Genomic DNA, 57671 nt, shown 5'->3' with positions numbered 1-57671 from the left:
CCTCTACTTTAAAATTATTTACAAGATTTTTTAAAGATGGTACAGCAAATTCTGGTGTACCCATAAATACTATTTTCATTTAATATCACCCTTTATTTGTTTATCTATATATAATATTCCATCTAGATGATCAATTTCATGACATAAAGCTCTTGATAAAAGACCTTCACCTTCTATTATGATTTCCTCTCCTTTTTCATTTAATGCTTTAACTTTAACTTTTTCTGGCCTTAAAACTTTACCTTGTTGCCCAGGTATACTTAAACACCCTTCTTCATCCAAATATTCACCTTGAGAGTCTATAATTTCTGGATTAATTAATATAATAGGGCCATCACCAACATCTATAACTACAATTCTTTTTAAAATTCCAACTTGTGGAGCAGCAAGTCCTACTCCATTAGCTTTATACATTGTTTCAAGCATATCATCAATCAAAATTTTAATTCTAGTATTTATTTCATCAACCTTTTTACTTTTTTTCCTTAATATTTCATCTCCAAGAACTCTTATATTTCTAATTGCCATAATTTATACCTCCAATTTATTTTTACAAAATGCTGTTAGGATTTATATCCAAACTAATTCTAATATCATTATAAGAATTTTTTGTTAAATCGTATATAATATTTTTTACATTATGCATTAAATCATTATATATTTCTCCTTTTAAAATTATATGCCACCTATAATATTCATTTATTTTTGATATTGAACAAGGACATGGCCCTAGCATCTCTATTTTATCATTTTTATTAATAATATTTTTTAATATTACACCAATATTTTGTATATTTTTTATTAATAATTCTTCATTTTTACTACTTAAATTTATAGAAAATATTTTTGAAAAAGGCGGATAATTCATATCTTTTCTTATAGATATCTCTTCGTTATAAAAATTTTCATAATCATTAGAAATAGCATTTGTAATACTATAATTATCGGGATTATAAGTTTGTACTATAACTTTTCCAGGTTTATCTCCTCTTCCAGCTCTTCCTCCAACCTGTGTTATAAGTTGAAATGTTCTTTCTCCAGAACGATAATCTGGAATATTAAGCGATAAATCTGCTGCTATAATTCCAACTAAAGTAACATTTTTAAAATCTAATCCTTTAGCGATCATTTGAGTACCAATAAGAATATCTGCTTTATTTTCTTTAAATGTATTATAAATATTTTCGTATGAATTTTTTCCCCTTGTTGTATCAAAATCCATCCTTAATATTCTTGCTTTTGGAAAATATTTTTTTGTTTCTGTTTCAATTTTTTCAGTTCCTATTCCAAAATATTTAACATAATTACTTTTACATTTAGGACATATATTGGTTACCTTCTTTGTGTTTCCACAATAGTGGCAAGTTAAAATATTGCTTTCATTATGATAAGTTAATGATATGTCACAATTTTCACATTTAAACACATATCCGCATTTTCTGCAAGAAATAAATGTAGAATATCCTCTTCGGTTTAAAAATAATATTATTTGTTCACCTTTTTGTAAACATTTTTTCATTTCATTGTATAATTTTTTACTAAATATTGATTTGTTATTCTCTATAAGTTCCTCTCTCATATCTACTAATTCGATTTTAGGAAGCATTGCATTATCAGCTCTATTTTTTAAACTTATAAGTTCTATTTCTTCATTTTTTGCTTTGTAATAAGTATCTATAGAAGGTGTAGCAGAACCTAAGATAAGTTTACTGTTTTCTAAATTGCATCTAAACTTAGCTATTTCAAAAGTATTATATTTAGGATCACTTTCAGATTTATATGTATATTCATGTTCTTCATCTATTATTATTAATCCTAAATTATTAAAAGGCAAAAATACTGCAGATCTAGCACCTATAGCAACTTTAACTTTACCATTTTTTACTCTAAGCCATTCATCAAATTTTTCACCTTCTGAAAGCTTACTATGAAAAACAGCAATATCCTTCCCAAATCTACCTTTAAATCTTTCTACCATCTGAGGGGTTAGAGAAATTTCAGGGACTAAAACAATTGAATCGCGATTTTTTTCTATCATCTCACTAACTAATTGCATATATATTTCTGTTTTTCCACTACCCGTTATACCATGAATTAGAAAAACATTATTATTTGATTTATTAATTTTATTTATAGCAATTTGCTGTTCTTCATTTAAAATCTTTTTAGGATAATTATTAAAACTTCTATTATCATATCTATTTAATATGACTTCTTTAGTTGTTAAAAAACCATGTTTAATCAAAGTATTAATAGAAGAAATTGAGATTTTATAAATTCTTTTTAATTCATTTTTATTATATAAACCATTATTATTTAAAACTATATTATATATTTTAATATATGGATCTTTTTTATACTTACCTTCAAGTGAATTAGAAGCAAAAACTACATCTCTTTTTTTTTCCTTTCTGCCTTTAATTACACTATTAGGTATTATAGCTTTTATTCCTTCCAAATAAGTACATAAATAATTTTCCCTCATAAACTTAATAAGTTCAATATCTTTTGCATTTAAAAAAGAATAATTATCACAAATTTCTACAATTTCTTTTATATTAATTTTACTTTCATAATTTTCATATAATTCTATAATAAATCCATCAATTTTTTTGTTAGAATTTCCAAAAGGAACCTTTACTCTAATTCCAAGTTCAATTCTTTCTCTCAAATTTTCAGGTATAGAATATATAAAAACTTTATCAACTTGAGCGGATATATTATCTACTATAATTCCAGCATATTTATACACTTAATCACCCTTTATAAAGAATAAATTAAAAGGGTACACTCTTGATTTAAATAATCAAGTTTGCCCCTAAGAATATAATAATTTATGTATTTATTATATTAAAAAGTTCTCTAGCCACCATTTTTTTAGACATTTTATTTAAGTGAAAACATTCACCTTTATTATTTATGATTGTAACTTTGTTATAGTCAGAAGTAAATCCTATATCTTTTCCCGTAATATCATTTGCTACAATATAATCTAAGTTTTTAGTTTTAAGCTTAGACTTAGCATTAGTAATTATATCGTTACTTTCTGCAGCAAATCCAACCAATATTTGATTTTTCTTAATTTTACCTAAATTATATAGAATATCAGTGTCTTTTATTAAATCTAAAGATAAAATATCATCTTTTTTCTTTATTTTATTAGTGGAATATTCTTTGGGTTTATAATCAGCTACAGCAGCAGATTTAATTACAATATCTGAAGAATCAAAATACTTCAATACTTCTTTATACATTTCTTCATTTGTATTTACTTTTATTGTTTTAATTCCAAAAGGAATATCTAAATTAGTAGGTCCTGATATTAAAACTACATCAGCTCCTCTATCTCTTGCTTCTTCAGCAATTGCATATCCCATTTTGCCACTAGACCTATTGCTTATAAATCTAACCGGATCTATAGGAGAAATTGTAGGTCCGGCAGTTACAAGTACTTTTTTACCTTTCATATCTTTAATATCATATATCATACTGCATATAACATCACTTATAAGTTTTGTGTTTGCCAATTTGCCTTCACCAATATCACCACAAGCTAATCTTCCATTAGATGGAGAAATAAATTTATATCCATAACTTTTAAGTTTTTCTATATTATTTTGAACTATAGGATTATTATACATATTTGTATTCATAGCTGGAGCAAACACTACTGGAGCTTTAGTAGCCATTATAGTAGTTGAAAGCATATCATCAGCTATACCATTGGCTATTTTACCTATAATATTAGCTGTAGCTGGAGCTATAAGCATTAAATCTGCTTGTTTAGCAAGAGATATATGCTGTATTTCCCAAGCTTTTGGCTCTTCAAACATATCTAGTGTAACCATATTTTGACTAAGAGATTGAAAACTAAGTGGTGTTACAAATTTTGAAGCATTTTGAGTCATTATAACTTTAACATCTATATTATTTTTTTTTAAGTTACTTACTATATCTAAAGCTTTATAAGCAGCAATCCCGCCACAAACACCTATTACCACGCACTTTGAAGAAGTCATTTATTTTATTCCTTCTTTCAATGTTTCATAAGTGATAACACCAGCATTTACTTCATTTATAGCAACAGTAAGAGGCTTATTTTTATCTACATCAATTAAAGGCTTATCTCCTGCTATAATTTGTCTTGCTCTTTTAGACGTTATTATCACTAAAGAATATCTATTATCAACTTTTTTTAATAAATCTACAATAGATGGATTAATCATAGAGTTGTTCATGAATAAATTCCTCCTTTGAGTTTAAAATAGTATCTTTTAATCTATCCACTCTGCATCTTTCAGCAATTACAATGCTTTCAATTTTTTTAACAGCTTCATCTATTTCGTCATTTACAACAGCATAACTATATTTTGATACATAATTAATTTCTTTATATGCAGATTTAAATCTAGTCATAAGAGACTCAGGAGTTTCGCTTCCTCTTTTAATAATTCTTTTTTTTAATTCTTCCATAGAAGGTGGAAGTATAAAAATAAAAACTCCTTCTGGAAAAGCTTCTTTTACTTTTAATGCACCTTGAATGTCAATCTCTAATATAACATCCTTCCCTTTTTCAAGCATTTCTATAACTTTAGATTTAGGAGTTCCATAAAGGTTCCCATAAACTTCTGCATACTCTAAAAAATCATTATTTTTAATTCTTTCTTCAAATTCTTCTCTACTTATAAAATAATAATTCTTTCCATGGATTTCTCCTTGCCTTGCTTGTCTGGTTGTAGCAGATACAGAAATCCAAAAATCATTTTTATCTAAAAGTGCCTTACATATAGTCCCTTTACCAGCACCAGAGGGTCCTGATATAACAAGCAAAAGTCCCTTTTCTTTCATCATTCTTCAACCTCATCTATCTCAATATCTTCTTTATTTGTTGATAATCTATGTGCTACAGTTTCTGGTTGCACAGCAGATAATATAACGTGATCGCTGTCTGTTATTATAACCGCTCTTGTTCTCCTTCCATAAGTAGCATCTATAAGCATTCCTCTATCTCTTGCTTCTTGTATAATTCTTTTTATAGGCGCTGATTCAGGACTAACTATAGCTACTAATCTATTTGCTGATACAATATTGCCAAACCCAATATTTATTAATTTGATGCTCATAACTTTCCTCCTAATTTATTCAACATTTTGTACTTGCTCTCTGATTTTTTCAACTTCATTTTTTATATTTAAAACCATATTTAATAAGTCTAAATCATTAACTTTAGATGCTATAGTATTTGCTTCTCTATTCATTTCCTGAACTATGAAATCTAATTTTCTTCCTATAGGTTCATCTAAATCTAATGTTTCTTTTATTTGTAATATATGACTATTTAATCTTACTATTTCTTCATCTATATTTGATTTATCTGCATAAATTGCAACTTCTAATGCAATTCTATTATCATCTATAATCGTATTATTAGTTAAATCTTTTATTCTTTTTTCTAATTTTTCTTTATATTCTTTAACTACATATGGCGATCTTTCAGAGATTTTATCTACTAACTCTTTTATATAGTCACATCTTTTTTGTATATCCTGTTTTAACTTACTTCCTTCTTTCTCCCTCATGCTTAAAAGAAGATTAACAGCATCATTTAAAGGCACATACAATATATTCCAAACTTCATCTAAATTTTCTTCCTCTTGATCTAATGTAATAACATCAGGAAACCTTGATATAAGTGATACTGAAATATCATCTTTTATTTCATATCTTTCTTTAATTTCTTTAAGACATTTTATATAACTATCTCCTAAAACATAATTAAAATTTGCCTTAGTATTACTATATGTAAGTGATTTTTCTGTAATAAAAATATCAACTTTTCCTCTGTTTATTTTTTGGGAAACTACTTTTCTAATTCTTTCTTCAAGAGGCAAAAGATTTCTAGGCATTTTTATATTAATCTCTAAATATCTATGATTAACAGATTTAATTTCTACACTAAAATTTTTAGAATTTTCTTCAATACTCCCCCTACCAAATCCGGTCATACTTTTCAACATTGTTAAGTTCATCCTTCCATACCAGTATTCAGTTCTTACCTAATTATACATAACTCTTCCCTTATATTGCAAGATAAATTTAAGTCATAATTGTATATTACATTTTATAAAATTTACTTATAGATATTTAAATATAGCTTAAAAAACCTTTGTTAAACATCTATAAGTAAATATCTTAATATAAAATAACTTATATAATAATAGTTTTATAATTTTTTAAAATATTTCTAACTTATTAAGCGTATTAACTATTTTTCCTGTATCCTGCGTTAAAGATATCCTGAAATATTCTTTACTAAATTCACTAAATGTAATTCCTGGAGTTACTATTATTCCGTATTTAATTAAAAGCTCTTCACAAAATTGTTCTGTAGTAAATTTATTAGGAGTTTTACACCAAATATAAAAAGTCCCTTCACCATCAAAAAAATGAATATTATGATTTTCTAAAATTTCTTTAACAGCAGTTCTCCTTTCGTCATATATTTTTCTTATTTTATTTACATAAGTTCTATTTAATTTTAATGCTTCTATAGCAGCGTATTGTATTGGTATAAATTGTCCAGAATCTACATTACTTTTTATTTTTAATAAAGATCTAATAATATTACTATTTCCTACAGCATATCCAATTCTAAAACCTGTCATATTATATATTTTAGAAAATGTACCAAATTCTATACATTGTTTTTTTTCATCAAATTGCAAAATGCTTAGTGTTTTTTCTCCTTCTTTTATTATTTCATTATAAGCTCCATCATTACATAATACAATATTATTTTTTGCACAATACTTTATTACATCTTTATAAAAATCACTATTAGCTATGGCCCCTGTCGGATTATTAGGATAATTTAATATTAACATTTTACTTTTATTTGAAATTTCTTTTGGTATTTTGTTAAACTGTGGTAAATATGAATTTTTTTCAAAAAGAGGTAAATCATAAGTATTAACACCCCAAAGGTGACAACAAGTTTTATATACAGGATATGAAGGTATAGGAGTTATTACATAATCACCTATATCACATATAGCTGGTATAATATTATTTATACCTTCTTTAGAACCAATAAGAATTAAAACTTCATTTAATTGAAGTTCTACTGAAAATACTTCTTTATAATATTTAATTATAGCCTTTTTTAATTCTTCGATACCTTCATAAGGGGGATATTTGTTAAAATTTTTTAATTTTAAACTCTCTATAAGGGCCTGTATAATTTCATTTTCTACAGGTAAATCTGGATCCCCTATACTTAAATCTATAATTTTTTTACCTGATTTTAATGCCTCTTTTTTTATCATTTCTAACTTTTGAAAATGATATTCAGATATATTATTTAGCCTATTATTAAAAATCATTAATTTTCCTCCAACTTATTAATTTTTTATTATTTTATTCAAAAAATTAATAAGTGTTACAAATTATTTTTACATAATAAAAGCTATATTGAAATAATAAATTATATACTTATTTTTATTTAATATGTTTTAAAGGCTCATCACTAATATTATTTAAATTATTTAAATATCTGCTTAATGCAAAAAAATAATCAGAAAGCCTATTTATATATTTATAACTTACAGGGTAGTTCCTATTTTGAAATAATCTGGCAAATATTATTTCACTTTTTCTTATTTCTGATCTTATTATATGAGAAAAAGTAGATTCTTTACTTCCAGAATAATAAATAAAAGTATCCATTGGTTTTGTATTATATATTAAAAAATCTATATTTTTTTCTAAAAAATTTATATCATCTTCTAATATATGCTCTTTAGTAAATTCCATTGAAATTTCAATTCCTACTAAATATAACTGATATTGTATTTTTTTTAATATATTATCTAAATCGTATGAATTTGATTTGTCTGTTGTTGTTTCTATATCATTTACTAAACTTCGTAAAAAACCTATTTCAGAATTTACTTTATCTATCTGACCTTGTAATTCTATTTCAATATCTCCTTTAAAACATTTTTTACCTAAAAAATTTGTGGTATAACCATAATCACCACTTTTAGTATAAATTTTATCCATATATTTCTTCCTTTCGTATATGTAATATTTTTTATATGTATATGTTAATTTAAGTTGCACAATCTATGACTATGGAGGTGATTATATGTATAATAAACCTTTAGAAAATATACAAGATGAGAAGTCACAATTTAAAAATGAAGATTCGTTTTTAAATTATAAAAATTCTTACGGATATAATGATAATCTTACATCTAAACTTGGTGGCAATTATATAAAAATAATTGAATTTTACGATGGAAAATTATAATGTGTCTCTAAAAAGTAAATGAAGACTGTAATCATTTAAAGATTACAGTCTCTCTCATGGTCTGGGTAACAGGATTTGAACCTGCGACCTCTAGAACCCCATTCTAGCGCGCTACCATCTGCGCCATACCCAGATAACAAATTTAATTATAACATAAGATATAAAAAAATCAATAAAAATAGGCTTATACAAGCCTATTTTTATTGATTTAGGTAAAATAAATTATTTAAAAATTATAAAATTATACAAATTAATCCGCCCGTACCTTCGTTGATAATCTTTTGAAGAGTTTTTTGAAGTTTTATTTGAACATCTTCAGGCATCTTATAAAGTTTATTTTGAAGTTCTTCTTTAACCAATATTTCTAAAGGTTTTCCAAACATATTACTTTGCCAAATTTTTGATTTATCATTTTCAAATTGATCTAATAATGATTTCATAAGTTCTTCACTTTGTTTTTCAGTGCCCATTATTGGAGATATTTCACTTTCAATATCAGCTTTTATAAAATGGAGTGAAGGAGCACTTGCTTTAAGTTTAACTACACATCTATTACCTTGTTTTACAACTTCAGGTTCTTCTAATTTCATTTCAGATAATTGTGGAGAAACTAATCCATATCCTGTTTCTCTAACATCTTTTAAAGCTTGTGCTACTTTATCATATTCAACCTTTGCTTCATTTAAAGTTTTAATTATAGATAATAACTCATTTTCTCCTTTAATATCGCTACCACATACTTCACTAAGTACTTTATAAAATAAATTCTTTTTAGGATTAAGTATGACTCGAGCAGTACCATTTCCCATATTTATTTCGCTTAAATCTGCTAAATCTAAAAACTCAACTTCTTTAAAATCTTCTATAGAGCGTTTAACATCTCTAACCTTAAAAATTTTTTTACACATATCTTTAACAAGATTTAAAAAGTCGATCTTTAACCAATGCTTTGGTTCTAACTTTTCAATCCATTCTGGAATGTCTATGTTAATTTCAGAAACTGGGAATTCTTTAAGTACAATTTGAAAAACAGTAGCTATGTCATTTTCATTCATATTTAATACATCTAAAGTTTGTACAGGTACATCGTATTTTTCTTCAAGTTCTTTCCTTAATTCTTCAGTTTTAGGATCATTAACATTTGCTGAATTTAAAATTATTATAAAAGGCTTATTTATAGCTTTTAATTCTTTTACTACTCTTTCTTCTGCTTCTAAATAATCTTCTCTTGGAATATCAGTTATTGATCCATCAGTAGTTACTACTAACCCTATAGTAGAGTGCTCATTTATAACTTTTTTAGTTCCAATTTCTGCAGCTTCTTCAAAAGGTATTTCATGATCATACCATGGAGTTGTAACCATTTTAGGACCATTTACCTCTGAGTATCCTAATGCACCTTTTACTATATAACCAACGCAATCAACCATTCTAACTTTAAATTTTACCCCATCACCAATATGAATTTCAACAGCTTCATTTGGTACAAATTTAGGCTCTGTAGTATGAATAGATTTTCCAGATGCACTTTGTGGTAATTCATCTTTAGCTCTTTGTTTTTTATAGGAGTTTTCAATATTAGGAATAACCATTAGATCCATAAATCTTTTAATAAAAGACGATTTTCCTGTTCTTACTGGTCCAACTACTCCTACATATATATCTCCTTGTGTTCTTTCTGCTATATCCTTATATATATCGAACTTTTCCAACGCATTCCCTCCAATAAATACTTACTAACAATATATATATATTTGAGGGAAATAAAATTTATTACTTATTTTTTATAGATTAATTTTACATCATATAAATTTCATCTTTTTTATCTCTAGACATTAATTTATAAACTCCATATTCAGGATCTAATCCTTCAAATATAACTTTATAAAGCACATCAGTAATAGGCATTGAAATATTTAATTTTTCTTTTAGTTTATAAAATATACTGCAAGATTTTATTCCTTCAACGACCATTCCTATTTTTTCAATAGCTTCATTTGGAGTAAAACCTTGCCCTATCAATATACCAGCTTTTCTATTTCTACTATGCATACTAGTACATGTAACTATAAGATCTCCCATTCCTGTAAGCCCGAAAAATGTTTCTTTTTTCCCACCTAATTTTGTTCCAATTCTCGTAATTTCAGTCATTCCTCTTGTCATAAGAGCAGCTTTTGCATTATCTCCATAACCTATCCCATCTGATATACCAGCAGCCAGTGCTATTATATTTTTAACAGCTCCTCCTATTTCAATACCAATTATATCATTATTAGTATATACTCTAAATTTATCCGTCATAAATAAATTTTGAACTTTCATTGCAGCTTCCATATATTTTGATGTTACTACCACAGCAGTAGGTATATCATTTGCTACTTCTTCAGCATGACTTGGCCCGGATAATATAACAATTGGGTTATTTGGGATTTCTTCTTCTATAACTTGTGATAGTCTTAAATATGTATTTTCTTCTATACCCTTAGCAATATTTATTATAATTTGATTTTCCTTTATAATATGTTTAATCTGTCTGCTCAAATCTCTTATAGCATGAGAAGGTACAGCCAAAACGATAAAATCACTATCTTTGATAGTATCTTTAATGCTGTCAAAAGCTTTTACATTGTATGGAATATTTATACCAGGAAGATATTTTTTATTTTCTCTTTTTATATTAATATTTTCTATAATATTTTTATTTCTATCCCATATATTCACTTCTAAACCTTTTTTAGCTAGCATTATACTTAAGGCACTTCCAAAGCTTCCAGCACCTAAAAAAGAAACTTTATCGCTCATTTTATTCTTTCCTTTCTCGAAAAATAAATTTTATAGCTGTTCCTTTAAAATCAAAACTTTCTCTTAATTGATTCAATAAATATCTTTCATAAGAAAAATGTAGTGCATCAGGATCATTTACAAAAAATACAAAAGTTGGAGGTTTTGTTTCTACTTGAGTAACATAATAAATTTTTAATCTTTTAAAACCTACTATAGGTGGTTCTTTCATTAATACAGCTCTGTTTATTACATCATTTAATATTCCTGTAGCAATTCTCTTTGAAAAATTTTCAAAGCATTGTTTTGCAATTTCAAGAACTTTTTGTACTCTTTGACCTGTTTTTGCAGAAATAAATACATATGGAGCATAATCTATGAAAGATAATTTATATTTCAATTCTTTTGTATAATTATTTAAAGTTTTATTATCTTTTTCTATTAAGTCCCATTTATTAACTACAATCATTATAGCTTTCCCTTGCTCGTGAGCATATCCTATTATTTTTTCATCTTGTTCTGATACCCCCTCTGTAGCATCAATCACAAGTATACATACATCAGCTCTTTCTATTGCAGCTAAAGTTCTAATAGCGCTATATCTTTCAATTTCTTCTTTTATTTTACTTTTTTTCCTAAGACCTGCTGTATCAATAAGAATAAATTTCCCATTTTCTGTTTCTAGAACACTATCAATAGCATCTCTTGTTGTACCTGGTACATCACTTACTATAACTCTTTCTTCTCCTAAAAGTTTATTTATAAGAGAAGATTTCCCAACATTAGGCCTTCCAACAATAGCAATTTTAATATATTCATTGTTTTTTTCATCATCTAAATCTTTAGGAAAATAGGAAACTACCTTATCTAACATATCTCCAAGTCCTAATCCTTGTGATGCTGAAATTGTTATAGGCTCTCCTATTCCTAAATTATAAAATTCATATGCATTATCTTCTTCTTTTAAACTATCTATTTTATTTACAACAAGTACAATCGGTTTTTTACTTTTTCTAAGCATTTGTGCTACTTCATAATCAGCAGCCACAAGTCCTTCTTTGCCATCAACTATAAAAATTATAACATTTGCTGTATCTATAGCAATTTGTGCCTGTCTTCTCATCTGAGAAAGAATTATATCTTCATTTTCAGGTTCAATACCACCTGTATCAATAATAGTAAAATTATAATTAAGCCAATCAGCTTCAGCATATACTCTATCTCTTGTTACTCCTGGGGTATCTTCTACAATTGAAATTCTTTTACCTGCAATTTTATTAAAAAGAGTTGATTTTCCTACATTTGGTCTTCCAACAATAGCTACAATTGGTTTTCCCATTTATTATTCCTCCTTGCTAAAATTATTTAATATATCAATTAAATCCTCACCAGTATATTCTGCAATGAGTATTTTTTTACCAAAAATTTTTTCTATATCTTCTACTTTTATATCATCCAAAAATATTTTTTCATCACTCTTAAGCATATTTTTAGATATAATTATATATTGCCCTAAATTACATTCTTTAAGCTTTTCTATAATATCCTGACCAGTTAAAAGCCCTGCTACAGTTATAGTTTCTCCAAAAAATTTATTTGTAATTTTTATCACATTTAATTTTATTTTATTATTTAGTTTCATTATTTGATCTGCTGCTTCTTTTATTGTATCAAAAGCTGAAACTCCTGTTACAATAGTAAAATCTCCTTTAACATTTTTTTTAAGTTTTTTTAAACTTCTTTTTATATTACTTTTAAAAATTCGTATCATACCTATACCATCTTCAAGCTGTTCATATTCACCATAAAATTCTTCATTAGGTACTTCCATGCCTGCCATCACATAAAATTCATCAGATAATCTTATAAAAGGATATCCTATCTTTTCTATATATTTCTTTTGAAGTTTAGACATATTTATAATTTCTTCTTTACTGCTTTCTTTATTATATAAAGTTATATCAAATAAACCTTTTCTAAATTTTGTAATTCCTACTGGTACTGCTGCTACATTTTTAATAGAAGGATATAACTTAAATAAATCTTCTATTGTATTTTTTAGTTCATTCCCATTATTTAATCCTGGACATAAAACAATTTGACAATTAATTTCAATACCTCCTTTGGCTAGTTTTTCAAGTTTTTTGTATATATCTCCTGCAAATCTATTATTAAGCATTTTTACTCTCAATTCAGGATTTGTTGTATGAACAGAAACATTAATAGGACTAATTTTATATTTTATAATTCTATTTATATCTTCGTCATTCATATTAGTTAAAGTAATAAAATTTCCTTGAAGAAATGATAATCTAGAATCATCATCTTTAAAATAAAGTGTTTTTCTCATACCTTTAGGCAGTTGATCTATAAAACAAAATATACAATTATTAGAACATCTTGTTGCCTCATCTAATATAGAATTTTCAAATTCTATACCTAATTTCTCATCATATTCTTTTTCAATTTCTAAATCCCATATATCTCCATTTTCTTTTTCTATTCTAACAACTATAAATTCATCAGTAGTTAAAAATTTATAATCAATAACATCTTTTATTTCTATATCATTAATACTAATAAGTTTATCTCCGACTTCAATTCCTAGTTCTTCTGCTATACTCCCTTTTTCAACTTTTACTATTTTGTTTTTCATATTATCACCCCTAATTTGGTAATGTACTCATTTAGTTATAATACATTAACTATAAATTTTAGTCAATGAATAATAAAAACCCCTTTAAGGGGTTTTTATTATTCATTCAAATCTTTTTGCTCACCAGTAACTAAATAAATTGTCCATTCACATATATTAGTAGTATGATCTGCAAATCTTTCTAAAAACTTGCAAATAAATAAAAATTGAGTAGCTTGTTTAATTGTACTTGAATCACTCATCATTAATATTAAAAGCTCACTAAAAATTTGTTTATAAATTCCATCTATTTCATCATCCATCTTGCATATTTCATAAGCTTTTTTTACATTTCCTTCAATATATGCATTGACTGAAAGTCTTACCATTTCTTTTGCTTTTTCACCCATTCTAGGGATATCAATAAGTTGTTTTATATATTTTTCATCTTTTAATCTTTTTGCTATTTTAGCTATATCAACTGCATAATCAGCCATTCTTTCTAAATCTGTTACAATTTTTGAAGTAGTAAATATTATTCTTAAATCATGAGCTAACGGCTGTTGAGTAGCTATAAGTTTTATACATTTATCTTCTATTTCTTTTTGCATATTATCTACTAAATCATCATTTTCAATTATTTTATTTGCAAGTTTTTCATCTTGCTTTAACAATGATTCTATGCATAAACTTATTTGATCTTCAACCATATTTCCCATATTTTTTATATCATTATATAATTCTTGTAAATTATTATCAAAAGAGCTTCTTGCTGCTGCCATAAAAATCACCTCTATTTTTTATTATCCAAATCTACCAGTTATATAATCTTCAGTTCTTTTATCTCTAGGTTTATAAAATATATCTTCAGTTTTACCACTTTCAATGACTTCACCATTTAAAAAGAAAGCCGTATTATCAGAAATTCTTCCAGCCTGTTGCATATTATGGGTTACAATTACTACTGTATATTTTTTTTTAAGTTCATCCATTAATTCTTCTACTTTTCCTGTTGATATTGGATCAAGAGCAGAAGTTGGCTCATCCATTAAAATTACTTCCGGTTCAACTGCTAATACCCTTGCTATACATAGTCGTTGTTGTTGACCTCCTGATAATCCTTGTGCACTTTTTTTTAACCTATCTTTAACTTCATCCCATAGTGCAGCCCCTTTAAGACTTTTTTCAACAATTTCATCTAAAACATTTTTATTTTTTATTCCATGAATCTTAGGACCATAAGTAATATTATCATATATAGACATAGGAAATGGATTAGGTTTTTGAAAAACCATTCCAACTTTTTTTCTAAGTTCTATTACATCATAATCATTATATATATTTTTGCCTTCATATATTACTTGTCCTTCTATTTTAACATTATCTATTAAATCATTCATTCTGTTTAATGTTCTTAAAAATGTAGATTTACCACAACCTGAAGGTCCAATAAGTGCAGTAACTTTGTTTTTTGCTATATCTAAATTTATATTTTTTAAAGCATGAACATTTCCATAATAAAGATTTAAATTTTTAGTTTGTATAACATTCATAAAACTTCCCCCTTATTTTGTTCCTGTGTAAGAAGCATATATTTTTTTCCCTATTGTTCTTGCTAATATATTAAAGATTAGCACCATAATTATTAATACAGCTGAGGCTCCTGCAGCTATTTGAGCTGAATCTGGAGTAGAGGCTTCTGAATTAAGCTTCCAAATATAAACAGCTAATGTTTCTGCTGGCCTAAATAAACTAAAAGCAGAAACTTTATTTACTAAACTAATGTTGTTAAATTTAAGAGGTGGGGCACTCATTCCTGCTGTATATAATAATGCTGCAGCTTCTCCAAATATTCTTCCTGCTGCTAAAATAATGCCTGTTAATATTTGAGGTAGCGAAGTTGGAAGAATAACTTTTTTTATTGTCTGCCATTTAGTTGCTCCCAATCCTAAACTTGCTTCTTTAATACCAATAGAAGTAGTTTTTATAGCTGTTTCACATACTCTTGTTATAGAAGGAAGATTTATTACCGTTATAGCTAATGCTCCTGATAATAAATTATATCCTCCCGTTAATTTAACAAATATAATTAATCCAAAAAGTCCTACAACAATAGATGGAAGAGAAGCCATAGTTTCTATGCTTAATCGAATAATATTAAGCAAAAAACCTTCTTTAGCATATTCAGCTAAATATATTCCTGCTCCTATACCTATAGGAATTGTAATTAATAGAGAAACTATTAAAAGATAAAATGAATTAAATAGCATTGGACCTATGCCGCCACCAGTTTCTCCAAATTTGGGATTTCCAGTTAAAAATTTTAAATTTAAAGAATGTCTACCATTATAAATAATAAATCCTATAAGGCTTATTAAAATAATTAAAACCATAGCAGATATAACATATAATATTATTGTTGCTATCTTATCTTTTAATTTAGCGCTCATTATATTTCATCCTTCCTGCCTAATTTCCTTATAATAATAATAAAAATAAATGAAACTATAAGTAATAAAAGCGACATAGACCATAAAGCATTATTCCATTCAGATCCAAATATAGTGTTAGCCATATCCATAGTTAAAATGCTTGTAAGAGTAGAAGTTGTATCTAATAAAGAACTAGGAAGGTTAATTGAGTTACCAATAACCATTTGTACTGCTAATGCTTCGCCAAAGGCTCTAGCAATTCCTAAAACTATTCCAGTTAAAATGCCATTTTTAGCCGCTGGTACTATAACTTTACTTATAGTCTGCCATCTAGTAGCACCTAATCCATAAGAGGCTTCAATATAATCTTTAGGAATGTTTTTAATAGCGTCTGAAGAAATACTTGTTATTGTCGGAAGTATCATAATACTTAATACAAGAATACCTGCTAATAAGCTAAATCCCAGCCCTCCAAAAACATTTTTTATAAAAGGTACTAAAACCGTAAGTCCTACAAATCCATATACAACTGAAGGAATTCCTACAAATAGCTCCATTGCAGGTTGAAGTAGTTTTTCTCCTATTTTAGGAGAAATTGTATTCATAAAAATTGCTAATCCTATTCCAAGTGGAGCACTTATCAATACAGCTCCAACTGAAACTAATATAGATGATATTATAAAAATTAACGTTCCAAATTGAGGACCTCCATTTTCAAGCGACGCATCTGGATTCCAATTTGTAGAAAATAAAAATTTGGTTATTGGATATTTATCTTTTGTAAAAGTGCTTAGACCTTTTAATGTTACAAAAATAATTATTGATACCGTTAAAGCTACTATTAAAAGTCCGCATATTGTAACAAAAGTTTTCCCTATATATTCATTTTTTAACTTTTTTGAAAAATTTTCCTTATTCATATATAATCATCCTTATCTCAAATTTATTTTCTAGTTACTTTCATATCTTTTATAGGTATATATCCTAAATTTTCTACTAATACACTTACTTCAGGAGTGATCATGTAATCTAAAAACATCTTTGTGACTCCTTTAGGATCTCCTTTAGTATACATGTGCTCATATGACCAAATTTTGTATTTGCCATTAGCAATATTTTCTTTGTTCATATCTACACCATCTACTTTTAGAATCTTTATATTGCTTTCTTTAGAAATTGTTTTTAAAAATGAAGAAGCTAAATACCCTATGGCTCCATCATTTGATTCTATCGTTTTTTGTACTGCTCCACTTGAATCTTGAGTTAAAACTTTCCCTTGAATTTCGTCTTCTCCATTAAGAGCATATTTTTTAAATGCAGCTCGTGTTCCTGAAGATTTGGGTCTATTTATTACAACTATAGGGAGATCATTTCCTCCAACTTCTTTCCAATTTGTTACTTTACCTGTAAAAATTTTTATTAAATCACTACTGCTTATATTATCTATTTGTACTTTATTATTCACTACTATTCCAAATCCCACAACACAAATTTTATGATCCACAAGTTGATTTGCAAATTCTGGTTTTAGTTTATCTTCAGCATCTATATCTGAATTTCCTATATCAACTGCTCCTTGAATCACTTGAGTTAATCCTGTTCCACTTCCACCACCTTGAACATTTATTATAACATCAGTATATTTTTCGCTGAATTTTTTGCCTGCAGATTCAACTAAAGGTTGTAGAGCTGTAGAACCTGCAATAGTTATCAATCCTGACACATCTGATTTAGATTCATAATTATTATTTTTTTTACACCCACTAGAAAAAATAATTATATTGATTAATATTAGTACGATTATTTTCATTTTTAGGGCACTTTTTTTCATTATAAAAATACCTCCCAAAAGTATATAAAATTATATGTATATATGTTGATTATAAATTTTCAAAGTTAAATTAATGTTATGTATATGTTAAAATAAATTAACATATATATTTTTATATAAAATATTATTATCCTAAAAAAATTTTCAATGCATATTCAAAAAATTAAATTATATATACCATTAAAAATATAAATTAAATCTATCTTTTTAATGGTATATATATTGTAAATTTTGTTCCTACTCCTAATTGACTTTCTACTTCTATATTTCCATTAAAGCTTAAAACAATATGTTTAACTATAGCAAGACCTAATCCAGTCCCCCCTTGGCTTCTAGACCTTGCTTTATCAATTCTATAAAATCTTTCAAATATTCTGTTTAAATGCTCTTTAGACATGCCTACTCCAGTATCTTCCACCCAAATAATATAATTGTTATTTTTTAGTTCTGTACCTATAAAAACTTTATCATTTTTTTCTGAATATTTTATACCATTGTCAACTAAATTTATAATCATTTGTTTAAATCTGTCTCTATCTCCTACAATAGTAGGAAGATTTTCTCCAACAATTTTAATATTTACCCCTTTAGATTCTGCAATATTTTTCATAAGATTGTATACTTCTTCTATTACTTCATTTATATTAAATTCCTCTAATTTACCTTCTCTATGTTGCTCAATATGCGATAATATAAGTATATCATTTATCAATCTAGTTAATCTTTCAGCCTCATCATTAATAATATCTAGAAATTTATCTCTTGTATCTGAATCTTCTACATATTTAAGAGTTTCAGCAAAACCTTTAATTGATGTAAGCGGAGTTTTTAATTCATGAGATACATTTGCAACAAATTGTGATCTCATATTTTCTAATTTTTTAATATCAGTTATATCTTGAACTACTGCAACAGTACCTATAAGTTTATGTTCACTTATTATATCCGCTGTTTTTATTCTTAATTCTCTTTCTTTAGGCCATGTTATTTTTATTTCTTTATATTCTTCTAAATTGTATTTAAATATGTTCTCAAAATTATACTCATCTATAACGTCTAATAAATTTTCACCTATTACATCTTTATTTATGCCAAATATTTCTTTAGCATAAGGATTTATCATTATAATTTTATAATTTACATCAATGGCTATAACTCCGCTATCCATGCTTTTCAATATAGCTTCTAATCTGTTTTGTTTATCAGTAACATCTTTAAGCAGAATCTGAAGTTTATCAGCCATATCATTAAATGCTTTGCTTAATTCCCCTATTTCGTCATTAGATGTTATTTTTGATCTTTTATAAAGTTCACCATGTGCCAATCTTGATGCTATATATTGTAAGTTTTTTATTGGACTTACAATAATTTGAGATAATCTTATTGACATTATTGTTGCTATAAAAAGAACAAATATTAAAGTAATAATATAATCTTTAATATATTTACTTTTAAAATTATTTATTAAAGAAGCTTCCATAGAACTTCTTACTATATATCCATCATCAAAAACAGAAGCTACATATATCATATTTTTATTTAAAGTAGAACTATATCTAATACTATATCCAATGCCATTTTTTCGAGCTTCTTTTATTTCAGCCCTGTTATTATGATTTTTCATAGTTTCACTATCAACTATTGAATCAAATATTACATTTCCTGATTTATCTATATATGTAATTCTTATATTTAAATATTTTAGATTATTTTTTATAAATTCATCTTTATTTTTTATATTATCGCTTTTTAATATACTAATTATAAAGTCATTATTGTTTTTTAACTGTTTTTTTAAATTTTCATTAAAACTATAATTACTTATTCTAATAAAAAAAATAGTTAATACTATAACGCTCAAACTTAAAACAGTTAATATATAATATACAAGTCGTTTTTTCACATTAATCACCTATGTTAAACCTATATCCTACACCTCTAATAGTTTCAATATATTTAGGGGATTTATCATCATATTCTATCTTTTGCCTTAAATGCCTTATATGAACATCCACAGTTCTTGTCTCTCCAATAAAATCATATCCCCAGACTTTATCAAGCAAAAATTCCCTAGTTATTACTCTGCCTTTATTTTTTATTAGTATTTCCAGTACTTCAAATTCTTTTAATGTAAGCTCTATTTTTTTCCCGTCTTTTGTAACTTCATGATTTTCAAAATCTATAACTATACTATCAAACTTGAAAATTTTATCTATTGGATTATTTGATGTCCTTCTAAGCACAGCCTTAACTCTTGCAAGAAGTTCTCTTATAGAAAATGGTTTAGTTATATAATCATCTGCACCAAGTTCTAACCCTAAAATTTTATCTAATTCTTCGCTTTTAGCAGTTATCATAATTATTGGAATATTAGAAACACTAATGTCTTTTCTAACTTCTTTACATACATCATATCCATCTTTTTCTGGAAGCATCACATCCAGTAGCACTAAATCTGGCTTTTCATTTTTTATTAATTTTAAAGCATCTATTCCATTGCCAGCACAAATAACTTTATATCCGACATTTTCAAGATTAAATTTTATAAGTTCTTGGATATGCTCTTCATCATCTACAATAAGTATTTTATATTGTGACATTATACCCCTCCATTATTATTTCATATATATGTATGAAAACATTCGTCCACAATTTTTCCCAAATTTTCTATAAGAATAAAGTTCATATTCTTTATTACAAAATGTACAAATATCTACTGAATTTATATTTTGTAAATAAACTCCCTGACTTTTAAGTTGTGTACTTATACATAGTTTGAGATTTAATTTGTTATTTTTTATAATATCTATATCTTTATATGTTTTACAACTTTTAAATTTTTCAGCTACATCTTCACCTATTTCATAACAGCATTCCATATTATGAGGTCCTATATATGCAACTATATCAGATGGATTTGAATTAAATTCTTTTTTCATTTTTTCTATTGCTTTAATAACTATACAAGAAAGTGTCCCTCTCCATCCACTATGTATCGCAGCTATTACTTCTTTATTTGTATCATATATAATAACAGGTACACAATCAGCAGTAAACACACCTATTCCTATATTTTTTTTATTTGTTATAATTCCATCTCCTTTATAATTATATAAACTTAAACTATTATTTGTTATATATATATTATCTGAATGAATTTGACTTAAATACAATATATCTTCTAGTCCCATTAATTTCTTTAATTTTTCAATATTATTTTTACCAATATCTGAATTTATATTAAAATCAATATTATTTTTTGCTGTAGAAAAAAATATATTAGCATTTTTCACTTTTTCAGTTAAAAATTCATATTTATCTATTGCTATTTTTTTCATTTTTCTCTCCTTAATTAACATTATAACATTTACTCTTAAACATAATAATAAAAATAAATATATTTTAACTTATATTTAACATAATAAAAATGCCCTTTAGGGCATTTAACTTTTATTTGTCATTAAATTTTTTATTTCTTCCATAAATGTATTTATATCTTTAAATTGTCTATAAACAGAAGCAAATCTTACATATGCTACTTCATCTAAATTTTTTAAACTTTCCATAATCATTTCACCTATATAATCAGATTTTACTTCTGTAAGCATCTGATTACTTAATTTTTTTTCAATATCATTTGCTATAGCTTCAATTTGCATACGTGATATAGGCCTTTTTTGACATGCCTTCAAAAGACCGTTTATTATTTTAGACTTATCAAAATACTCTCTACTAGAATCTTTTTTTATAACTAAAATAGGAATATCTTCTACTTTTTCATAAGTAGTATATCTTTTGTTACATTTAAGACATTCTCTTCTTCTCCTTATAGCCATGTCATCTTCCGTAGATCTTGAATCTACTACTTTGCTTTCTTCATAACCGCAGAATGGACACTTCAACTTATTCACATCCTTGTAATTATAATATAATTAAATGTTTTTATTTATATTATAATTATACACTTTTATGTTACATTTTTCTACTCTTTGTTATTTTCAATAATCTCTTCTCCTTCAACAAGTATTACATCCACACCAATTTTAACTACTTTTGACCAAGGTATTTCAATTATATTATTTCTATTAAACCAAGAAACATTTTGATTAGGTAATAAAATAGATATTATTTTGTAACCATCACAATCAATTTTAAAATCTTTAATATATCCAAGCTTTGTTCCAGAATTAACATCTATTACTTCCATTGATTTTAAACTATTTATTGCATACATAGATTCTTCCATACTTTTTATCCCCCTTGCATTTTTCATAAATTTATTTTATAGGTTTATTCTAATATAATTTATATGAATATTTTAATTATTATATTATGATTATCTAATAAAAAAGTCTTTTTATTAAATATTTACCACTATATATAGCTGTAATAGAAATTTAGAAACACTATAAATTGTATATCGAAAATTAATTTACAGCTTATTATAGGTTAGTGATATTATTTATTATATAAAATTTAAAGAGCCTAAAAAGGCTCTTATATATATTTTCTCATATGCTTAAGTGCGGTTTTTTCAAGACGAGATACTTGTGCTTGAGATATTCCAATTTCATCAGCAACCTCCATTTGAGTTCTTCCATCAAAAAATCTTAAAGATAATATTAATTTTTCTCTATCATTTAATTTTTTCATTGCTTCTTTTATAGATATATTTTCAAGCCAGCTATCATCTGAATTTTTATTATCACTTATTTGATCCATAACATATATTGCGTCTCCTCCATCATGATATATAGGTTCAAATAGTGAAACTGGATCTTGTATTGCATCTAAAGCAAATACAACTTCTTCTCTAGGAACTTTTAATTCTTTAGCAATTTGAGATATTGTAGGTTCTTTATTATTTTCACCTACTAATTTATCTCTTACTTGAAGCGCCCTATAAGCAATATCTCGTAAAGATCTGCTAACTCTTATAGAATTATTATCTCGTAAATATCTTCTAATTTCTCCTATTATCATAGGGACAGCATAAGTAGAAAATTTTACATTTTGAGATAAATCAAAATTATCTATAGCTTTAATTAATCCTATGCAACCTACTTGAAATAAATCATCTACATTTTCTCCTCTATTATTAAATCTTTGAATTACACTTAAAACTAATCTTAAATTACCTTTTATAAATTTTTCTCTAGAAGCCTCATCTCCATCCTTCATATTAATAAGCAGCTGCCTCATTTCATTTTCTTTTAAAACTGGAAGCTTTGCTGTATTAACTCCACAAATTTCAACTTTGTTAATCATCATTCCGTCATCAGCCCCTTTAGAATAATAGCATTTAAATTATTTCCCGAGGAGCCGATTTTTATACTAAGGACAATCTATATCATTTTGTTTATTTCTTTTTTTAATCTTTTTATTATTCTTTTTTCTAGTCTTGATATATATGATTGTGATATTCCTAGCATATCTGCAACTTCTTTTTGCGTTTTTTCACATTCTCCGTTTAAACCAAATCTTAGTTGTACTATTTCTTTTTCACGACTATTTAACTTGTTCATAGCTACTAACAAAAGTTGTTTATCAACTTCATCTTCTATTAGATTATATACAACATCATTATCTGTCCCTAAAATATCTGAAAGAAGAAGTTCATTCCCATCCCAATCAATATTTAAAGGTTCATAAAAAGATATTTCTGATTTTACTTTACTATTCCTTCTTAAATACATAAGTATTTCATTTTCAATACATCTAGATGCATATGTAGCAAGTTTAATTTTTTTATTAGGATCAAAAGTATTCACAGCTTTTATAAGACCTATGGTGCCTACTGATATTAAATCTTCAACATTTACTCCTGTATTTTCAAACTTACGTGCTATATATACTACTAATCTTAAATTTCTTTCAATTAATATGGATCTTATACTTTCATCACCTTCAATTAATTTAGCAACTAAATCCTCTTCTTCTTCTTTGCTTAAAGGAGGAGGAAGTGCATCATTACCTCCTATGTAATATAGTTTTTTTGCAAATATTTTAAAATTTAAAAGTAGTCTATTTAATATTACCTTAAGTCTAAACATAATTTCCCCCCAAATTAAATTATTCCTCTAGATAAAAGAGCTTGATAATCATCATAATCACTTAATCTATTTTCACAAACAGCAACTATTACTTCTCTTTTTTTTATTTCTTCACCATTATGAATAACTATATATTCTGGTTTAAATCCAATTAAATTACCTATTTGACCATTTACAACTTTATAAGGAATATAAAATTTATTTTTATCATTGATTTTAAAATCATCTATGTATTTTTTTTCTATTATCATTACAGGTAATTTAGTCGCAGGTTCTCTTAATTCATTTCCTGTATCTAAAAAAGCTCTAATGCTTTTTTCTTTACCTTTATTTATAATATCAACTTTATATATAAGTGAATTAATTTCTTTTCTATCTCTTATATATATGACAATTCTATCTATAAATAAATAAATGGTAATTATACATAAAATTAATTTTTTATAACTAAAATTTATAGTAATATTATTAATTTGCAATACTGAGTTTCCATTAATTTCAATAAAAAAACATAATCCTGCAAGAAGCATAGAGTATAAAACATAAATTGATCCAGCTTTTAAATTAAAAACAAAACTTTTATTCCTAAATAAAAGTAAAATCATTATAAATACCATTAGAATTTTAAATGGGAGTATAGTCAAAATTCTTAATTTAGGAAATATTATAGTTAATACATATAATCCTCCAATAAGTGATGGTACAATCATTTCTTTAAACCATATTTTAACTCTAAGTGTTTGAGAAGTTATATATAAAAGAAAATAATTTATTATAATATTTTCTAATAATAAAACATCTATATGTACTATCATATATCCCCCCCCTTTAATTTATTATATATCTATTTATTTTAAAATTTTGTCGTTTTATAATATTAAAATCCATTTTTTACCTTTAAAAAACGGCAAATTACATCATATTACTATTTTTTTTGCAAAATAAAAAAAGTGCATAATGCACTTTTTATATTTTAGAATTTCTTCTTAAAAAAGCTGGTATTTCTAAGTCTCCATCATCATATTTATCTTTTTCTAAAGTTAATGCTGCTTCACTTCTACCTGTAATAATATTATTTGCTGACTTTATTTCTCTTTTATTATCTTCAAATCCTGTTGCTATAACTGTAATTCTTATTTCATCTTTTAAATTTTCATCTATAACAGCTCCAACTATTATATTTGCATCTGGATCCGCTGCTTGTTGAACTATTTCCGCAGCTTCATTCATCTCAATTAATGAAAAATCTGGTCCACCAGTAATATTTAATAAAACTCCTGTAGCACCAACTATTGAAGTTTCTAACAAAGGACTTGATATAGCTTGTTTTGCAGCTTCTTGTGCTCTATTGTCACCTTTACCTTCACCTGTTCCCATATGCGCTAATCCTTTATCTATCATTATAGTTTTAACATCAGCAAAGTCTAAATTAACAAGTCCAGGTATCGTAATCAAATCCGAAATCCCTTGAACACCTTGTCTTAATACATTATCTGCTAATTTAAAAGATTCAGCTAAAGGAGTTTTTTTATCTACAATGCTTAAAAGTCTTTCATTAGGTATTGTTACAAGAGTATCTACTCTTTCTTTTAAGTTTTTTATACCCATTTCTGCATGAAGCATTCTTTTCCTACCTTCAAACGGGAAAGGTTTTGTAACTACTCCTACAGTTAAAATTCCCATTGACTTTGCTATTTCAGCTATTACAGGCGCAGCACCTGTACCTGTTCCGCCACCCATTCCAGCTGTTATAAATAACATATCAGCTCCTTTTATTGCTTGAGCTATTTCTTCCTTACTTTCTTCTGCAGCTTTCATGCCTATTTCTGGATTGGCTCCTGCACCTAATCCTTTTGTAAGTTTGTCACCTATTTGTATCTTTTGTGATGCTTGTGAACGCATTAAATCTTGTTTATCAGTATTTACAGCTATAAACTCTAAATTTTTTAATCCGTCTTTAATCATTCTATTAACAGCATTATTTCCTCCACCACCACAACCTATTACTTTTATCTGAGCAAATTGTTCAATTTCAACATCAAAATCTAGCACAATAATACCTCCTTAGAAAAAATCTGATAAAAATCCTTTTATCTTTGAAAATACACTATTATTTTCTGTATATTGTTGTTCCTCTTTATTAGAACTTTTTTGATTTGTATTTGTACGTGAGGTTATATTTGAAATTTTTTGTTCATTTTTTATATTTGGCGTATTTAATACATCTTTAATTATTCCTACAGCGGTTGTATAAATAGGATTGGATGCCCCTACATATTCAGGAACTCCTATTCTTACAGGTTTATCAAATATTTTTTTTGCTAAATTTACAACACCATTTAATAGAGCTATTCCGCCTCCAACTAACACAATTCCATTTATATCATTTAAATATCCACTTTCATAAATTTTTTTCCTCACAAGTTTTAAAAGTTCATCAGTTCTTGCTTCAATTATGTCTACTAATGTAGAATAATCTATCGTTATAGACTCATTATAATTTGAATTAATCTTTATTTTACTATCAATTTTGTCTAATTTTTCAACAGAACCATATTTTATTTTTAGTTTTTCAGCTTCTGAAAAAGGTATTTTTAGACAAATTGAAATATCATTTGTTATAGTACGTCCACCAAAAGGAATGGAATCTATACGAATTAAGTTACCTCCTTTATAAATAGATATATCTATTTTTTCAGCTCCTATATCTATAATAGCAGTTCCCATATTAATTTCATCTTTCTTTAAAACTATTTCCGATATAGCTAAAGGTTCTAATACAATACCACTAACATCTAATCCAGCTTTGTGAACACTTTTTATTAAATTATTAACTATTGTTGATTGTGCCAAAATCACATATGCATCTACTTCTAGTCTAATTCCAGACATACCTACAGGATCTTTTATACTATCATAACCATCTATAATATATTTTTTAGGTATTACACCTATAATTTCTTTATTCATTGGTACTGAGGTTATTTTAGCTGCTTTTAAAACCCTTTCTACATCTTTATTGCTAATCTCTCTATCTTCAGATGAAATTGCAACAACTCCTTTGCTAGATACAAGTTCACATATTCCCCCTGATAAAGATACATAAACATTTCTTATATGAGTATCTATCATTCTTTCAAGTTGCTCAATACACTGCTTTATTGCTTCTGCAGTAGCATCTATATCAACTACTATACCTTGTTTTAATCCATTGCAATTAGCTGAAGACACTCCTAATATTTGAAGTTTTTCTTGTCTATCTTTTTTACCAATTGCAACGCAAATTTTTGAAGAACCAATATCCATACCTACTATGTATTCATCCATTAAGTCATTTTCCCCCCTTATAGAGAACCCTATTTGTATATATTCAACAAAAAATCTATTTTTCCTCTTAATTTTATAGAAATTTATAATATTTTATGAATAACTTTAATATAAATTATAAAATAATTTTTCATATAATGCTACAAAAAATTAAAAGGCGGAAATTTCCACCTTTTAATTTGCTTTCTCAAGTTCATTAATACTAACACTTCTTGTATGTACTGTGTGATTCCAATCTTTTTTGTTTTTATCAATTATACCCTGAATTGATATTGGAATCCAAGTTATTGTATATATAGGGAATATTAAATAATAAAATAGTACTTTTAAGCTTAATTTTTTATCAAGAAATAATACTATTGGAGTGTAAATGAATTGCAATATTGCAACAATCAAAAGAACAACTGTAACTGTATTTAAATTATTAATATTTAAAAACCAATTAATAAGCTCTGGTAAATTTTTAATTTTAGTTAGTCCGTCTATTATTGTTGCTATACCCAATACTACTATAGTTATTGGTTGAACACTATAAAGAGCACAATCTAAAGCAGTAAAATTAAACTCTTTAATAAATTTTTTGAGCAATTTTAGAAAGTATCTGCTTGCTACATCAGCATATCCTTGCATCCATCTTTTTCTTTGCCACCACGATTGCGCTAAAGTAAGAGGCTTTTCATCATATACCACAGCATCATGTGCCCATCCTACCTTATATCCATGTAATACTAATTTACATGTAAACTCTAAATCTTCAGTAAGACATGTTGCTCCCCAACCTAATTCTCTTAAAATATCGGTATCTATGCAACAACCTGTTCCTCCTAATTGATTAGATAAACCTAAATTTTCTCTTGATAACTGAAACATTCTATTTGAAGTCCAAAACGCGATAGAATATACACCAGTAACCCAAGTATCATTAGGATTTTTACTATCTAAGTATCCTTGAACAACTTTGAAACCTTCGCATAATTTATTATTCATCTCTTTTAAGAAATTTTTGGAAACAAGATTATCAGCATCGAAAACTACAACAGCATCATACTTTTTATCCATCTTAAATATTTTATCAAACATCCATTCTAATGCATAGCCTTTTCCTTTTTTTGTTTTATTAAATCTCTCATATACAATAGCTCCTGCAGCTTTAGCTTTAGCTGCTGTTTTATCTGTACAGTTATCTGCAACTACAAAGATATCATATAATTCTTTAGGATAATCTAATATATTTAAACTATATATAATATCTTGAATTACTTTTTCTTCGTTATGGGCAGCAACTATAAGAGCAAAAGATTTCTCAGGTTCAAATATATTTTTTTTCTTTTTTCTATAAAATCCAAAGAAAGAAATACACAAATAATACATAGAAATAATAAAAACAATATTGCTTAAGATATTTGCACTAACCTGCATTATTGATTTTATAATATTCAATATTAATCCCCCCTAGTTCACAGATATTTTAGCACATATTATTACTAATTACTATAGTATTTTAATTTTTTATATAAGATATTTTTTAATTTATATATTTTCCCTAAAATTAATAAATGCAATTTTATCACTAAATCCGATTTATTTAATAAAATACTTCTTAAAATTTATAATTATAATTAAGCTAAGTCACAACAAACTATAAATTAGCTTTTACTCTATAAGTTTATATAATTTAAAGATTTGTATTATATGTAAACTTTCATCAATATTTTTTAATAAAAGTACTTTTTAGGTATAATCTTAATTATTATATTAAAACATAATCATTTTTTTAAATATATTTTTATCTATAGCATAATCTTCTGCAGTGGCATTATTAATTATTCCTTTTTTACATAATTCAGCCAAAGCCATATCCATAGTTTTCATTCCATATTTTATACCTGTCTGAATAGATGATTCAATTTGATGAGTTTTACCTTCTCTAATTAAATTTTGTATTGCTGGTGTCCCTATCATAATCTCTAATGCTGCAGTTCTTCCTCCACCAAAAGCATTTGGAATTAATTGTTGAGATATTATACCTTGAATTACAGAGGCAAGTTGAATCCTTATTTGTGTTTGAGCATGAGGTGGAAAAACATCTATTATTCTATCTATTGTTTTAGCTGCTCCTATAGTATGAAGAGTAGAAAAAACTAGATGTCCAGTTTCTGCTGCAGTTATAGCAATTGAAATTGTCTCTAAATCTCTCATTTCTCCTACTAAAATTACATCTGGATCTTCACGTAATATATGTTTAAGAGCATTTTGATAACTAATGCTATCCTTCCCTATTTCTCTTTGATTTATTATAGATTTATGATGACTATGTAAATATTCTATAGGATCTTCTAGTGTAATAATATGTACAGCTTTACTTAAATTTATTTCATTTATCATAGCAGCTAGTGTTGTACTTTTGCCACTACCTGTTGGACCAGTAACTAAAATTAATCCTCTTTGCTTTAATGTAAGCTCTTTTATTATAGGTGGAAATTTTAGTTCTTCTAAAGTTGGAATTTTTGATGATATATATCTTATAGCTAAGGAATCTGTTCCTTTTTGTTTAAATATATTAACTCTAAATCTTCCAATACTATCTATAGAATAAGATATATCAATTTCTCCTTTATCTATATATTTTTTATAATCATCTTCATTGTTTAGTATTTCTTTTACATATTGATTAGTTTCTAATGAAGATAATTTATTAGAATTTATATAAACTAATTCTCCGTCAATTCGCAAAATAGGTGGAGCATCAACTGTTAAATGAAGATCTGAAGCTTTTTTTTCTACAGTTAAATTTAAAAGTTCATTTAACGTCATAATTTTATCCTCCAAATTTAAAATTTTATAATTTTATTTTATAGATAATATTTTAACACACTTTTGTTATTTTAAATATACTGAATTTAAAATAATAGAGTTAGAAACAAAGAAATTTATATATTCCTAAGTTTTCTAACTCTTATTGTATATTTTATTATTATTTTTATATCCATATTTAAACTAAATCCTTTTTCTATTTATCACTGATTAAGTTCTTTAAATAATTTTTTTAAAGCTCTTTTTTCAATCCTAGACACATAAGAACGTGATATACCTAACATTTTTGCAATTTCTCTTTGTGTTTTGGGTTTGCCATCAAGAAGTCCATACCTCATTTCTACAACAATTTTTTCTCTATGTGCGAGACAGCTTTCTATTTTGTTATATAATTTTTTTACTTGGATTTTATTTTCTACAACTTCTATTATGGAGTCTTCATCACTGCTTAAAACATCCATAAGAGATATTTCGTTTCCTTCTTTATCTATTCCTATAGGTTCTTGAAGATACACTTCTCCTTTTGTTTTTTTATTATTCCTAATTAGCATAAGTATTTCATTTTCTATACATCTAGCTGCATAAGTTGCTAATCTTGTTCCTTTTGAACTATCATAAGAATCTATAGCTTTTATTAATCCTACAGTACCTATAGATATTAAATCATCTACTTCTTTCCCTTGGTAAGAGTATTTTTTTACAATATGAGCTACAAGTCTTAAATTTCTTTCTACTAAAATGCTTTTGGCAAGTAAATCTCCATTTTTAAGTCTTTCTAAATATTCCTTTTCTTCTCTATCATCAAGTGGCTGAGGAAAAGAATTACCATTAGTAACATACGCTACTAAAAAAGTCATGCTGCCAACTAAATTTAATAAACAATTTACGAAGAACACAGTTGATCCTCCTAATAGTGCTTATTAATATAATATGGCAGAACAATAAAAAAAGTGACTATATTAAAAATTATTTTTTTAAATAATCGTATATAGATAAAACTATGTCCTTAAATATAGGAACTGCAGTATTAGCCGCCTGTTCGTTTTTATTGTCTATATCTTTTACAAATACTACCATAGAATAATATTTATTTTTAACTTTAAAAAATCCTATAAACCAACCATCTGAGGTTTTTTTATTTCCATCTATTCTAGTAGAAGTCCCAGTTTTACCTCCTATTTCTATATTTTTAATATCTGCTTCTACTCCTGTTCCTCTTCTAACAACTTTTATCATTTGATTTTTTAAAGAATTTGCTGTACTTTTCTTTAATGTGCTATATTCTTCTGTCTTAAGTAATTCTTTTACTTCATTGTTATCCCCAACATAAGCTTCAACTATATATGGTTTTACATAAATTCCATTATTAACCACAGTATTAACAATACCTACTGCTTGAATTGGAGTTATTCTCATGCTCTGACCAATTGCTAATTGTCCGGCTCCCTCCCCAGGTAATTTAGGCATAACGTAATCTCCTGTAACTTCACTATCAAATCCGAGAACTTTTGAAAAAATACCTTGAGATTGAGCTTCAGCTATAATATTATTTACACCTACTTTATCTCCAATTTGAGCAAATATATTATTACATGAAACTATTAAAGCCTCTTCAGGATCCAAAATACCATGATCTTTTTTTTCATCAATATTATATATATTTTGTTTACATGAATATTTTTCTCCTAAATTTATACTATTTCTTTCAAGCCCTGCTTCTTCTACTATTATTTTAAATATAGAACCAGGTTCAAATCCATTTTGCGTTGTAGATCCTAAATTTACATTAGGTTTAGTATCATCTTTTTGTGTCATTGCAAGTATTTTCCCACTATTGCTCTCTGAAAGTATAACTCCTATTTGCTCATGTTTTTTATATTTATCATCTTTTAATATTTCTTTTATATTATCTTGAATATTTTTATCTAAAGTTAGTCTTAAGTTTGTATTATTTTCTGGAGTTATAAATTCTCCTAAAGAAACATTTCCATTAATATCTTTAACAAAATTTATAGTAGGATATTGATTAAGCTTTGTTTTATTATATACAATCATTTCCAAAGAATCTTTAGATTTAAGTTTATTATCAACTTGATTTCTAGGATTTATAATCATATTTTCAATTTTCCATGCTTCACTTCTATCAACAACTGAAGTTGAATATGTATAAAATCCTTTAACATCTTTTATATTTTTTAATTTATTATATGTAATTTCATCTATTTCATAAGTTAATTTTTTAGATGTACCATTTAATCCAACTTTAGATAAATCATAACTATTATCATAGTTTCTAAGTATATATATTAGGGCATATAAGTCATCAGATTTTGTCCCCATATTATTTTTTATAAAAGCGGATGTATCTATAACAGCATAATATTTATTTTTATATTTTAAAAGTTCTTTTCCATTTTTATCAAATAATCGATAATTTAAATCACTTTTAGGTATTTTATCTGTATATTGTGAATCTGCCCATACACTTAATTTATATGCTTCATCAACCATTAATATTTTTATTCTCCACCAAATAATTACAAAAATAAGGAATATACTAACTATAAATATAATTATTCTCTTTTTTTGGATTTTATCTCTCATAAAAACACCTCACTATGACTTAATTTTAGCCTAAAGTGAGGTTTTTTATTCCATATTTATTGTTTTTGTAAAAATTGCTTTATATTTGCAACCAATAAATCTATAGCAACTTTATTATGTCCACCTTCTGGTATAATAATGTCTGCATATCTTTTAGTTGGCTCAATAAATTGCATATGCATAGGCCTTACAACATTTAAATATTGATCAATTACTGAATTTACAGTTCTTCCTCTTTCATTTATATCTCTTATAAGTCTTCTAATTATTCTAACATCTGGATCGGTATCTACATATATTTTTATATCTAATAAGTCCCTAAGTTCTATTTCTTGAAGTATTAATATTCCTTCTAAAATTATAATATCTTTAGGTTCAACTTTTATAGTTTCTTTTTTTCTATTATGAAGAGAAAAGTCATAAATTGGCTTATAAATTTCTTGTCCTTTTAATAAGCTTTTTAAATGTTCTATAAGAAGTGGTGTATCAAAAGCATCTGGATGATCATAGTTTGTTTTTATTCTTTCTTCAAAAGAAAGATGACTTTGATCTTTATAATAAGAATCCTGTTCAATCATTGCAATACAATTTCCATCAAATTTATTGTATATTTCTCGAGCAATTGTACTTTTACCTGAACCAGTTCCACCAGTAATTCCTATTAAAATTGGGCGTTTCATCAATTTTCTCCCTTCTTATGTTAAGACTAAAAATTATTTTATTATTTGTAAAAATTTATTTAAAATATTTATTTCTAATTTTTAATTTCTTTATACTTTATAAGCATATCATCCTTTTTTAGTTCAATATCTGTAGAAATAGTATAAAGCATTTGAGCTTGTGGAGTTGATTCAATTTTATTTCCTTCTATATCCCTAATATTTTTTAAAATTATTTCAAAATTATTTCCAATTGGCCTAAAAACTTCAACTTTATCTCCTTCAAATACTTTATTTCTTTGTTCTATTAAAGCTGTTTTGGTTGAAGAATTATACTCTTTTACAATTCCAACTATATCATAATTTCTTATATATGAAGATGTTTTATAAACTTGTTTATTTTTTTCTCCAAAATAAAATCCTGTATGATATTCTCTATGACTTGACATTTCAAGAATTTTCATCCAGTTTTCATTATATTTATAATTTTTAGGATCATTAAAGTAAGAATCTATTGCCTCTCTATATGCTTTTACAGTAGTAGCAACATAAAATGCGCTTTTCATTCTTCCTTCTATCTTAAATGAGCTAATTCCTGCATTTACAAGCTCTGGTATATGCTCAATCATACATAAATCTTTAGAATTCATTATATATGTACCTTTATCATCTTCAAAAACAGGAAAATATTCTCCTGGCCTTTTTTCTTCCATCAAATAATACTTATATCTACAAGGTTGTGCACATTCACCTCTGTTTGCATCCCTTCCAGTCATATAATTGGATAAAAGACATCTGCCAGAATATGACATGCACATAGATCCATGTATAAAAGCTTCTAATTCACAATCTTCTGGTAGTTTTTTGCGTATTTCTTTAATCTGATTAAGAGATAATTCTCTTGCAAGAACTATTCTTTTAATTCCTATTTTATGCCAAAAAAGTGCTGATTTCCAATTTACATTATTTGCTTGAGTACTTAAATGTAATTCTAAATTAGGTACTGTTTCCTTTGCAGTCATTATAATACCTGGATCTGATACTATAAGCGCATCTACATCTAAATTATATAATTCTTTTAAATATTCTTCTAATCCTTCTAAATCCTCATTATGGGGGAAAACATTTAATGTAACATATATCTTTTTATTTCTATCATGAGCATATTGTATAGCCTCTAAAAGTTCATTATTATCGAAATTATCCGCAAATGCTCTTAAATTAAGCTTGCTACCTCCTAAATAAACAGCATCAGCGCCAAAATTTATAGCAGTTTTAAGTTTTTCTAAATTACCTGCTGGAGCTAAAAGCTCAGGTTTATTCATCGGTATTCCTCCTCTTAGTAGTTACTGCTATACCATCCCCCATAGGTATAACTGAAGTTATTAATTCTTTATTATTTGATATTGCTTCTAAATAAGATTGCATTCGTTTTACAATAGTTATCTTTCTTTTTTTTACTAATTCTTTGGATGCTACCATACCTCTAAAAAGTACATTGTCAGCAATAATAATTCCATCTTTGTTTAATAATTTTAAACAATAAGGTAAAAAATGATTATAATGCCCCTTACCTGCATCTATAAAAATCAAATCATATTTATCTTTTAATTTTTCTAAAATATCTAAACAATCACCTTGAACAATATTAATTTTATCTTTAAATCCATATTTACATATATTATTATAAGCTATATCAACCATTTGGGGATTTCTTTCAATAGTTGTAATTTTACTATCAAAATTACAACTTATACTCATAAGTATAGCTGAATATCCTATAGCTGTACCTAATTCTAATATTTTTTTAGGCTTTTTTATATTTATCATTAATTGAAGGAATTTCCCAACTTCTTTTTGTATTATAGGAACAGAATTTTCTTTTGCATATATTTCTAATTCTTTAAGTACACCTTCATTATCAGGTATAAGTTTTCTTATATACTGTTCCATATAATCGTAAGTAATTCCACTCATTAAATTTCCTCCATTTATTTATTCATTTTTAATAAATTTTCATCAGATTCTTTTTTATATTTTAAAAATTCATTATAATCTCTTGTAAAAAAATGAGTTTTAGTTCCATCAAATTTAGATACAAAATATAAATAATTAGTTTTTGCTGGGTTTAATGCTGCTTCAATTGCACTTTTCCCAGGATTTGATATTGGGCCAACAGGTAATGCTTTTACTTTGTAAGTATTATAAGGAGATTCTATTTTTAAGTCATTATACGTATATACTGTTTTGTGAATCCCCAAAACATATTCTACGGTAGCACAAGATTGAAGCGGCATTTTTTCTTTAATTCTATTATAAAATACAGAAGCAACTATAGGTCTTTCAGATGAAACTTCAGCTTCTTTTTCTATTATAGAAGCCATAATAATTATCTTATCAATTTCTTCTTCATTTATTAATTTATTATTTTCTTCTTCTATTTCTTTTAATACTTTTTCAAAGTTATTAATCATTATATTAATAATTTCTTTCCCACTCATATCTTTAGCAAATTCATAAGTATCTGGAAATAAATATCCTTCTAATTGATATTTTCTGTTTTTATCTTTTTTTATATATGTGGGTAATTTATATTCCTTTATACTTTTTATAAATTTATCTTTTGAAATAACTTTTTTTTCTTCGAGTAAAGAGGCAATATTATCAATTGTGTACCCTTCTGGTATAGTTACTTTAACAAGGTTTTTATTATATTTGCCTTCATTAAGAATTTTAACAAATTCATCTAGCGATATTTTATTAGATATACTATAAATACCTGGCTTTATATTTGTGTTGAATTTTTGCTTTTTTATATACCATTTTGTTAAATAAAGATTTTTTATTTTATTTTCATTATAAAGAGAAGCAATTAATTTATTTAAATTATCACCATTACTTACTTTTACTTCAATATTTCCATTATTATTTATAAAAGGCTGTTTTATTGTCCCTACAATATTTAAATAAATTTTAAATACTATAAAGGCAAATATAATAACAAAAGGTATAATAAATTTTTTCATAACCTACCTCTATTTTAACAAATAATTTTTATTTGTTTCTATTCATGGCTTTTTTCCTTAATTCAGTATTTAATATTTTTTTTCTCAATCTTATAGACTTAGGAGTAATTTCTACAAGTTCATCTGAGGCAACAAATTCAAGGCATTGCTCTAAAGACATAACTTTTACAGGTGATAATCTTAAAGCATCATCTGATCCAGAAGCTCTAGTATTTGAAAGATGTTTCTTTTTGCATACATTTACTTCAACATCACCTGATCTTGAGTATTCTCCAACAATCATTCCTTCATATACTTCCGTTCCTGGTCCTATAAATAAAGTACCTCTTTCTTGAGCATTATATAATCCATAAGTAACTGCTTCTCCAGTTTCAAAAGCAACTATTGAACCTCTTGTTCTTTCTGGTATATCTCCTTTATATTTATCATATCCATTAAGTATATGGTTCATTATACCATTGCCTTTTGTATCAGTCATAAATTCATTTCTAAATCCTATAAGTCCTCTAGATGGTATTAAAAATTCTAATCTAGTATAACCATTTATTGCAGAAGTCATATTTATCATTTCTGCTTTTCTAGGTCCAAGTTTTTCCATAACAACTCCCATAAATTCTTCTGGTACATCTATAGTTAATTTTTCAATAGGTTCTAATAATACTCCATTTTCTTCTTTAAATATTACAGTTGGTTTTGATACTTGGAATTCATAACCTTCTCTTCTCATAGTTTCAATTAAAATTGAAAGATGTAATTCTCCTCTTCCACTTACTTTAAAATTATCTGGAGAATCGGTTTCCTCTACTCTAAGACTTACATTGGTTTGTATTTCTTTCATTAATCTATCTCTTAAATGTCTAGAAGTTACAAATTCACCTTCTCTTCCTGCAAAAGGAGAATCATTAACCATAAAGTTCATACTTAAAGTAGGTTCATCAATTTCTATAAAAGGTAAAGCTTCTGGTTTGCTTGGATCTGCTAAAGTTTCACCTATGTTAATATTAGGTATTCCAGAAACAGCAACTATATCTCCAATTTTAGCTTCTTCTACTTCTTCTTTTTTTAATCCTTTAAATACATAAAGATTTGATATTTTAACGTTATTGATAGTACCATCTCTTTTTATAAGTGCAGCTTGTTGATTTTTTCTTATAATTCCTCTTTCAATTTTACCTATAGCAATTTTACCTACATATTCATTAGAATCCAATGTTGTAACTAACATTTGAAATGGTTCATCTAAATATCCTGAAGGAGCCTGTACTTTTTTAATAATAGTATCAAATAATGGCTCCATACTATTACTTTCATCATTTAATTCATTCTTTGCTATACCATCTTTAGCAGAACAATATACTATAGGAAAGTCAAGTTGTTCATCATTAGCACCTAATTCAATAAAAAGGTCAAACACTTCATCTATAACTTCATTTGGTCTTGCATCTTGTCTATCTATTTTATTAATAACAACTATAGGTTTTAAATTTAATTCTAAAGCTTTTTTAAGGACAAATTTAGTTTGAGGCATAGGTCCTTCAAAAGAATCTACAACTAATAAAACACTGTCAACCATTTTTAAAACTCTTTCAACTTCTCCACCAAAATCTGCATGCCCAGGGGTATCAACAATATTAATTTTAATACCATTATGCTCAACCGAAGTATTCTTAGAAAGTATAGTTATTCCTCTTTCCCTTTCTAAATCATTTGAATCCATAACTCTTTCTTGAATTTTTTCATTTTCCCTAAAAATATTACTTTGTTTTAACATAGCATCAACTAAAGTAGTTTTACCATGATCAACATGGGCTATTATAGCAATATTTCTTATATCATCTCTTGTAAATAATTCCATGTAAATTCCTCCATATCTTGCATAAAAAAATAAACTTCAATATGTGCAATAAATTTAATCAAATAAAAATTGGATACTATATAGTACCCAATTTTATTTAACATAATTTATTCTAATATTAACATTATAAAAAGTCAACTTAACATTAAAATAAATAATTATAAATTATATTTCCATTATTATAGGTAGAATCATAGGTTTTCGTTTTGTTTTTTCATATAAGAAAATTCTTAAAGCTTCCCTAATATTAGATTTTATAGTTGCCCATTCAGTTATATGTTTTTCTTCACATTCTTTCAAAGCATCCTTTACAATTAATCTTGCTTCTTCCATTAAATCTTCGGATTCTCTTACATATACAAATCCACGAGATATAATATCTGGTCCAGCTATTACACTACCTGTCTCTTTTTCAATAGTAACAACTACAGTTAATATACCATCTTGTGATAAATGTTTCCTATCTCTTAGTACTATATTTCCTACATCTCCTACCCCTAATCCATCTACAAATACTTGTCCTGATATAACAGTTCCATTCTTTTTTATAGAATCTCTTGTAACTTCTATTATATCTCCATTATCTGAAATTACTATATTTTCTTTTGCTAGTCCCAATTTCATTGCTAGTTCTGCATGTTGCTTTAAATGTCTATATTCGCCATGAACTGGTATAAAAAATTTAGGTTTAACTAATATATGCATTAATTTTAGTTCTTCTTGACAAGCATGGCCTGAAACATGAACATCTGCCAAAGCCTCATAAATTACTTCTGCTCCTTTTTTAAATAATTGATTTATAACTCTAGAAACTAATTTTTCATTTCCAGGTATAGGTGTGGCAGATATAATTACTGTATCTCCTGGAACAATATTTACTTTTTTATGTTCAGATGCTGCCATTCTTGAAAGAGCTGACATAGGCTCACCTTGGCTTCCAGTAGTTATAATTACTATCTGATTATCATTATATCTATTTATATTATCTATGCTTATTAATACTTCTTTTTCCATATTTATATATCCTAATTCCGCTGCAACTGCCACAATATTTTCCATACTTCTGCCTGATACTGCAACTTTTCTTCCATATTTACTTGCTGCAGTTACAATTTGTTGAATTCTATGAATATTAGATGCAAAAGTAGCAACAATTATTCTTCCTTTTGCATCAGAAAATATATTTTCAAAAGTTTCTCCTACTGTACTTTCAGACATAGTATATCCAGGTCTTTCTACATTAGTACTATCTGCAAGCATAGCAATTACACCTTTTTTGCCAAGCTCTGCAAATCTTGGTAAATCAGCTACTTCTCCATCAATTGGAGTATAATCTATTTTAAAGTCCCCAGTATGAAGTATAACCCCTAATGGTGTATGAATTGCTATAGCAACTGAATCAGCAATACTGTGACTTGTTTTTATAAATTCAACTGAAACACTTTCAAGTTTAATTATATCTTTAGCAGCAACCCGTATAAGTTTAACTGTACTTAACAAACCATGTTCTTTTAATTTTGATTCTACAATTCCAAGAGTAAGTTTTGTACCATAAACAGGAACATTTAATTGCTTAAGAACATAAGGTAATGCTCCTATATGATCTTCATGTCCATGAGTTAAAAAAATTCCTCTTACCTTGTCAATATTTTTTATAAGATAACTTATATCAGGTATTACAACATCTATCCCAAACATATCTTCATCTGGAAATCTTAATCCACAGTCTATTATTAATATATCATTTTTATATTCAATAACCGTTAAATTTTTTCCTATTTCATTTACCCCTCCTAGAGGTATTATTCGTATTTTTTCTTTTTCTTTTTTCATGTCTACCCTCCTTTAAATAATTAAAATATATTTATTCTTTATTACATTCTTTGCAAAGTCCATAAAATTTTACACTATGATTTTTTATTTTAAAATCATATTTAATTTCTATTTCGTGCTCTAATCCTTCAAGTAAATCTCCCTCTACTTCAATAACTTTGCCGCAATTGCTACATATTAAATGATGATGTTGATGATTTTCACTTTCATGTATTAATTCATATCTATAGCAGCCATCATTTAAATCTAATTTACTAATAATCCCAAGTTCTTCTAAAAGTTGAACGGTTCTATATACAGTAGCAAGACCAATTTCAGGACACTCTTTTTTTACTAAATTATACAATTCTTCTGTTGTTAAATGGCTACCTTCATTTTTAATTATAATATCAACAATTGCTCTTCTTTGAGGAGTTAACTTGTATCCCTTTTCTTTTAAATTATTTTTAAGTTTCTCAACTCCATCTGGAGATAGCTTTGACATTATAATACCTCATTTCTATTAATTAACTTAAATCTTCATCAGAAAAAATTAATTCATATGCTTCTGCCACCATATTAAACTCATCTTCATCATCAATTGTAACCAATACATCCTGACCAGTTTTATCTTTTTCTATTTTAAGCGCAATGGCATCTTCTTCTTCTCCATCAGAAGGTATAACAATTACATATTCATTTCCCTCAATATCTAATTTTGTTATAACATCAAATTGTCTTTCTTTACCTTCTTCATCGATAAGCATAATTGTGTTAATATCATTATCCATGATTTCACTTCTCCTTTGTAAATATTTTATTTAGATAAGCTGTCTAAATAACCTTGAAGTATATAAGTAGCAGCTATTTTATCTACTATTTTTTTTCTTTTAGCTCTAGATAAATCTGCTTCTAGCATAGCACGATGAGCTGCAACAGTTGTAAGTCTTTCATCCCATAGCTTTATAGGAATATTTATATTAAGTTTTATATATTCGCAAAAACTTATAACCTTTTCTCCTTGAGGTCCTATAGTACCGTTCATATTTTTAGGAAGTCCTACAACTATACTTTCAACTTCATATTCATTGCATATTTCTTTAATTTCTTCTATATCTTTTTTTTTAGAAGTTCTAATTATAGTTTTAATACCTTGAGCGGTAAATCCTAAAGGATCACTAACCGCAACACCTATAGTTTTATCACCAACATCTAATCCTAGCACTCTCATACATATTCTCCTTATGTAACAATTGCATAATAAAAAATTTATATATAAATTTTAAAATAAAAATGCCCGGTAAGGGCATTTTTATTTTATTCCTAGATAAGCTTTTAATACTTCCTCAAGAATTTCATCTCTCTCTAGTTTCCTTACTAATGCTCTAGCACCGTTGTAATTAGTTATATAAGTAGGGTCACCAGAAATTAAATAACCCACCAATTGATTTATAGGGTTATATCCCTTTTCAATTAAAGCATCATATACTTCATTTAAAATTTCTTTAGTTAAAGCTTTTTTATCCTTTTGAAAATCAAATTGAATGGTATTATCAATGTTGTTCCCCATTACGCTCTCACCCCTCTTTTTATCATCTTTAAAATGATATAAGGTACATGTTAATTATATTATAAACTACTTTTTACAAAAAGTACACTATTGTACCATAGTTTCTATAATCTTTCCAGTTTTTGAAATAGCCTCATCTAATTTCTGTGGTAATTTCCCTCCTGCTTGTGCCATATCTGGTCTTCCGCCTCCATTACCTCCTGTTATACTAGCTACTTCTTTTATAATTTTCCCGCAATGAACTCCCTGACTTATAGCACCTTTAGTAGCCATTGCTACAAATTGAACTTTGTCTCCACAATTACTTCCAAGAACAACTACACCTTCAGTTATTTTATTTCTTATTTTATCAGCTAGATTCCTAAGCGTATTTCCATCAATATCCTTAAGAGAATAAGCCACAAATTTTATTCCTTTAATTTCTTTTATATTATTTAATATTTCTTCTTCTATAGAATTCATAAGTTTTTTCTTTAATTCTATTATTTCCTTATCTTTTTCTTTTAATTCAGATATTTCTGATTGCAATTTTTTTACAATATCTTTCTCGGAACATTTTAATATTGATGCAATATTTTTTAATAGTGTATTTCTTTCATTAATTAAATTTAATGCATTAAATCCTGTAACAGCCTCTATTCTTCTTATTCCTGCAGCTACTCCAGTTTCAGAAATAATTTTAAATAAACCTATTTCTCCAGAATTTCCAACATGAGTTCCTCCACACAATTCTTTACTAAAATCACCTACAGATACTACTCTTACATCATCTTTATATTTATCATCAAACAAAGCTACAGCACCACTTTTTTTGGCTTCCTCTAAAGTCATTATTTCTGTATCTACTTTATAGGCTTTCATAATGTTTTCATTAACTAGTGTTTCTACTTTATACAATTCTTCTTCGCTCATTGGTCCAAAATGAGTAAAATCAAATCTTAATCTAATATCATCAACATACGAACCCGCTTGATTTACATGATTACCTAATACTCGTCTTAAAGCTTCATGAAGTATATGAGTTGCTGTATGGTTTTTCCTAATACAATTCCTTCTATCTTCAAATACTTCTAATGTTACTTTTGAATTTAATATGATACTTCCATCTAATACATTAATAAAATGAAGAATTTTCCCAGAAATATTTTTTTTACAATCTATAACCTCAGCTTTAAAGTTGTTAGCTAATATTATTCCTTTATCTCCAACTTGCCCGCCCATTTCAGCATAAAAAGGGGTTTCTTCTGTAATTATAATAGCTTTATCCCCTTGATTTAATTTTTCTACAAATTCTTCATTTTTTATTAATAATCTTACTGTAGAATCACATCTAAGCGTATTATAACCAACAAAATTAGTATTTAAATCTATAGGTATTTTATTTAAAATGTTATCTTCAGCACCCATATAATTTGATTCTTCTCTAGCTTCTCTTGCTCTTATTCTTTGATTTTCCATTTCAATATTAAAACTCTCTAAATCTACAGACATATTTTTTTCTTCTAATATTTCTAATGTAAGTTCTAAAGGAAATCCATATGTATCATAAAGCTTAAATGCTTTATCACCTGAAAGCATTTTTATCCCTTTGCTTTCAAGCTCTTGAGCATAATTTTTTAATATTTCTATTCCACTATCTATAGTTTTTTCAAATCTCTCCTCTTCAAGTTTTATTACTTTTTTTATGTATTCTCTCTTTTCTTCAAGTTCTGGATATGCACACTTTGATACATCTATTACTATATCACATAGGTTATATAAAAATATGTTATTAATTCCTAGTAATTTACCATGCCTTGAAGCTCTTCTTAAAATTCTTCTAAGTACATATCCTCTACCTTCATTTGAAGGTAGAACTCCATCACTAACCATAAAAGTTATACTTCTAACATGATCGGTGATTATTCTTATAGAGATATCTTTTTTTCTATCTTCACCATATTCAGTACCTGATAATTTACATACTTCATTTAATATACTTTTTATTGTATCTATTTCAAATATACTGTTAACTCCTTGCATAATTGTTGCAATTCTTTCAAGTCCCATACCAGTGTCTATATTAGGATTAGGTAATTTATTATATACTCCATTTTCATCTTTGTCAAATTGAGTAAATACTAAATTCCAAAATTCTACTACTCTATCTTCTTCTCCAGCTTTAATAAATTCTTCAGCTGTTTTTATCCTACCTAAATCAGATCTTCTATCAAAATGAATTTCTGAACTTGGTCCACAAGGCCCTTGCCCAATTTCCCAAAAGTTATCTTCTTTACCTAATCTAAAAATCCTTAAGGGATCTATATCTGTTTTGGTAGTCCAAATTTCGTACGCTTCATCATCTTCTAAATAAATAGTAACATAAAGTGTATCCTTGGGAATTTCTAGTACTTTAGTTACATACTCCCAAGCCCATGGTATAATCTCAGATTTAAAATAATCTCCAAAAGAAAAATTCCCTAACATCTCAAAAAAAGTTCCATGTCTAGATGTTTTACCTACATTTTCTATATCTCCTGTTCTAATACACTTTTGACATGTTGTTATTCTCTTACTTGGAGGCACTTGAAGTCCTGTAAAATATGGTTTTAAAGGTGCCATACCAGCATTTATTAAAAGTAAACTTTTATCATTTTCAGGTATAAGTGAAAAGCTTGGAAGTCTCAAATGTCCTTTGCTTTCAAAAAATTTTAAATATGACTCTCTTATTTCATTTAAACCCATCTTTTTCATGCTAATTCCTCCGTATTATCCTTTTTATTATTATCAAATAAAAAAACTTTCAATTCCCATAAGGGACGAAAGTTATCCGTGGTACCACCCTAATTATACAATTATGAAAATATAAAATATCATAATTGTATCACTTGTAAAAATATAGCTCCAGGACTGCTTCAAAATATCTGTTAAGAAGTTTACACCGACCACTTCCTCTCTAAATAACTAGATATAATTACTCCTTCCTTTCATAGCCAAATATATAATTTATAAAAATTATAAGTTAAAATATTTTAGATGTCAATAATAAGTATAAATTTTAGAAATTTGTCTTTAAAACAAATAATAATTTAAATCTTCATAAAGTATTTTTATAATAACTCCAAGAGGAACAGCTAATACCATTCCTATCATTCCACCTATTTTTCCACCAACTATTATTAAAATAATAACAGCTAAAGGATGCATACTTACGCTATCACCTGTTATTTTAGGGGATATAATATCTCCTTCTAATTGTTGTATAGCATAAAGAGCTATTGCTGTCCATACAGCACTTTTAGTAGAAGATAAAAAAGCTATTAATACAGCAGGTACTGCTCCAAATAAAGGTCCGAAATAAGGTATAATATTAAAAAAAGCATTTAAAAGTGATAATATAATTGGAAAATCAACTTTTAATATTAATAATACAATGAAAGTTAATATTCCTATAATGCCACATAAAATAAATTGACTTATAATATATCTACCTAATATTTTATCTATATCTTCGAATGTTTTTTTTACTATGTTTCTCCATTTAGGTGGAAACAAAATAAAAAATTTATTAGATATAATTTCACTATCTACTAAAAAATAATATACTACTATAGGAACAACAGCTAGAGATAATATATTTTCTCCTATTTTTAAAGTTCCATTAAACATTTTATTAAAAATATCTATAACTATTTTATTAATATTTGAATATATTGTATCTAATATAGCATATATAGTTTTGTTATTACTCAATAGCTTTAATTTTTCATAAAAGTTACCTATAAAAATTTTTATTTGTGAAAATGCAAAACTCATATTTAAACTTTCTTTAAAAATTGATGGTATTAATATAATAAATGTACCTAAGATAAAAATAACAAACATAAATAGTATTAAAACAACCGAGATTTTTTTACTAATACCTCTATGAGTTAATATTTGGGTTAATGGACGAAGGCAGTAAGATATTATAAATGATACAAAAACTAAATAATAAACTTCTTTTATGACAGAACTTTTTAGTGATATATATAATATAACGAAAAATATTATGTATATTATAATAGATTTATATATTTTTTTCATGACTTTCAACTTCCATAAATAATTTATGTGGAATACTTATAAAATCAACTTTATTATAATCTTTATAATTTAATATATATTTTTCTCCTAATATAACACTATTAATTAATAATATTTTTTTCCCTATCATAAAATTTTTTAATATTCCTAAAGATACTATTATTCCTTTTATTTTAAATGTAAATTCATGAAATAGGAGATCTTCCACAATTCCAATAATATCTCCATATTTATTTTTAACGTCCATATTTTTAATACTTGAAAATGTTAAAAACTCATCTTTACTCCACCCATTTATAACCATAGCTTTATTAAATGAAATAATGTTTGGTTTTAATATAATTCTATTGCCTAGGAACAGATTATACGGTGAAATAACAAATCCTTTTACTTCTCCTTTATTAAAATCTATTATTATATCTTTTATAAAACCTATTTTTTTACCTTTTATGTCTATTACATCCATTAAAATAAAATCCTTCACTCTAAACATAACATACCCTCAGACTAAATTTATATTTAATTTAGAACTAAACATTGATTTACTATTTTAATATTTTTACCAAAAAACAAAAAAATATAACTCTTTTAAAAGAGTTATATTTTTTAATTATTCTCCATGAACTTGGTCATGAATATCATCATGTTCTTTATAATCCCATAATTCTAATCCTTTTTTAGCTCTATAATCATTTATTGCTTTATGAATAGCTTCTTCTGCAAGAACAGAACAATGCATCTTAACTGGTGGAAGTCCATCAAGAGCTTCTGCTACTGCTTTATTTGTAAGTTTCCAAGCCTCATCAATTGTTTTGCCTTTAATAAGTTCAGTAGCCATACTAGATGAAGCTATAGCTGAACCACAACCAAATGTTTTAAATTTAGCATCAACTACTATATCATTTTCTATTTTAAGATATACTTTCATTATATCTCCGCATTTTGCATTTCCTACTTCTCCTACCCCGTCTGCATTAGGTATTTCTCCTACATTTCTAGGATTCATAAAGTGATCCATAACTTTCTCGCTATACATATTATAGTTCCCCTTTCTTTATAAAGTCGTCCCAAAGTGGTGACATATCTCTAAGCCTTTTAACTACATTATTAACAGTTTTAATTACATATTGTACTTCTTCTTCAGTATTAGAATCACCTAAACTAAGCCTTAAAGAGCCATGTGCAATTTCATGTGGAAGTCCAATTGCAAGAAGAACATGAGATGGATCCAATGAACCTGAAGTACATGCACTGCCACTTGAAGCACATATTCCCATACTATCTAAAAGCAGAAGGATTGCTTCACCTTCTATAAATCTAAAACAAACATTCACATTACCTGGAAGTCTATTTTCATTTATTGGACCATTTAATCTCGTATATGGAATTTTTAAAAGCCCTTCTATAAGCATATCCCTTAATTTTGAAAGTTTTTTATTATGTTCTTCCATATTTGAAATTGCAATTTCTATAGCTTTCCCAAGTCCAACAATTCCAGGTACATTTTCTGTACCTGCTCTTTTTCCTCTTTCTTGAGCTCCTCCGTGTATTAAATTGTCTATTTTTATTCCTCTTCTTATATATAATGCTCCTACACCTTTAGGCCCATATATTTTATGAGCTGCCATAGACAATAGATCAATATTCATGTCTTTAACATCTACAGGAACATTTCCAATTGCTTGAACAGCGTCTGTATGAAATATTACTTTTTTATCTCTGCAAATTTTACCTATTTCTTTTATAGGTTGTATAGTACCTATTTCATTATTTGCAAACATTATTGAAACTAAAACAGTTTTATCTGTAATTGAATTTTTTAATTGTTCTAAATTTACAAAACCATATTCATCAACATCAAGATATGTAATTTCAAAACCTTGTTTTTCTAAATATTCACAAGTATGTAATATTGCATGATGCTCTATCTTGGTAGTTATAATATGATTACCTTTATTTTTGTTAGCTAAAGCAACACCTTTTAACGCCCAGTTATCTGCTTCTGAACCTCCACCTGTAAAATATATTTCATTACTTTCTCCATTAATTGCCTTAGCAACCCTATCTCTTGCTAAATCAATAGCTTTTTTAGTATCTCTTGATAAAGAATATATTGATGATGGGTTCCCATAATGTTCTGAAAAATAAGGCATCATTTCTTCTAAAACTTCTTTTTTTACATAAGTAGTAGCTGCATAATCCATATAAATAGGTTTATTCATTTTTCTCCACTCCTTCACTATTTGAAGCATTAATACTATTGTAATCATCTAATATATCTTGAAGTGTTGTAGTTTTTGTTACACTATCAAAACTATTTTTTAATTTTGCCCATAAAAGCCTAGTAGCACAACAATCTACATTATTGCAATCATTCTTTTCTAAACATGAAGATATTTCAATAGGTCCTTCTAAAACCTCCATAATATCATATATTGTAATATCTTTTGGTGCTTTATTTAACACATAACCACCTTGAGCGCCTCTAACACTTTTTATTAAATTTGCTTTTCTTAAAGAAGAAAATAATTGTTCCAAATAATATTCTGATATTTTTTGCCTTTCAGATATACTTTTTATTGATACAGGTTCGCCGCCATAGTGAATAGCTAAATCTACCATAGCTTTTACACCATATCTTCCTTTTGTAGAAAGTTTCATTAAATCACTCCTTTTAATTTGAGTGTTTTACTATGGATTCAAATTTATAATAGCAAATCCGAGTAATGCTGTCAACTATATTGAACATAAAAATATCAAAGTAACTTAAAATTAATTTATAAAATTATCTATTATAATTTTACTTACAATAAATCAATCAAAATACTATCTCTTTTAAGCTATTATCATTAAATACTATCTATTAATTTTACTTACTTTAAAAAACTGCTTCTTTTGAAGCAGTTTCCATTTCCTGGGTAATATTTAATTTATTTTTTATAATTATCTCACAAAAATTTTTTATTAAATATTGATCACTATATATAATAGAAATTTAGAGCCACTATAAATGGTATAGTGGAAATTAATTTAGAGCTTATTGTTACATAATCTTTTTATAAAAATTAAAATTATATTAAATTTTTAAATTTGATTATCACATCTAAAAATTAATTTCTTATTAATAAATAGGAAATTTACGGCAAATTTCATCCACTTTTTCTTGTACCATAGGTATTTCATTTTCTCTTCCTTCAATTATTCTATTAATTAAATATGCAATTTCTTTCATTTCTTCTTCTTTAAATCCTCTAGTAGTTACTGCTGCAGTACCTATTCTGATACCACTTGTTATAAATGGACTTTGAGTTTCAAAAGGTATAGTGTTTTTATTTACGGTTATTCTTGCTTTATCAAGAAGTTTTTCTGCATCTTTACCATTTATTCCTTTATTAGTTAAATCTACTAATAACAAATGATTATCAGTACCTCCTGATACTAGCCTAAATCCATATTTGATTAGTTCTTCAGAAAGTACTTTTGCATTTTTTACAACTTGATTTATATATTCTTTAAACTCATATTTAGAAGCTTCCTCAAAGCATACTGCTTTTGCAGCAATAATATGCATAAGTGGTCCTCCCTGCATTCCTGGGAAAATCGATTTATCAATATCTTTTGCATATTTTTCTTTGCAAAGAATAGCCCCACCTCTAGGACCTCTGAGGGTTTTATGAGTTGTTGTTGTAACAAAATCTGCATAAGGAACAGGTGAAGGATGGACTCCTGCTGCTACAAGACCTGCTATATGAGCCATATCTACCATCAAAAATGCTCCTACTTCATCACTTATCTCTTTGAATTTTTTAAAATCTATAATTCTAGGATAAGCACTTGCTCCTGCGACAATCATTTTAGGTCTATATTTTATAGCTAAATTTCTAACTTCTTCATAATCAATTTCTTCTGTGATTTTATTTACTCCATAAGATACAAAATTAAAAATTTTACCTGAAAAATTTACTGGGCTACCATGAGTTAAATGTCCTCCATGACTTAAATTCATACCAAGTACTGTGTCACCAGGTTTTAACATAGCAAAATAAACAGCCATATTTGCTTGTGAACCTGAATGAGCTTGAACATTAGCGTGTTCTGCATTAAAAAGTTTTTTCATTCTTTCTCTTGCTAGATTTTCTACTTTATCTACAATTTCACATCCGCCATAATATCTTTTCCCTGGATAGCCTTCTGCATATTTATTAGTTAGCTGTGAACCCATTGCTTCCATTACAGCTTTACTGGTAAAATTTTCAGAAGCTATAAGTTCTATGTTGTTTTCTTGTCTTTTAGTTTCATTTTCAATAAGATTAAAAATTTCTTTATCGACTTTTTTTATATTGTCAAAATTCATATATTTCACTCTCCTATACTAATATTTTATATATGAAATTTATAAAATTTATTATAACATTAATCAATAATAACAGACAAGTTATTATCTAAAATTCTTCATTTAATATATTAATCTGAATATTCTTTATATTTTATGACATTATAAATCAATTTCATATATAAAATTGATTTATATATTTCATAATTTGAAAAATTTATAAAAATACAATTTTTAAATAAATAGTTTTTCATTTTATAAATATTTTATTTTAAAGTTTAATACAATTCTATAAAATAATAATATTTTCTGCTAATAAACATACTTATAATAACTATTAATAACTATTAATAACTATTATTTAATAATTATACTTAGATTTAATGTTAAACATTTATAAATAAGATTTAATTTTAATTGATTATTAATCAAAAAAATATGTTATAATTTATTTGTTATTTTTGCAAATTAAAAGGAGGGTTATATGAATATTTATAAAATAATAAGTGTAGCCTCTGAAGCTGGTAAAATAATACTTGAAAGTGGTGGAGAAACCTATAGAGTTGAAGAAACAATAATTAGAATTTGTGATGCTTACGGTCTTATTTGTTCTGAAAGTTTTGTTATGCCTACTGGAATAATAATATCTGCTCAAGATAGAGATGGTAAAATTATATCTCTTGTAAAAAGAATAAAAAATAGAACTGTAGATTTAGAAAAAATATCTAGAGTTAATGATCTTTCAAGAAATATAAAATCCAAAAATCTTTCATTAGAATTTGTTGAAAAGGAACTTAAAATTATTTCAGAAACTCCTCGATTTAATTTTAAAACAACTTTATTTTTTTCAGGTATAGCAGCTTCTTTTTTTACTTTACTTTTTGGAGGAAATATATATGATTTTATAATTTCATTTTTTATCGGAATAATTATTAAATATATTTCATTATTATTAAGCAGTATTAATATAAATCAATTTTTTATAAACGTTTTAGGTGGAGCTATAGCTGCATTTTTAGCTTTAGTTTCTGTTAAATTAAATTTTGCTCAAAATTTAGATACCATAATCATCGGTTCAATAATGCTTTTAGTTCCTGGTCTTGCAATTACAAATGCAATAAGAGACACTATAGCAGGTGATTTAGTTGCTGGACTTTCTCGCGGAGCTGAGGCTTTTTTGGTTGCTATAGCCATAGCTGTAGGTTCAGGAATTTCTATTAAACTATGGTCTGACTATTTTGGTATTATTATCGGAGGGATTTTATAATTATGATAATAAAATCAATTTATGCATTTCTTGCTTCTTTAGGATTTGGAGTATTATTTAATATAAAAGGCAAAAATTTATTTTTTGCTTCATTAGGCGGGGGAATAACATGGGGTATATATTTAGTTGTTTTTAAATATTATAAATTTGATTTGTTTTCCCTTTTTATTGCTTCATTATTTGCAGGAATATATTCTGAAATTTTTGCTCGTATTTTAAAGACTCCTGTTACAACTTTTTCTATATGTTCTATAATAACACTAGTACCTGGTAGAGGTATGTATTATACTATGTTAGAATCAGTTCAGGGTAATATAAATAATTTCCTAAGCACTGGACTTAACACTTTATCAAGTGCTGGTGCTATAGCTGTTGGTATATTATTAGCATCCTCTGTTACTAAAGTCATAACTTTTATATTAAAAGCAAATAAAATTTCTAGCAATCGCTAGAAATTTTATTTTATAAACATTAATAAGGCTTTCATTAATTCATCTACTTTATCTTTATTTTCATCTTCTTCACTTAAAATGCAACATTTTGCATAATTTTCTAAAATCATACCTCCAACTTTATTTATCGCTGAACGTATTGCAGCTATTTGTATAAGAATATCTTTGCAATTAGCATCATTTTCAATCATTTTTTCTATACCTTTTACCTGTCCTTCTATTCTTCTTAATCTATTTTGCATATCTTTTTTTATATCCATTAATATTCCCCTCCAACTAGAAATTAAATTTAAAATATAACTGTGCTTATAAAAAAGCACAGTTATATTTTAAATTATTCTTTTATCAAAATTCCAAGTTCATCAAGTTGTTTTTTATCAACTATATTAGGAGCTTCTGTCATTGGATCAAAAGCATTTTGATTTTTAGGGAACGCAATAACATCTTTAATATTATCAGTTCCGCTTAAAAACATAATAAGTCTATCAAATCCAAAAGCTAATCCACCGTGTGGTGGTGGTCCATATTTAAATGCTTCTAATAAAAATCCAAATCTTTCCCAAGCCTTTTCTTTAGTAAATCCAAGTAAATTAAATATCTTTTCTTGTAAATTTGTATCATGTATTCTTATACTTCCTCCACCAAGTTCTTCTCCATTTAAAACTATATCATAAGCTTTAGCCCTTACTTTAAGAGGATCAGTATCTAAATATTTTATATCTTCATCCATAGGTGAAGTAAAAGGATGATGTTCAGCTACATATCTTTCTTCCTCTTCGTCATATGAAAACAAAGGAAACTCAGTAATCCATACAAAATTAAACTCATTATTATCTTTTAATATATCTAATTTTTTAGCTAGTTCTAATCTCAATGCTCCTAAAGCTTGAAGAACTATTTTATTTTTATCTGAAACAATTAAAACTAAGTCTCCTTCTTTAGCACTTGTTTTTTCTAATATGAATTTTATTTCTTCTTCTTTTAAAAATTTTGAAATTGGAGATTTTATTCCATCTTCTTTCCAAGCAATCCAAGTTAATCCTTTTGCTTTATATCCTTTAACAAATTCTGAAAGCTTATCTAAATCTTTTCTTCCCATATTTGCACAATTATCAACTTTTATAGCTCTAACACTTCCTCCATTTCCAATAACTTCAGTAAATACCTTAAAATCACTTTTTCTTACTTCATTACTTATATCTATTATTTCCATTCCAAATCTAAGATCAGGTTTATCTGTTCCATATTTTTCCATTGCAGTTTTATATGGCATCCTTTTAATAGGAGTTTCTACTTCAATATTTAGTATTTCTTTAAATACTTTTTTAATAAGTCCTTCGTTTAAAGCTATGACATCATCTTCTTCTACAAAACTCATTTCAATATCAACTTGAGTAAATTCAGGCTGCCTATTAGCTCTTAAATCCTCATCTCTAAAACACTTTGTTATTTGAAAATATTTATCAAATCCAGATACCATTAATAACTGTTTAAAAAGTTGAGGAGATTGAGGTAATGCATAAAACATCCCATTATAGTTTCTACTAGGTACAAGATAATCTCTAGCACCTTCAGGAGTACTTTTTGTAAGTATAGGTGTTTCAATTTCTAAAAAGCCATTTTCATCTAAATAATCTCTAATTAATTTAGCAGCTTTATGTCTTATCTTAAAAATATTTTGCATGTCAGGTCTTCTAAGATCTAAATACCTATATTTCATCCTAATGTTTTCTGATGCATCTAAATTTTCTTTTATATATATAGGTGGAGTTTCTGATTCAGATAAAATTTTTATATTTTTACCTTTTAACTCTATCATGCCAGTAGGTAAATTAGGGTTTGGGGATTCTCTTTTAACTATTTCACCAGTAACAGCTATACAATATTCAGACTTTAATTCATCTGCTTTTATAAAAGCATTATTATCTATAGTATCACCAAATACAACTTGTAAAATTCCACTTCTGTCCCTTAAATCTACAAAAATTAATCCTCCTAAATTCCTTTTTCTTTGTACCCATCCCATAACTGTAACTGTTTGCCCAACATTGTTTTCTTTAAGTTCTCCGCACATTATCGTTCTTTTCAATCCTAAAAGTGCTTCTCCCATTTTCATTCCTCCTCGTATAATAAGCTTATAGTCAGTTAAATGACTGATAAATATAAATTATTTAATTATATAAACTTTTTAACAAATTAATTTTTTTGTTTATCATTTCATCAATTCTATTAATATATTCATTTACATCTTTTATATTAGCAAACCTTTCTATTCTATTTTCATCTAAAAATACAATTTTAGAAACTGCATCTGCTCCAAATGCTATTATACTTTGTTTTTCTTCAATCATTTGTATATTATATATACTTTCTTTTCTCTGCTTTGCATATCCTATATTTTCCATGTTGCCGAACATGTTCTTTTGTCTATACATATAATATGGTTTCATGTTTAAATCATTTGCTAATAATACTGTTTCTTCATACATATCATTTATTTCTTTTTGACTTAATTCTTCTAGTTTATTTTTATTAATTAAATTTTCATGTAATTTAGATGCTCTTTTAATAGATAACCCATGAACTGTTATACTATCTGGATTAAGTTCTTTAATTTTTTTACAAGTTTTATTAATATGTTCTAACTTTTCTCCCATAAGCCCAACTATAATATCCATATTTATATTAGAAAATCCTAACTCCCTAGCTAAATTAAATTTATCAACAACATCCAAAGAAGTATGATTTCTTCCTATTTTTTTCAAAGTGTCATCATTCATAGTTTGAGGATTTATACTTATTCTGTCTACCTCAAACTTTTTCATAGTTTTAAGCTTATTTTCTGTAATGCTATCCGGTCTACCGCATTCAACTGTAAATTCCTGAATATCCATTTTATTTATTAAATTATCATATATAAATTCCATTATATCATAAAACTCGTAATCATTTATGGAAGTAGGAGTTCCTCCACCAAAATATACACACTGAATTTTTAAATTTTTTTCTTTTATAAAATTTATAATAGTAGATATCTCCTTTTTCAACGCAACTAAATATGGATTAACCAATTTGTTGCATCTTGATATAGGGTTAGAAGTAAATGAACAGTATAAACATCGTGTGGGACAAAATGGCATACCTATGTATATACTTATAGTATTAGAATCTTTATTAATAAATTTTTCTTCAGATTTCGCAATATCTATACATAATTTAGCTTTATTTAATTTTGTATTATAATGTTCTTTATAGTATTTTATTATTTCTTCTTCGGTTTTACCATTTTGAATTAAACTTAAAGCAATTTTACTAGGTCTAATTCCAATTAATGTTCCCCATGGAAATTCTTTGTTTGTTGCATTTTTTAAAAAAGAAAATAATGCTAAATTTATAGATTCTTTAGAAGTTAATTTATAATCCTTTATAAATTCAAATTTATTATTATAAGAACTTATAATTATTTTTTTATCATCAATTATAATATTTATATCTCCTTCTTCATCTACAAATACAATATTTTCTAAAGTATAGTACAAATTAATAATTTGAAATACTTCATATCTAAATTTCATATCATTTAAATATACTTTTATCATAATTACTCCTAAATTTTTTATATTATAAATTTAAAATACTATATAAAAGGATTATTTTCTTTTTCATATTTTATATTAGTTTGAGCACCGTGACCTGGAAATACAATAAAATTATCATTTAGAGTAAATAATTTATTTTTTATACTTTTTATAAGTACATCGAAATTACCACCGCTTAAATCAGTTCTCCCAATTGAACGCAAAAATAAAGTATCTCCAGTAAATAATTTATCATCAACTTTATAACACACTCCTCCAGGGCTATGACCTGGAGTTTCTATACATTCTATAGATAAATTCCCTAAATTAAAAACTTTCCCATCTTCAACATCCATATTAAATGTTACATCTTTGCCTTTAAATTTTAAAGGTCCGAACATAAATTCTCCATTTTGTATAAGTTCTCCATCATTTTTATTTATATAAGCCTTTACACCAAAAGCTTCTTTAAGTTGCCCAACCGCTCCTATATGATCTATATGACCATGGGTTAAAAGAATAAATTTAACTAATACATTTAAAGATTTTATGTATTCTACAAGCTCATCCCCATTCTCTCCAGGATCGATTATTGCACATTCATTTGTAATATCATCAATTAAAATATAACAATTGGCAGCATATATTCCTACTGGTATTCGTTTGACTATCATGATAAGTCACCTCATTAAAATGTTTTTTTACTATCTATTAAAAGTGTAACAGGACCATCATTTTCAATATTTACAATCATTTCAGCTCCAAATATGCCTGTTTCAACCTTTTTTAAAGTCTTTTTACATTCAAATATAAATTCATTATAAAGTTTTTCTGCTTCTTCCCCTCCAAGTGCTCCCATAAAATTAGGTCTTCGTCCTTTTCTACAATCACCATATAATGTAAATTGGGAAACTACAAGTAGTTCCCCTTCTACTTCCAATAAAGATTTATTCATTTTACCATTTTCATCTTCAAAAATTCTCAAATTTAAAATTTTATCTTTTAAATAAACTATATCTTCTATAGTATCTTCTTTTGATATCCCAATTAGCACATTTAGGCCAGCACCAATCTCTCCAACAACTTTACCTTCTACAATAACGCTTGAAGACCTTACTCTTTGAACTACAGCTCTCACTATTTTTCACTCCTATTAAGTTTTAGTTCTATATATTTCCATTACACCATATAGCTTTTTAATTTTTTTCATTAACTCTTTAAGATGTTCTACATCTGAAATTTTTAATTTGATATTTATAATGGCAATATTATTTTTTATTGTTTTAGCGTTAATTGCACATAAATATGTTTTTGTTTCAATTATAAGTTCCATTATTTCTGATAATAAGCCCTCTCTATCTTCAGCTTTTACTTGTATTTCAGTAACATATTCAGATCCCTTTGAGGTTCCCCAACTTACATCAACAATCTTATTTTCAACATTTGCAAGCAATGATTCTATATTTTTACAATCTTTTCTGTGTATAGATACTCCTCTACCCTTAGTTATATATCCTATTATTTCATCTCCAGGTACAGGATTGCAGCACTTTGCAAATCTTACTAAAATATTGCTTATACCTTTAACAACAATTCCTGGATTATTTCCTTTAATTTTTTTAGAATTATCATGGTTTTTTGCAATTGTCTTATTTATTTGTTCATCTAAATTTTTCACATTTTGAATTGTATTTTTATTTCCTTTTAAGTAATTTTCTTTTATCTTACTTACAATACTAGAAGCCGCTATATCTCCAGCTGCTACAGCTGCAAATATATCTTCTAAACTATTCATATTATATTTTTTTAATAATTGATCAATTATATCTCCCTTTGCAATTTCACCAAAATTAAATCCTTGCTTTTTGGTTTCTTTTTCTAAAAGATCTCTTCCTTTTATGATATTTTCTTCTCTTTTTACTTTTTTAAACCAAGCTCTTATCTTACTTTTAGCTTGATTACTTTTGGTTATATTAAGCCAATCAATACTTGGGCCTTTAGCTATAGATGAAGTCAATATTTCAACTATTTCACCTGTTTTAAGCTTATAGTCTAAAGGAACCATCCTACCGTTAACTTTAGCCCCTATACATCTATTACCTATATCTGTATGAATTTTGTAAGCAAAATCTATAGGCGTTGATTCATTTGGTAGATTAATAACTTCGCCTTTAGGCGTAAAAACAAATATTTCATCTGAAAAAAGATCTATTTTAAAACTTTCCATAAACTCTTCTGCATCGGAAGTATCTCTTTGCCATTCTAG

General features: G+C 26.5%; 59 protein-coding genes, 1 tRNA gene and 1 other annotated feature (2 of these 61 running past the window's edge). Of the genes, 3 read left to right on the top strand and 57 right to left on the bottom strand.

Going from position 1 to position 57671, the window contains the following annotated elements; all coding sequences use genetic code 11:
* From fmt to B5D11_RS02985, 10 genes are all read right to left on the bottom strand, one after another.
* On the bottom strand, window positions 1-79 hold the beginning of the coding sequence (gene fmt, locus B5D11_RS03030) for a methionyl-tRNA formyltransferase (RefSeq protein WP_078681574.1). 851 nt of this gene lie to the left of the window's left edge; 79 of the gene's 930 nt are visible here — the first part of the coding sequence; it begins with the start codon at window positions 77-79; the stop codon falls past the left edge of the window.
* A complete protein-coding gene (gene def, locus B5D11_RS03025) occupies window positions 76-528 on the bottom strand; it encodes a peptide deformylase (RefSeq protein WP_078681573.1) in 453 nt (150 codons plus the stop codon). The genes fmt and def overlap by 4 nt, the downstream gene beginning before the upstream one ends.
* 22 nt (window positions 529-550) lie before the next feature.
* A complete protein-coding gene (gene priA, locus B5D11_RS03020) occupies window positions 551-2752 on the bottom strand; it encodes a primosomal protein N' (protein ID WP_078681572.1) in 2202 nt (733 codons plus the stop codon).
* Between the two features lie 82 nt (window positions 2753-2834).
* Window positions 2835-4019, bottom strand: a complete 1185-nt coding sequence (gene coaBC / locus B5D11_RS03015) for a bifunctional phosphopantothenoylcysteine decarboxylase/phosphopantothenate--cysteine ligase CoaBC (protein WP_078681571.1) — start codon at window positions 4017-4019, stop codon at window positions 2835-2837.
* Window positions 4020-4238, bottom strand: coding sequence for a DNA-directed RNA polymerase subunit omega (gene rpoZ / locus B5D11_RS03010; protein WP_078681570.1), 219 nt, complete (start codon window positions 4236-4238; stop codon window positions 4020-4022).
* On the bottom strand, window positions 4219-4848 hold the full coding sequence (gene gmk, locus B5D11_RS03005; protein WP_078681741.1) for a guanylate kinase: 630 nt from the start codon (window positions 4846-4848) through the stop codon (window positions 4219-4221). The genes rpoZ and gmk overlap by 20 nt, the downstream gene beginning before the upstream one ends.
* Window positions 4848-5123 (bottom strand): extracellular matrix/biofilm regulator RemA, encoded by a 276-nt coding sequence (locus B5D11_RS03000; RefSeq protein ID WP_078681569.1) that lies wholly within the window; start codon window positions 5121-5123, stop codon window positions 4848-4850. Before B5D11_RS03000 ends, gmk begins: the two co-directional genes overlap by 1 nt.
* A 15-nt stretch (window positions 5124-5138) precedes the next feature.
* Window positions 5139-6017, bottom strand: coding sequence for a YicC/YloC family endoribonuclease (locus tag B5D11_RS02995; RefSeq protein WP_078681568.1), 879 nt, complete (start codon window positions 6015-6017; stop codon window positions 5139-5141).
* 216 nt (window positions 6018-6233) lie between these two features.
* Window positions 6234-7382 carry an aminotransferase class I/II-fold pyridoxal phosphate-dependent enzyme gene (locus B5D11_RS02990; RefSeq protein ID WP_078681567.1) on the bottom strand — a complete coding sequence of 383 codons (1149 nt, stop codon included), beginning with the start codon at window positions 7380-7382 and terminating at the stop codon, window positions 6234-6236.
* A 115-nt stretch (window positions 7383-7497) separates the two neighbouring features.
* A complete protein-coding gene (locus tag B5D11_RS02985) occupies window positions 7498-8061 on the bottom strand; it encodes a cob(I)yrinic acid a,c-diamide adenosyltransferase (protein WP_078681566.1) in 564 nt (187 codons plus the stop codon).
* Between the two features lie 85 nt (window positions 8062-8146).
* On the opposite strand from B5D11_RS02985, the gene B5D11_RS12620 reads away from it, so the two are divergent.
* The gene (locus tag B5D11_RS12620; RefSeq protein ID WP_180376943.1) at window positions 8147-8311 is read left to right on the top strand and encodes a hypothetical protein; all 165 of its coding nucleotides are present in this window, start codon (window positions 8147-8149) and stop codon (window positions 8309-8311) included.
* 57 nt (window positions 8312-8368) lie between these two features.
* On the opposite strand, the gene B5D11_RS02980 is transcribed toward B5D11_RS12620, so the two are convergent.
* The 41 genes from B5D11_RS02980 to glyA form a co-directional block, all read right to left on the bottom strand.
* Window positions 8369-8444: transfer RNA gene (locus B5D11_RS02980), tRNA-Pro, on the bottom strand.
* A gap of 100 nt (window positions 8445-8544) precedes the next feature.
* Window positions 8545-10023, bottom strand: a complete 1479-nt coding sequence (gene spoIVA / locus B5D11_RS02975) for a stage IV sporulation protein A (protein ID WP_078681565.1) — start codon at window positions 10021-10023, stop codon at window positions 8545-8547.
* A gap of 85 nt (window positions 10024-10108) precedes the next feature.
* Window positions 10109-11113 carry an NAD(P)H-dependent glycerol-3-phosphate dehydrogenase gene (locus tag B5D11_RS02970; RefSeq protein WP_078681564.1) on the bottom strand — a complete coding sequence of 335 codons (1005 nt, stop codon included), beginning with the start codon at window positions 11111-11113 and terminating at the stop codon, window positions 10109-10111.
* A 1-nt stretch (window position 11114) separates the two neighbouring features.
* Window positions 11115-12431, bottom strand: coding sequence for a ribosome biogenesis GTPase Der (der, locus tag B5D11_RS02965; RefSeq protein ID WP_078681563.1), 1317 nt, complete (start codon window positions 12429-12431; stop codon window positions 11115-11117).
* Between the two features lie 3 nt (window positions 12432-12434).
* A complete protein-coding gene (locus tag B5D11_RS02960) occupies window positions 12435-13748 on the bottom strand; it encodes a DUF512 domain-containing protein (protein ID WP_078681562.1) in 1314 nt (437 codons plus the stop codon).
* Window positions 13749-13846: 98 nt separating this feature from the next.
* Window positions 13847-14509 carry a phosphate signaling complex protein PhoU gene (gene phoU, locus B5D11_RS02955; RefSeq protein WP_078681561.1) on the bottom strand — a complete coding sequence of 221 codons (663 nt, stop codon included), beginning with the start codon at window positions 14507-14509 and terminating at the stop codon, window positions 13847-13849.
* Window positions 14510-14530: 21 nt separating this feature from the next.
* On the bottom strand, window positions 14531-15280 hold the full coding sequence (pstB, locus tag B5D11_RS02950) for a phosphate ABC transporter ATP-binding protein PstB (protein ID WP_078681560.1): 750 nt from the start codon (window positions 15278-15280) through the stop codon (window positions 14531-14533).
* 12 nt (window positions 15281-15292) lie between these two features.
* A complete protein-coding gene (gene pstA, locus B5D11_RS02945; protein WP_078681559.1) occupies window positions 15293-16177 on the bottom strand; it encodes a phosphate ABC transporter permease PstA in 885 nt (294 codons plus the stop codon).
* Window positions 16177-17079: a phosphate ABC transporter permease subunit PstC gene (pstC, locus tag B5D11_RS02940; RefSeq protein ID WP_078681558.1), complete on the bottom strand. Its 903-nt coding sequence runs from the start codon at window positions 17077-17079 to the stop codon at window positions 16177-16179. Before pstC ends, pstA begins: the two co-directional genes overlap by 1 nt.
* Before the next feature lie 23 nt (window positions 17080-17102).
* Window positions 17103-17990 carry a phosphate ABC transporter substrate-binding protein gene (locus B5D11_RS02935; RefSeq protein ID WP_078681557.1) on the bottom strand — a complete coding sequence of 296 codons (888 nt, stop codon included), beginning with the start codon at window positions 17988-17990 and terminating at the stop codon, window positions 17103-17105.
* 199 nt (window positions 17991-18189) lie between these two features.
* Window positions 18190-19893, bottom strand: coding sequence for a two-component system histidine kinase PnpS (locus B5D11_RS02930; protein ID WP_078681556.1), 1704 nt, complete (start codon window positions 19891-19893; stop codon window positions 18190-18192).
* A 1-nt stretch (window position 19894) separates the two neighbouring features.
* Window positions 19895-20590 carry a winged helix-turn-helix domain-containing protein gene (locus B5D11_RS02925; protein ID WP_078681555.1) on the bottom strand — a complete coding sequence of 232 codons (696 nt, stop codon included), beginning with the start codon at window positions 20588-20590 and terminating at the stop codon, window positions 19895-19897.
* Between the two features lie 15 nt (window positions 20591-20605).
* A complete protein-coding gene (gene pgeF, locus B5D11_RS02920; protein ID WP_078681554.1) occupies window positions 20606-21328 on the bottom strand; it encodes a peptidoglycan editing factor PgeF in 723 nt (240 codons plus the stop codon).
* Window positions 21329-21433: 105 nt separating this feature from the next.
* Window positions 21434-21892, bottom strand: coding sequence for a transcriptional regulator NrdR (gene nrdR / locus B5D11_RS02915; RefSeq protein WP_078681553.1), 459 nt, complete (start codon window positions 21890-21892; stop codon window positions 21434-21436).
* 80 nt (window positions 21893-21972) lie between these two features.
* Window positions 21973-22236, bottom strand: a complete 264-nt coding sequence (locus B5D11_RS02910; RefSeq protein ID WP_078681552.1) for a YlmC/YmxH family sporulation protein — start codon at window positions 22234-22236, stop codon at window positions 21973-21975.
* Window positions 22237-22487: 251 nt separating this feature from the next.
* Window positions 22488-23261 (bottom strand): RNA polymerase sporulation sigma factor SigG, encoded by a 774-nt coding sequence (sigG, locus tag B5D11_RS02905; RefSeq protein WP_078681551.1) that lies wholly within the window; start codon window positions 23259-23261, stop codon window positions 22488-22490.
* Window positions 23262-23335: 74 nt separating this feature from the next.
* Complete coding sequence (sigE, locus tag B5D11_RS02900; RefSeq protein ID WP_078681550.1) at window positions 23336-24043, bottom strand: RNA polymerase sporulation sigma factor SigE; 708 nt, start codon at window positions 24041-24043, stop codon at window positions 23336-23338.
* Between the two features lie 14 nt (window positions 24044-24057).
* Window positions 24058-24858, bottom strand: coding sequence for a sigma-E processing peptidase SpoIIGA (gene spoIIGA / locus B5D11_RS02895; RefSeq protein ID WP_078681549.1), 801 nt, complete (start codon window positions 24856-24858; stop codon window positions 24058-24060).
* A gap of 151 nt (window positions 24859-25009) precedes the next feature.
* Window positions 25010-26095 carry a cell division protein FtsZ gene (gene ftsZ / locus B5D11_RS02890; protein WP_078681548.1) on the bottom strand — a complete coding sequence of 362 codons (1086 nt, stop codon included), beginning with the start codon at window positions 26093-26095 and terminating at the stop codon, window positions 25010-25012.
* A gap of 12 nt (window positions 26096-26107) precedes the next feature.
* Window positions 26108-27370 (bottom strand): cell division protein FtsA, encoded by a 1263-nt coding sequence (gene ftsA / locus B5D11_RS02885; RefSeq protein ID WP_078681547.1) that lies wholly within the window; start codon window positions 27368-27370, stop codon window positions 26108-26110.
* Window positions 27371-27544: 174 nt separating this feature from the next.
* Window positions 27545-28810: a glycosyltransferase family 2 protein gene (locus B5D11_RS02880; RefSeq protein WP_078681546.1), complete on the bottom strand. Its 1266-nt coding sequence runs from the start codon at window positions 28808-28810 to the stop codon at window positions 27545-27547.
* A gap of 315 nt (window positions 28811-29125) precedes the next feature.
* Window positions 29126-30187: a type IV pilus twitching motility protein PilT gene (locus B5D11_RS02875; RefSeq protein ID WP_127836446.1), complete on the bottom strand. Its 1062-nt coding sequence runs from the start codon at window positions 30185-30187 to the stop codon at window positions 29126-29128.
* 200 nt (window positions 30188-30387) lie between these two features.
* Complete coding sequence (gene sigK, locus B5D11_RS02870) at window positions 30388-31080, bottom strand: RNA polymerase sporulation sigma factor SigK (RefSeq protein ID WP_078681544.1); 693 nt, start codon at window positions 31078-31080, stop codon at window positions 30388-30390.
* A 70-nt stretch (window positions 31081-31150) separates the two neighbouring features.
* The gene (locus B5D11_RS02865; RefSeq protein ID WP_078681543.1) at window positions 31151-32788 is read right to left on the bottom strand and encodes a penicillin-binding transpeptidase domain-containing protein; all 1638 of its coding nucleotides are present in this window, start codon (window positions 32786-32788) and stop codon (window positions 31151-31153) included.
* A 56-nt stretch (window positions 32789-32844) separates the two neighbouring features.
* On the bottom strand, window positions 32845-33468 hold the full coding sequence (udk, locus tag B5D11_RS02860; protein ID WP_078681542.1) for a uridine kinase: 624 nt from the start codon (window positions 33466-33468) through the stop codon (window positions 32845-32847).
* Between the two features lie 74 nt (window positions 33469-33542).
* Entirely contained in the window at window positions 33543-34772 is a 1230-nt protein-coding gene (locus tag B5D11_RS02855) for a peptidase U32 family protein (protein WP_078681541.1), read from the bottom strand.
* Window positions 34765-35424: an O-methyltransferase gene (locus tag B5D11_RS02850; protein WP_078681540.1), complete on the bottom strand. Its 660-nt coding sequence runs from the start codon at window positions 35422-35424 to the stop codon at window positions 34765-34767. The genes B5D11_RS02855 and B5D11_RS02850 overlap by 8 nt, the downstream gene beginning before the upstream one ends.
* Before the next feature lie 14 nt (window positions 35425-35438).
* Window positions 35439-36473, bottom strand: a complete 1035-nt coding sequence (gene mltG / locus B5D11_RS02845) for an endolytic transglycosylase MltG (RefSeq protein WP_078681539.1) — start codon at window positions 36471-36473, stop codon at window positions 35439-35441.
* Between the two features lie 28 nt (window positions 36474-36501).
* Window positions 36502-38328: a translational GTPase TypA gene (gene typA / locus B5D11_RS02840; protein WP_078681538.1), complete on the bottom strand. Its 1827-nt coding sequence runs from the start codon at window positions 38326-38328 to the stop codon at window positions 36502-36504.
* Window positions 38329-38493: 165 nt separating this feature from the next.
* On the bottom strand, window positions 38494-40161 hold the full coding sequence (locus B5D11_RS02835; protein WP_078681537.1) for a ribonuclease J: 1668 nt from the start codon (window positions 40159-40161) through the stop codon (window positions 38494-38496).
* Window positions 40162-40192: 31 nt separating this feature from the next.
* Window positions 40193-40645, bottom strand: a complete 453-nt coding sequence (locus tag B5D11_RS02830; RefSeq protein ID WP_078681536.1) for a Fur family transcriptional regulator — start codon at window positions 40643-40645, stop codon at window positions 40193-40195.
* A gap of 22 nt (window positions 40646-40667) precedes the next feature.
* Window positions 40668-40931 (bottom strand): DUF1292 domain-containing protein, encoded by a 264-nt coding sequence (locus B5D11_RS02825; RefSeq protein ID WP_078681535.1) that lies wholly within the window; start codon window positions 40929-40931, stop codon window positions 40668-40670.
* Window positions 40932-40957: 26 nt separating this feature from the next.
* Window positions 40958-41371, bottom strand: a complete 414-nt coding sequence (gene ruvX / locus B5D11_RS02820) for a Holliday junction resolvase RuvX (protein WP_078681534.1) — start codon at window positions 41369-41371, stop codon at window positions 40958-40960.
* 81 nt (window positions 41372-41452) lie between these two features.
* Entirely contained in the window at window positions 41453-41710 is a 258-nt protein-coding gene (locus B5D11_RS02815; protein WP_078681533.1) for an IreB family regulatory phosphoprotein, read from the bottom strand.
* Window positions 41711-41797: 87 nt separating this feature from the next.
* The gene (gene alaS / locus B5D11_RS02810; protein WP_078681532.1) at window positions 41798-44443 is read right to left on the bottom strand and encodes an alanine--tRNA ligase; all 2646 of its coding nucleotides are present in this window, start codon (window positions 44441-44443) and stop codon (window positions 41798-41800) included.
* Window positions 44444-44501: 58 nt separating this feature from the next.
* Window positions 44502-44689, bottom strand: a binding site (T-box leader).
* A 72-nt stretch (window positions 44690-44761) separates the two neighbouring features.
* Window positions 44762-45775: an AI-2E family transporter gene (locus tag B5D11_RS02805; protein ID WP_078681531.1), complete on the bottom strand. Its 1014-nt coding sequence runs from the start codon at window positions 45773-45775 to the stop codon at window positions 44762-44764.
* Window positions 45759-46268: a PRC-barrel domain-containing protein gene (locus B5D11_RS02800; protein ID WP_078681530.1), complete on the bottom strand. Its 510-nt coding sequence runs from the start codon at window positions 46266-46268 to the stop codon at window positions 45759-45761. The genes B5D11_RS02805 and B5D11_RS02800 overlap by 17 nt, the downstream gene beginning before the upstream one ends.
* Before the next feature lie 117 nt (window positions 46269-46385).
* Window positions 46386-46811: a Fe-S cluster assembly scaffold protein NifU gene (nifU, locus tag B5D11_RS02795; protein WP_078681529.1), complete on the bottom strand. Its 426-nt coding sequence runs from the start codon at window positions 46809-46811 to the stop codon at window positions 46386-46388.
* A gap of 1 nt (window position 46812) precedes the next feature.
* Complete coding sequence (gene nifS, locus B5D11_RS02790; RefSeq protein ID WP_078681528.1) at window positions 46813-47997, bottom strand: cysteine desulfurase NifS; 1185 nt, start codon at window positions 47995-47997, stop codon at window positions 46813-46815.
* Window positions 47990-48436 (bottom strand): RrF2 family transcriptional regulator, encoded by a 447-nt coding sequence (locus B5D11_RS02785; protein ID WP_078681527.1) that lies wholly within the window; start codon window positions 48434-48436, stop codon window positions 47990-47992. Before B5D11_RS02785 ends, nifS begins: the two co-directional genes overlap by 8 nt.
* Before the next feature lie 460 nt (window positions 48437-48896).
* Entirely contained in the window at window positions 48897-50129 is a 1233-nt protein-coding gene (gene glyA, locus B5D11_RS02780) for a serine hydroxymethyltransferase (protein WP_078681526.1), read from the bottom strand.
* A gap of 463 nt (window positions 50130-50592) precedes the next feature.
* Between glyA and B5D11_RS02775 the strand changes: the two genes are divergently transcribed.
* The gene (locus B5D11_RS02775) at window positions 50593-51375 is read left to right on the top strand and encodes a threonine/serine exporter family protein (RefSeq protein ID WP_078681525.1); all 783 of its coding nucleotides are present in this window, start codon (window positions 50593-50595) and stop codon (window positions 51373-51375) included.
* Window positions 51376-51377: 2 nt separating this feature from the next.
* The gene (locus tag B5D11_RS02770; RefSeq protein WP_078681524.1) at window positions 51378-51827 is read left to right on the top strand and encodes a threonine/serine exporter family protein; all 450 of its coding nucleotides are present in this window, start codon (window positions 51378-51380) and stop codon (window positions 51825-51827) included.
* Between the two features lie 5 nt (window positions 51828-51832).
* Here B5D11_RS02770 and B5D11_RS02765 read toward each other — a convergent pair whose 3' ends face one another.
* The 6 genes from B5D11_RS02765 to B5D11_RS02740 all read right to left on the bottom strand — a co-directional run.
* A complete protein-coding gene (locus tag B5D11_RS02765; protein ID WP_078681523.1) occupies window positions 51833-52087 on the bottom strand; it encodes a metal-sensitive transcriptional regulator in 255 nt (84 codons plus the stop codon).
* 74 nt (window positions 52088-52161) lie between these two features.
* Entirely contained in the window at window positions 52162-53937 is a 1776-nt protein-coding gene (gene aspS, locus B5D11_RS02760) for an aspartate--tRNA ligase (protein WP_078681522.1), read from the bottom strand.
* 61 nt (window positions 53938-53998) lie between these two features.
* A complete protein-coding gene (locus tag B5D11_RS02755) occupies window positions 53999-55429 on the bottom strand; it encodes a coproporphyrinogen III oxidase (protein WP_078681521.1) in 1431 nt (476 codons plus the stop codon).
* A gap of 35 nt (window positions 55430-55464) precedes the next feature.
* Window positions 55465-56079, bottom strand: a complete 615-nt coding sequence (locus B5D11_RS02750; RefSeq protein WP_078681520.1) for an MBL fold metallo-hydrolase — start codon at window positions 56077-56079, stop codon at window positions 55465-55467.
* A gap of 14 nt (window positions 56080-56093) precedes the next feature.
* Entirely contained in the window at window positions 56094-56543 is a 450-nt protein-coding gene (gene dtd, locus B5D11_RS02745) for a D-aminoacyl-tRNA deacylase (RefSeq protein WP_078681519.1), read from the bottom strand.
* Between the two features lie 15 nt (window positions 56544-56558).
* Window positions 56559-57671 carry the 3' portion of a RelA/SpoT family protein gene (locus B5D11_RS02740; protein ID WP_078681518.1) on the bottom strand. 1080 nt of this gene lie beyond the right edge of the window, so only the last 1113 of its 2193 coding nucleotides appear in the window; the start codon falls outside the window, past its right edge; it ends in the stop codon at window positions 56559-56561.

The organism is Clostridium sp. USBA 49 (assembly GCF_900167505.1).
In the GTDB taxonomy this organism is placed as follows: domain Bacteria; phylum Bacillota; class Clostridia; order Clostridiales; family Clostridiaceae; genus Clostridium_AT; species Clostridium_AT prolinivorans.
Note: the sequence above shows the minus strand (reverse complement) of the source record. Positions and strands in the feature narration are given on the sequence as shown.

Excerpts from the sequence above, each read along its gene's own strand:
- def (WP_078681573.1), bottom strand. The coding sequence starts at position 528 with ATGGCAATTAGAAATATAAGAGTTCTTGGAGATGAAATATTAAGGAAA.
- coaBC (WP_078681571.1), bottom strand. The coding sequence starts at position 4,019 with ATGACTTCTTCAAAGTGCGTGGTAATAGGTGTTTGTGGCGGGATTGCT.
- rpoZ (WP_078681570.1), bottom strand. The coding sequence starts at position 4,238 with ATGAACAACTCTATGATTAATCCATCTATTGTAGATTTATTAAAAAAA.
- gmk (WP_078681741.1), bottom strand. The coding sequence starts at position 4,848 with ATGAAAGAAAAGGGACTTTTGCTTGTTATATCAGGACCCTCTGGTGCT.
- B5D11_RS03000 (WP_078681569.1), bottom strand. The coding sequence starts at position 5,123 with ATGAGCATCAAATTAATAAATATTGGGTTTGGCAATATTGTATCAGCA.
- B5D11_RS02995 (WP_078681568.1), bottom strand. The coding sequence starts at position 6,017 with ATGTTGAAAAGTATGACCGGATTTGGTAGGGGGAGTATTGAAGAAAAT.
- B5D11_RS02990 (WP_078681567.1), bottom strand. The coding sequence starts at position 7,382 with ATGATTTTTAATAATAGGCTAAATAATATATCTGAATATCATTTTCAA.
- B5D11_RS02985 (WP_078681566.1), bottom strand. The coding sequence starts at position 8,061 with ATGGATAAAATTTATACTAAAAGTGGTGATTATGGTTATACCACAAAT.
- B5D11_RS12620 (WP_180376943.1), top strand. The coding sequence starts at position 8,147 with ATGTATAATAAACCTTTAGAAAATATACAAGATGAGAAGTCACAATTT.
- B5D11_RS02970 (WP_078681564.1), bottom strand. The coding sequence starts at position 11,113 with ATGAGCGATAAAGTTTCTTTTTTAGGTGCTGGAAGCTTTGGAAGTGCC.
- der (WP_078681563.1), bottom strand. The coding sequence starts at position 12,431 with ATGGGAAAACCAATTGTAGCTATTGTTGGAAGACCAAATGTAGGAAAA.
- B5D11_RS02960 (WP_078681562.1), bottom strand. The coding sequence starts at position 13,748 with ATGAAAAACAAAATAGTAAAAGTTGAAAAAGGGAGTATAGCAGAAGAA.
- phoU (WP_078681561.1), bottom strand. The coding sequence starts at position 14,509 with ATGGCAGCAGCAAGAAGCTCTTTTGATAATAATTTACAAGAATTATAT.
- pstB (WP_078681560.1), bottom strand. The coding sequence starts at position 15,280 with ATGAATGTTATACAAACTAAAAATTTAAATCTTTATTATGGAAATGTT.
- pstA (WP_078681559.1), bottom strand. The coding sequence starts at position 16,177 with ATGAGCGCTAAATTAAAAGATAAGATAGCAACAATAATATTATATGTT.
- pstC (WP_078681558.1), bottom strand. The coding sequence starts at position 17,079 with ATGAATAAGGAAAATTTTTCAAAAAAGTTAAAAAATGAATATATAGGG.
- B5D11_RS02935 (WP_078681557.1), bottom strand. The coding sequence starts at position 17,990 with ATGAAAAAAAGTGCCCTAAAAATGAAAATAATCGTACTAATATTAATC.
- B5D11_RS02925 (WP_078681555.1), bottom strand. The coding sequence starts at position 20,590 with ATGTCACAATATAAAATACTTATTGTAGATGATGAAGAGCATATCCAA.
- pgeF (WP_078681554.1), bottom strand. The coding sequence starts at position 21,328 with ATGAAAAAAATAGCAATAGATAAATATGAATTTTTAACTGAAAAAGTG.
- B5D11_RS02910 (WP_078681552.1), bottom strand. The coding sequence starts at position 22,236 with ATGGAAGAATCTATGTATGCAATAAATAGTTTAAAATCAATGGAAGTA.
- sigG (WP_078681551.1), bottom strand. The coding sequence starts at position 23,261 with ATGATGATTAACAAAGTTGAAATTTGTGGAGTTAATACAGCAAAGCTT.
- sigE (WP_078681550.1), bottom strand. The coding sequence starts at position 24,043 with ATGTTTAGACTTAAGGTAATATTAAATAGACTACTTTTAAATTTTAAA.
- spoIIGA (WP_078681549.1), bottom strand. The coding sequence starts at position 24,858 with ATGATAGTACATATAGATGTTTTATTATTAGAAAATATTATAATAAAT.
- ftsA (WP_078681547.1), bottom strand. The coding sequence starts at position 27,370 with ATGGATGAATACATAGTAGGTATGGATATTGGTTCTTCAAAAATTTGC.
- B5D11_RS02865 (WP_078681543.1), bottom strand. The coding sequence starts at position 32,788 with ATGAGAGATAAAATCCAAAAAAAGAGAATAATTATATTTATAGTTAGT.
- udk (WP_078681542.1), bottom strand. The coding sequence starts at position 33,468 with ATGAAACGCCCAATTTTAATAGGAATTACTGGTGGAACTGGTTCAGGT.
- B5D11_RS02855 (WP_078681541.1), bottom strand. The coding sequence starts at position 34,772 with ATGAATAAACCTGAGCTTTTAGCTCCAGCAGGTAATTTAGAAAAACTT.
- B5D11_RS02850 (WP_078681540.1), bottom strand. The coding sequence starts at position 35,424 with ATGAGTGGAATTACTTACGATTATATGGAACAGTATATAAGAAAACTT.
- mltG (WP_078681539.1), bottom strand. The coding sequence starts at position 36,473 with ATGAAAAAATTTATTATACCTTTTGTTATTATATTTGCCTTTATAGTA.
- typA (WP_078681538.1), bottom strand. The coding sequence starts at position 38,328 with ATGGAATTATTTACAAGAGATGATATAAGAAATATTGCTATAATAGCC.
- B5D11_RS02835 (WP_078681537.1), bottom strand. The coding sequence starts at position 40,161 with ATGAAAAAAGAAAAAGAAAAAATACGAATAATACCTCTAGGAGGGGTA.
- B5D11_RS02830 (WP_078681536.1), bottom strand. The coding sequence starts at position 40,645 with ATGTCAAAGCTATCTCCAGATGGAGTTGAGAAACTTAAAAATAATTTA.
- B5D11_RS02825 (WP_078681535.1), bottom strand. The coding sequence starts at position 40,931 with ATGGATAATGATATTAACACAATTATGCTTATCGATGAAGAAGGTAAA.
- ruvX (WP_078681534.1), bottom strand. The coding sequence starts at position 41,371 with ATGAGAGTGCTAGGATTAGATGTTGGTGATAAAACTATAGGTGTTGCG.
- B5D11_RS02815 (WP_078681533.1), bottom strand. The coding sequence starts at position 41,710 with ATGGGGAACAACATTGATAATACCATTCAATTTGATTTTCAAAAGGAT.
- alaS (WP_078681532.1), bottom strand. The coding sequence starts at position 44,443 with ATGAAAAAGATGGGTTTAAATGAAATAAGAGAGTCATATTTAAAATTT.
- B5D11_RS02805 (WP_078681531.1), bottom strand. The coding sequence starts at position 45,775 with ATGAAAAAAATATATAAATCTATTATAATATACATAATATTTTTCGTT.
- B5D11_RS02800 (WP_078681530.1), bottom strand. The coding sequence starts at position 46,268 with ATGTTTAGAGTGAAGGATTTTATTTTAATGGATGTAATAGACATAAAA.
- nifU (WP_078681529.1), bottom strand. The coding sequence starts at position 46,811 with ATGTATAGCGAGAAAGTTATGGATCACTTTATGAATCCTAGAAATGTA.
- nifS (WP_078681528.1), bottom strand. The coding sequence starts at position 47,997 with ATGAATAAACCTATTTATATGGATTATGCAGCTACTACTTATGTAAAA.
- B5D11_RS02785 (WP_078681527.1), bottom strand. The coding sequence starts at position 48,436 with ATGAAACTTTCTACAAAAGGAAGATATGGTGTAAAAGCTATGGTAGAT.
- glyA (WP_078681526.1), bottom strand. The coding sequence starts at position 50,129 with ATGAATTTTGACAATATAAAAAAAGTCGATAAAGAAATTTTTAATCTT.
- B5D11_RS02775 (WP_078681525.1), top strand. The coding sequence starts at position 50,593 with ATGAATATTTATAAAATAATAAGTGTAGCCTCTGAAGCTGGTAAAATA.
- B5D11_RS02770 (WP_078681524.1), top strand. The coding sequence starts at position 51,378 with ATGATAATAAAATCAATTTATGCATTTCTTGCTTCTTTAGGATTTGGA.
- B5D11_RS02765 (WP_078681523.1), bottom strand. The coding sequence starts at position 52,087 with ATGGATATAAAAAAAGATATGCAAAATAGATTAAGAAGAATAGAAGGA.
- aspS (WP_078681522.1), bottom strand. The coding sequence starts at position 53,937 with ATGGGAGAAGCACTTTTAGGATTGAAAAGAACGATAATGTGCGGAGAA.
- B5D11_RS02750 (WP_078681520.1), bottom strand. The coding sequence starts at position 56,079 with ATGATAGTCAAACGAATACCAGTAGGAATATATGCTGCCAATTGTTAT.